The sequence below is a fragment of the Thalassobacterium maritimum genome (assembly GCF_031127805.1).
GTDB classification, from domain to species: domain Bacteria; phylum Verrucomicrobiota; class Verrucomicrobiia; order Opitutales; family Coraliomargaritaceae; genus Thalassobacterium; species Thalassobacterium maritimum.
Window position 1 is genome coordinate 115,343 of the sequence record NZ_JARXHW010000001.1, and the last position, 57,671, is coordinate 173,013.

A 57,671-nucleotide genomic window follows, 5' to 3' on the forward strand; every position below is an offset into this window, starting at 1 on the left:
TGGTCGTGAACGTGATGCGTCAAGAATCGCGCCGATCTCAATCCGAAGTCAGCCCGGAGCGCATCGAAGAATTCTACGTAAAGAACAAGATACGTTTCTACCAAGAAGAAGCCCTACACTTACGCCAAATCATCCTGACACCACTCGCCGACGAAGGCTTAGTCACACTACGCCAAACTGCCAAGAAGGTGATCGACGAGCTCAATAGCGGAGCCAACTTTGGCGACGTCGCCCGCAAATACAGTCAGGATGAAATGAGCCGCAATGGTGGCGACTGGGGCTGGATCGAGCGCAAAGACATTCGGAAAGAGCTCAGCGACGCGGCCTTCGAACTATCCGCGGGCAATTATAGCCAGCCAATTGAAATTGAGGGCACCATCTTCATCCTCTACGCAGAGGACAAGCGAGAAGAAATGATTCAACCCATCGTGCAAGTGCGTGACATCATCGAAAACGTGCTGATCGGTGAGATCGCTCGCGAGACACAAGAGAAATGGCTGCAAGAAGTGCGTAACGAAGCCTACGTGCGCTACTTCTTATAGGCGATTATTCGCCTACATTCCCGCCTTAAAGCAAGTCAGCGCCCAAGGCAGCAATCTGATCTGTTTTACGAAGCCTGGCGAGTCTTCTCTGTTTGCAAGCGTAGCTGCCCACAAGCTGCGTTGATATCGTGGCCTTTCTCGCGACGGATCGTGCAGGAAACTTTCGCCTTACGCAGCGCCTCCACAAAGGCGTCCTGGCGGGGCACACTGGGGCGTTTCCACGGCAAGCCTTCCACTGTATTATAAGGAATGCAATTCACGTGAGCGTGAAGCTCGCGGGCAATTTTAGCCAATTCACGCGCCTGCTCCATGCTATCGTTGACGCCCTCGATGAGAATAAACTCAAGCGTCAACATACGGCCATGACGCTGTTGAAAGGCCTTGGCCGCAGGGATCAATTCCTCGAGCGGGTATTTTTTATTGACCGGCATAATCTGCTGCCGCACCTCATTCGTGGCCCCATGCAGCGAGATCGCGAGCCGCACGGCGATCCCCTCTTCAGCTAGCTTCAAAATCTGCGGCGCCAGCCCAGAAGTGGACACCGTGATACGGCGCGCCCCAAAATTCAGGCCCCAGTCCGCATTCAAAATACGGATGGTGCGCACCAGCGTATCGTAATTCGAGAGAGGCTCGCCCATGCCCATGAACACGATATTATCAAAGGAGGCAATCTCCTCACGAGCCCGATCCGTATGTGCGTCCTCGCGACGGCAGATATGCATCAATTGCGAAACCACCTCCGCAGCCATCAGATTGCGACGAAAGCCCGCCAAGCCGGAGGCACAAAATTTACAACCATAGGCACAGCCCACCTGGATCGACACACAGACTGTCTTGCGCGAATTTTCCTGCCCCACTCCCGTCTGCGGCGCGCGAATCAAGACCGTTTCAATCAAGGACTTGTCTTCCAGCTCCAGCAACAGCTTCTGGGTCACATCATTGGAGCGCTTATCGATCACAGGCGCCGTCGGATACAAGATGAACGTGTCATCCAACCAGGCACGAAAATCCTTGGGCAGATTCGTCATCGCATCCCAGGAATCGACGCGCTTTTTATAAAGCCACTCCATGACTTGCTTGGCACGAAAGCCTTTATAGCCCGCCGCTTCAATCTGCGTTTTCAGGCTTTCGAGAGTTTCGCCAAAGAGGCTCGGTTTTTGAGGTGTAAATCGCACGCAGGGGAACTTGCACGCTTTATTCAGAAATTCCACTGCAAATTTCGTGTTGCAAAAATCAGATAGTGCTCTAGCGTTCACATGCAAGATTATGAGTGTCATTTATTCAAGCAATCGCCGCATTAAAGACATGCTGGCGAGCGAGCGTCCGCAAGAGCGCTTGGAAAAGCTTGGAGTGGAAGCGCTCAGCGACCGCGAATTACTAGCGATGATCCTACGCAGCGGCCCTCCTGGTGTGGATGTGGTGAGCATGTCTGAAGAACTGCTCCACAAGGCTGGCAGCCTCACGCATCTACTGCGCTGGTCCGCCAAGGATTTTCAGCAGATACGAGGCATCGGCAAAGTAAAGGCACTGCAGCTGATCTCCGTGATGCAATTCGCCAAGCGCATCTTAACCGAAGACATGGGCAACGAGGTCATCTTCGACAGCTCGGCCATGGTTGCCCGCCATTTTCGTCCATTAGTCGCGGGCGAAGAAATCGAACGCTTTTGGGTGCTCTGCCTCGACCGCAAGAACCGCCTAATCAAGCGTGAAGAAGTGACCAAAGGGACGGCTACGAATTGCCTGGCGCACCCGCGTGAAGTCTTTCGCGAGGCCATTAAGCAAGGCGCCACAGCCATCATCGCCGTGCACAACCACCCCAGCGGCGATCCAGCCCCCAGCCGCGCCGACATACAAGTCACACGCCAACTGCGCGAATCCGCCAAAGTCATCGGCATCGACCTGCACGACCACGTCATCGTCGGGCACAAAGCCCACGACCCGCAGGGGCTCGGCTACTACAGTTTCAACGAAGCCGGCCTCATCTAGCCTCCGCACTCACGGCCCCACCCTCGAGTCCTCCGCCCTCAGCTCTTAGCCCTCAGCCCTCAGCCCTCAGCTCTTAGCTCTTAGCCCTCAGCCCTCAGCTCTTAGCTCTTAGCCCTCAAGTTTCAGCCCTGTGGCTTCTGCACCACCCAAAAGCGGCAGTCGTCAGAAAAGGCTTCCACCTGCGCGGACTCTTGCCCCAATTCACTGCGCATGACTGAAGCTTCGACATGGAAGCCTACTTTAGCTAGCAGCGCTTGCATCTCGGCCACGGTCGGCACATGCATAAAGTGCGCCCCATGATCGGTCGCCTCAGTGCGATCACCAAAGTCGTCAAGTTCCGGTTTTTCCGTGCCATACTCCCAGCGCAGCGTTTCCGCCTGCCAAAAGTCGCGATGTGCGGAACGCTCACGATCGTGTGTGGTAAATACAAACCAGGCACCCGGACGAATCACACGCAGAATCTCCCGCAGCGCACGCTCACGCTGCTCCAACTGGGGAATCTGCATCAGCCCATTGAAACCAAAAATCGCGCCATCGAAGACATTGTCCTCAAATTCAAGTCGCGTCGCATCGCACACGCGGCAATGAATCGTATAGTCTAAGCGCTTCGCCAAATCCTGCGCCTGCTTCACCATCGTGCGCGCATAATCGGTAGCTAAAATATGTCGATAGCCCAGCTCATACAGACCGATCGCGATACGCCCCGCGCCACAGCCCAACTCTAAGAGCGAATCTTCCGGCGAAAAGATACGGGTAAAAATCTTCTCCTCCGATGCCCAAAGCCCAAGATCGGCCGCAGCTTGCGCGTAGTAGTTCACAACTCCCTGCGAATCGAAATATGCCTTTACCTCTTTGACGTCCATGGCTGCAGTCAAATCCATGCATCCATGCTGGCAAATCGAAAGCGCAAGAGAATCTTGCCTCCACCCCAACCACCCCCACTCGAATGCAAAATAATCCGCTTGGATGCCTCCGATACGGCTTTGTAGGGTTGCCAGTGGAACGAAAGGGTTCATTTTCGTGACTCATTCGATTCATGTTGGCCATCTTCAAGACAATTATACTCCTCGTCGTCGCGCTGCTGTTGGCAGCGGCCGCCTTGTTGATCCCTGCCCACTTGCGCTCAATCGACCTTGCGGTGCTGCAAGCTCATGCCAAGCAAGCTGATGCCGGCCATGCAGTGGACGTAGTGCTGAATGAAAGCATCCGATCCGCTCACATCGGCTCGACATTGCGCATCCTCAATGGCACCCGAACCCGCCCCGATCGAAGGCAGCCCTATCAAGCTCAAATACGAGAACTACTGGAGCAACGCCCCAGCCTACTGGCGAGCGGAGGCCCCGACCGCACGCTGGAAGACTTTTTAGAGCTCGTGCAAGCCAAGCCCAGCGCCACAGCTGGCATCGAACCACGCCCCCTGCTACCGCAACTGCTGCCTCGCAGTGAGCGCGCCTCACTTAGCAGCATGCTCGCAGAGTCCACCAATGCCAACGTAGCCGCCCTACTAGGCGCACGCGACATTGTAGGCCTACTGCGCTTACACCCCGCCAGCCATGCCGCTGGTGCGCCCTACGACGCAGGCATTCTCAGCCTCGCCCTGCTAATCGAAGGGGGTCACTTCAGCCCAGCGCTCGCGCAAAAAATTGGGCAAACCGCCGCCCAAGCCAACCTCGGCACCCCCGCAGCGGTACGAGCATTGGAAGACTTTGCCATCGCCACCCTCTCACTAGGCCGCCAACTCGACCACCGCTCCCTAGCGGACCTCGCCCACATCACTCAGAGCCTAAGTGACTGGGGCGAAATGGGCACCCTCTTCCGCGCCCAGCCCGACCGTATCGACGCACTTTACACCGCATTGCGCTTTGAAGGCAGTTCATCGCCAATCTTCAGCTACTTAGCTAGCTATCCCGACACAGGGAAACAAGATCTCGACGCAGCCTTGAGCTACGGCCCGCAGGCCACGCAGGAGATTTTACGCGAAGCGCTTCCGATCTACCATGCCAAAGCTGGCCTAGCCGCTACCGTGATCCCATTTCTGAGTCAATATCGTCCACACAGTCTCGTCGAGCTCAGCCAAAATAACCGCGAGGGAGCCCTTGCCCTGAAAGCCGGCCTATTCGTGCTCTCGGGCTTGGCTTTCGCACTCGCGATGGGGGCCGCTTGGCGCGCCAGTATACAAGAGACCAAGTCCCAAAAGACCCTAGCCCGCAGCACACCTTCCATAGTTGCTCGCAATGTTTTCATCAGTCTAGTCGTAGCGCTCACGCTATGGACTTTGTTCGAACCTGAAGTACTTAAATCTAGCAATACCGAAACTGACTCCGACTCCGCGCCTCGCATCGAGTTTGTGGTCGCCGACACCTTAGAATCTCTCAAATCACCCGTTAAAGCCATGCAAGAACTCAATCAAGTCACCCTCCTCGTGCTCGCGCTCTTCTTCATCACGCAGCTCGTCATCTACTGCTTCTGCCTGATTAAGCTCAAAGAGATCGCCAAGCAAAAACTCAGCGCCTCCCTCAAGCTCAAGCTGCTTGAAAACGAAGAAAACCTCTTCGACTTCGGCCTCTACTTCGGGCTAGGAGGCACCGTCCTGTCACTGATACTGGTCGCAGTTGGCATCGTCGAAGCCAGCCTGATGGCCGCCTATGCGTCCACCCTGTTTGGCATCCTATTTGTCGCGATGCTGAAGGTCATCAACCTGCGCCCATACCGCCGCCACCTCATCATACAAGCTAGCTCAGAGACCCACGATAGCGAAGTCTCTCTGATGAAAAATATCGAATTGTAAGCAGCCGTCCTCGCGATCCAGCGCCGCGCGCCTCCTTCGATCTTCTCCCTTCCAAACACCGCCCTATGAACAAAACACTCATGCTCGTCATTTGCGACTTCCTCCTATTGAGCATGCTCGCACTGGCACGTTTCGACCCGCCTGAAGAGAAACCCGAGACCGGGCTCGAAGTCACAGAGGCCTCCGCCAGCGCCGAGGCCGAGTTGATTTCGCTACTGGAAGAATCATTGGAATCGGAGCTCAGCTCACGCCAAAACCTCACCGAAGACCTGACCGAGACCCGTGAATCCCTGCAAGCCAAGGCTCGGGAACTGGCAGAGCGCGAAGCCGCGCTGGCCGCCACACAGTCCAATCTCGAAGCCACCACTCAAAAAGCACAGCAACTGGAACAAACGAAGGCCGAAATCGAAGCCGCCCAACAGGCTCTCGCCTCGGAAAAGGCCCGCATCGAAGCGGAGCGTGCCCAGCTCGCAGAACGCTTTGACAACACACGCACGGAACTTGAGGCCGCCAAATCAGAACAAGTCTCGCTAGTCTCCACCCTAGGGCAACTCAAAGAAGAGAGCTCCGTCGCCAAAGAAAAACTCAGCCAAACCGAAGAAGAACTCATCGCGCGCGAAATTTTACTCGCCGAACGCGAAGCCGCACTCAAGGCAGCCGAAGAAGAAAAAGCAAAACTGGCCGCCGAACGTGAGGCACTGAACCGCGAACTTCAGGTCGCCCAAGCAGAACGTCGCCTGCTGGAACAAAATCTCACCTCGGAACAAGCCGAAAAGCTGCAGCTACAACGCGAGAAAGAGCAAGCATTCGCCCGCGCAGACCGTCTCACTGAAAACGTTTCCGAACTCGGTGCCGGCGTCAGCCAACTCGGACAAGGGGTCAGCAGTTTAGCTCAAGCCTCCGAAGATATCAAAAAAGAGATCGAGGCCGCACGCCCTCAAACCATGAGTGAAATCTTCACTCGCTTTCAAAACAATCGAGCCAGCCTACGGTTCACCGCCACCGAAGCGGGCCTATTTGGCGCACAGACCACACGTAACTACGAGAGTAAGAGTATACTGATCACAGATGCCAGCGGCGCCACTTACCTCGTCACCCACACGGCCAACTCCCCCTTTGCTTTTAATAAGAACGCCAATAATCTACTCGCGGCGAGCCTAGAGGTCTCTCTCGGGAATCGACGCTTCCCAGTGAGCCAGATCGGCTTTCTTAGCACCGATCCACGCATACTCTTCGTGCCCTTGCCGCAATCCGTTGTTGAGCGCTCCGGACTAGAGACCTTCCCACTCGCCCAGCAGCCTGAACGCTGGGAAGAAGCGGTGCTGGTCAAAAATGACGAGAGTAACTTCGGCCGCACCGGCTTCCGCCGCCTGACCGAGAGCGAACGTTTCCTAAAAATGGATCGTCCTGCACTCGGACAGTTGTTCGCCGATTTCGCCTCCTCCCGTGGGGACTTGGCCTTTACCAAAAACAGCCAATTCATCGGCATTTTGACCGACTCCGAGCACGCCGTGGTGATCAACGATTTCCTCGCCAGCGCGATCACTCAGCTGAATGCGAACTTCAACACCGAAGAGAACGCCGCCACCATCGACCGCCTGCGTGATCGCGTGCAGCAGCTCCCGGCAAAAATACGCTAAACGCAGCTAAGAATGTGCAAATTACGCTTGTTTCAAGGGCACAAAAAGCTAGTCTAATCATGTTCTGCCGTACCCAGCCCAACACCTTCCAAGCTTACCCCGCAAGCTGATAGTACTCAGCCCTGATCGATCTGAGGAGGCACGCCTACGCACTCACTTGGAGCAAGATACAGAAGGGAAATACCAGCTCTCGCAAGTGCCCAGCTTGGATGCACTGCGCACAATCGATCTCGAACAGGACTACCATGCGATCCTGGTCGATATGCGCCAAGATCGGGACGACTCTCTGCAGAGCATCCACTACATCTCGCAACAACAGAACAAAGTCGCGCTCATTGCGCTCTGCCGCGATCACGCGCAGTTACAGCGCTACAAGGAAGTCATCCACCATCTGGACGACTACATACTGGCGGATCACTTAGTCGACGGCGAGCTTCCCACCCGCATCACCCACGCCATCCGGCGACGTCTCAAAGAACAAGAGCTGCTGCACGAGCAAACCCGCTTACAGTCCTTACTCGACAATATACCCGACGCGATCTTCTTCAAAGATCGCGAAAGCCGCTTCACGAAAGTGAATAAAAGGATGCAGACCGTCTACGGCAAAGCGCATCCCAGCCTGCTCGGAAAGACCGACTTCGACCTATTTTCCGAAGAACACGCTCAGGCCGCTTACAATGACGAGCAACAAATAATACGCGATGGCCAGCCCATCGTAGGTAAACTCGAAAAAGAAACCTTCGAAGACGGACATTTCAACTGGGTGAATACCACCAAAGTGCCGCTCAAAGATGAGCAAGGCCGCATCATCGGCACTATGGGCATCTCGCGCGATATCACAGAACTCAAAAAAGCACAAGACACACTGGCCCACGAACGCTCGCTGCTAAAGACCATCATCGAACACGCCCTGGCAGGCATCTTTGTCAAGGATCTGGCCGGGCACTACTTAGTCGTCAACCAGCGCCATGTGAAATATCTAGGTGCGCAGGCAGAACCCGAGGTGATCGGCAAAACCCTTTACGACTTCTTCGAGCAGTCAGAAGCCACACGCATATCCGCCACCGACCAGAAGATAATGCAAAGCGGCCAAAGTATCGAAAATCTAATCGACTACCGGCAGCGGCCTGATGGCTCCGAGCTCTGGCTATTAACCAGTAAAGTCCCCCTACGTGATGAGCTTGGGCGCTGCATCGGCCTGGTCGGCATCTCGCTAGACATGACCGAACAAAAGCTAGCCGAGCGCAACTTAAAGAAGGCCATCAAAACGCTGGAAGAGACCAAGCTACAGTTGATCGAAGCCGAAAAATTAAAAACAGTCGGCCGACTCGCCGCAGGCGTGGCACACGAGGTCAAAAATCCACTCAATGTGGTCGCTTTGGGCGCCGAATATTTAGAAGGGCAAATAGAAGGGCCAGAGGAGATGCTCGAAGTCATCCAAGACATGCGCCATGCGATTCAGAAGGCCAATCATGTGATCTTTGAATTACTCGATTATTCCTCGCCACACAAGGTGGCGATGGAGCTGGGCAATATAAACGAAATCATTTCGCAAGTACTGGCATTGATGCGGCACAATTTCAACGAAAGCTGTATCACTGTGCACGAAGATCTCAGCGGAAAGATCGAGCCAGTCAAACTCGATGCCTCCAAGATGGAACAGGTCTTCATCAATCTCTTTCTCAATGCGATCTCAGTCATGAAAAAGGGTGGCTCACTGACGGTGCGCACCCGCGCGGAGCAAATAAAAAGTGCGGGCGATAATGTATCCAGTAAACTGACAGAATGCTTCCGCATCGGCGACACCGTCATCCTAGTCGAGGTGCTGGACACTGGCTCCGGGCTCAATAAAGAAGCGATTCAAAAAGCATTCGATCCATTTTACTCGACCAAAACCACCGGCGAAGGCACCGGGCTCGGCCTTTCCGTAACACGTAGCATCATAGAAATGCACCATGGTGTAATGACTCTCCAAAACCGAACCGATACCCAAGGCGCCTGCGTACGCATATGGCTGCCTGCCTCAAGCTAAGATAAAATCATGATAAAATTCAAGAAATCCACCCCCAATAAAGATGCCCGCCGAGTGCTGGTCATCGACGACGAACCTGCCTTCACCCGTATGGTCAAACTAAACCTAGAGGGCACAGGCGATTATATCGTAGAGTCTCTAAATGAGAGTCGCAAAGCCTTCGAGGTGGCCAAGGCATTTAAGCCTAACATCGTTTTACTTGATGTGGTGATGCCTGAAGCCGACGGGGGCGACGTAGCCCAAAGCCTACGCAGTCGCAGTCTCACTCAAAACATTCCGATTATTTTCGTATCTGCCATGGTCTCGCAAGAAGAGTCCAAAAAAGGATTCTACCAAAGCGGCGGCGAACATTTCCTAGCCAAGCCAGTGGACAAGGACACACTTTGCGGCGCGATCGAAACTGTGTTATTAACCCTAAAATAGGCGCACATCCCCCATCAAACGCCCGGCCCGGCACCCGATTTTAATGATGCTTGCGCAAGGTGGAGATCACGATATAAATCCCTAACAGGCCCGAGACTACAAAGCCCACGATCCCAATCGCGGGATAGCCCCAAAGGAAGGGGCGCACACCGGTAGTGATCACTAACGAGGAGCCCATCAGCAAAGAGCCGATGATAATACCCACCGTGAGTCGATTCATAGAGGCATTAATCGTCTCTTCGATATTCTCGGTGCCGGTGTGATGAAAATTAATCTGCAGTTTTTCGTCTTCTACTTTCTGTAGAATACGCTGCATATTTTCCGGAATACGTTGCATGCTACGCAGCATATTGAGCATCGGAAACAGCGTCTGACGCTGAATACTCGAAAAACTCCAGCGCTCTTTATTTAGCTTCACCAAATAAGGGCGCGCGACTTTTTGAATATCGAAATGCGGATCCAAGATGCGAGCGGTCTCTTCCACACAGAGAATCGACTTCGAAAGCAGCGCATAATCGGGCGACACTTCGATGCCATTGCTACCGAACAAATAGAGCATCTCTAAGCCCACGGTGCCCATTTTAGTGCCCGTCGGCCCAAACTCGCGGTGCTTGTTGAGCAAAAAAGTAATCTCTTTTTCCAAACGACGGCGATCGATCCGGCGATCATCAACCGACATGTGCTGCGCCACCCGAATCACCTTGTCCGCATCGCGCTCGGTAATCGCAGCAAACATATCCGCCAAATGAAAACGCATCTGCATGGTAATCTGCCCTGCCTGCCCCCAATCAATAAAGCAAATCTTCTGATCGTCTGTAATCAGCATATTGCCAGGGTGCGGATCCGCGTGAAAAAAGCCAGTGCCCACGATCTGGTGAAAGATCGACTCCCCGCCCATGCGGGCTACCCGTTCCGCGACTTCGGGCTCCAGTGTGATTTGGTCGGGCGCAAAGCCTTCCACCCATTCTGTCACCAGCAGTCGGCGCGAAGTCAGCTCGCGATATACCTTCGGCGCAAAGACATTTGCCTGCTCGGTATTTAAAGCGATGAAGATTTCAGCATTGTCGGCCTCATTGCGATAATCGAGCTCCTCTTCGAGACGCTTCTCAGCCTCACGAACCAAGGAAGGAAAATTATAGGGCCTCAGCTCTTCAATGCGCGCATGCACCTGTTTGGCAAACCAGCCGATGATCTCCATATCAGCGGAAATCGTTTTATGAATCTCGGAGCGCTGTATTTTAACAGCCACTTCAGCTCCAGTGGAGATCAATTTCGCTCGATAAACCTGCCCCAATGAACCCGCGGCCACTGGGTGAGGGTCAAACTCGGCAAAGACCTCCTCCAATTCGCGCCCGAGTGCCTTGAGTGCGACCGGCTTAATAGTCTCAAAGGGCTGCGTATCCACATCGTTACGCAACTTTTTAAGCTCCATCACCAGCGGCTCGGGCAAACGGTCTGGGCGGGTGCTAAGAATCTGCCCAAATTTGACGAAAATCGGGCCCAATTCCTCACAGGCATTCCGCACACGCTCATAAGCTGTCAGGTGCGTCACCTTCTTACGCACCAGGTTCTTTAATAAGAACTGCGGCGTATCCAGCTGAAGCAATAAATCCTCAAACCCCCAACGCACCAAGATCGCCACAATTTCGGGCGCACGCACTGCATTGGATAAGTAATTGAAGGGTTTCATATATTAAGTTAAGAATCCTGCTGGGGCTGCGCTGGTAAAGTCCCCTGACACGACACGGGCGTCACAAGTGAAGCCCCTACAAAAAAACAAGACTGCGAGAGGTAAGCTCAGGCAACCTCAGTCCTCATTCGGAAACTCTTTGTGCAGCTTTCCTTCGAGTGCTGTCACACGGGCAGCCAGCGCATCGTATTGATCCTTGGTCACAACATTTGCGCGATTGAGCATCTCGCAAAAAAGCTTACTGGCTTCAACTTTTGCTTTCTCGGTTTCAGTGCGGCCTTCTTCAACGATTTTGTCCGACATCGCAGCCGCCTCGTCTTTAGTCAACTTGCCCTTTTCCACCAATTCATCCATTGACTCCAGAACTTTATCTTTCGTCACGACAGCCACGCCAATGCCAGCCAACATAGTTTTCTTTACGAGATCGATCATAGTGGTCGAAAGATACTCCAGTCCTATCAGAAATACAAGAGCACAAAGCGAGTTACTACGACTTCGCGAAGAGCTTCTCGACGTATTTTGCGATCAGGTCGTTTTCCAAATTCACGAGATCGCCGACCTTTTTGGTATGCAGATTGGTCACCTCCATCGTGTGCGGGATTAACCAAATCGCAAAACCGCTGTCGTCGACTTCGGCTACAGTCAGTGAAATGCCATCCACTGTTATGCTGCCTTTGTGCACAATATAGCGTAATTTGTCGGGCTCACACTGAATGCGGAAAAAGAAGTCCTTGCCCCGCGGCTCGATCGCTTCGATCACGCCAGTGCCATCAACGTGCCCCGACACAAAGTGCCCGCCCATACGCGTGCTCGGCAGCAGTGCACGTTCGAGGTTGACCTTCCCCCCGGGACCGACACCACCGATCGAAGTCAAGCGCTTGCTCTCTTCCAATAGATCAAACTCGATCCGATTCTCGGAAAATGCGACTGCCGTCAAGCAGCAGCCATTCACCGCCACGCTATCGCCCAATTGTAGATCTTTGGTGACTGCATGCGCCTCCAAGATCAGGCGCCAAGCATTTTCGGTCTCCTCAAAAGAGATGACCTTGCCAGTTTCTTCAACGATTCCTGTAAACATAAGTCGAAAACGGTGCGCTCCCTCGCGAATTTAGCGGATTAACGGATTAGCGATTTAAAATCTTCGAAATGTCCGGTAAAGCCACCGGGCACGCCCTTGTTAATCACAGCGACCGCATCGTGTGAGTGCAGAGATTCAAGGTGCGCACAGGCCACTTGAAAGTCGGCAATCTTAGGCTCGGCGTCGAGCTGCTCGTGCAACAGACGTGCAGCATCCTCGATAAATTTGGTATAGGCGCCATTCATTTCGGCAAAGGCCTGCTCATCCTCACGCTTAACCATCACCTGAGTCTCCGTTTGCAGGGCTTCTAAGCACAGCTCTTGCAAGCGCTCAATACTGAGGTGTTCCCCATCAGCCACTTCTACACTCACGCGTGCGGTGCTACGCTGCGAGTGCGGGATACTGTAAACATCGCGGCTAGAGCGGGCGTGCTCTGACAACTCCGAAGAGCAGGGACAGGCCGAGGAATAGACGAAATCGAAATGGATGTATTTGCGAAAACGGTTCAGCTCATCGACGCGCCCTTCGAAGGCGGCGCGGTAATACTGCCAGCCCTCAAGCCCACTACGCAGGCTTGGCTTCATGATGGGATATTCAAACGAAAGCTTCAGTTGCGCACGGTGCGCGTGAATCTCCTCCTTATACTGGAGCAGGATTTCATTCAAGAGATCGGGCGTAAAGATGCGGTCTTGAAAGGTGTAAAACACACGCATGATGCGTGACATGTTGATGCCCTTTTGGTTGGCTTCCAGCGAAACTGTGCCCGTGACTGAAGTCTCCAGGGTGAGCGTATCCGAACTTGATGTGATATAGCGTAGCGGCAGGCGAAAGTTAGAAATCCCGACTTTGAGGATGGGCACATTCGCCCCGAAGATATGCTGCGAATCTGCATTTTGCATATCGGGCAGTGCTGCGCGATACTCGTCGGTCAGGACGAAGTCGCGGTCGTAGACCTTGCTCAATTTCGGCGCGGACGCATTCAATTGATTCGGCGATGTAGAACTAGTTTCGGATTTCATGTGACTAAGATCGTAACAACGATGTTAACTATACTTTGTTTCAAAATGTCGCAGAAGGGCTAAAGCGCAAGCGCCAGACTCAATTCAAACGAGCGGGCAGCTAAAGTATGAATCCATGGATACGCAAGCGCGTAAAAAGGCTTTACCCATGACCGCTCTGGCATACAACTGCGCGGCAATGTCCATCGAATTCCAAATATTAGGCTCCAGCAGCGGTGGTAACTGCGCCCTACTCCACACCGGGCATACTAAGGTGCTCGTCGATGTGGGCTTCTCGGCCAAGCGCATTGGCTGCATGCTGGAAGCCGTCGGCGAATCACTCGACGCAATCGACGCGGTCTTCCTGACTCACGAACACAGCGACCATGCCCAAGGCATTCGCGGTCTGGCCAAACGCGCCGACTTACCCGTATTTGCCAACCGCGACACGGCCGATGCCGTGCAAGCGAAGGCCACCAAGCCTGTAAATTGGCAAATTTTTCAGACTGGCACTGATTTTAGCTTTCGCGACCTGAAGGTGCGTTCCTTCGCCCTGCCCCATGATGCCTACGATCCCGTCGGCTTCAAATTCAACTGGGGGCAAGAGGGCGATCTCTTTTCGCCCCCCCGCAGTCTCGCCTGGGTCACCGACCTCGGCTACGTGCCCGAGCATGTCAAAGCTCATATCCGCGATGTGCAAACTTTGGTGGTCGAAGCCAACTACGACGAGGAGCTGCTGGAGCAAGACGAGCGCCGCCCATGGTCCACCAAACAGCGCATTCGCGGGCGACATGGCCACCTTTCCAATCACGCCAGCTTCGAGCTAGTCGAAGAACTTTCTCAACAAAGCACCTTGCAGCAGGTCTATCTCGCCCACTTAAGTAAGGATTGTAACAATGCCCGGCTGGTGCACGAAAAGTTTGCACCCTTGCTAAAGAAGCTATCCATAAAGGTCGTCGACCCGCAAAGCGGCATCGCTCCTGCTTCCAAAGTAATCTAACTACACGCAATCACACATTTCCTCAAAAAATTCTCCCCACGAATTTTACTATGAAACGAACCGTACATAAAACCAAAATCATTTTCACGATTGGTCCTGCCACCCAGGACGAGGCCACACTCGAGAAATTGATCAAAGCTGGCGTTGATATCTGCCGCATTAATATGGCACACGCCGATCACGCATGGACACGAGAAATCATCCAACGCGTGCGCAAAGTCTGTGACAAAGTGGGTCGCCACATCGCGATCATGATGGACGTGAAAGGTCCCGAAATCCGCACCTGCGACGTGCCCGAAACCTATGAGCTAGAAAAAGACGAAATCTTTGAATTCACCTATGGTGAAGGCATCGGCAGCACCACGGAGGAAGGTCTGCGCCGCGTCGATGTGAACTATCCGGGCTTTTCCAAAGACATTAATGAGGGCGACACCATTCTCGTCGACAGTGGCCTGATTCGCCTGCGCGTGCTACGCATTGAGGGCTCTCGCGTGCGCTGCCAAGTGCTGATCCCTGGCCCCATGGGCAACCGCCGCCACATCAATCTGCCAGGTGTGCGTGTCAACCTGCCAGCCTTGACCAAAAAAGATCAGGGCGATGTGGATGTCGGCATCGAGCAAGAAATCGAGTTTTTCGCACTCTCCTTCGTGCGTGAACCTAAGGATCTGGAAGAATTCCACACCTATCTGGAAGATCATGGCTCCAAGGCCAAGATCATCGCAAAAATCGAGGATCAGCAAGCCATTGCCAACCTAGATGGCATCATCAAGGCATCCGACGGCCTGATGGTCGCTCGTGGTGACCTCGGTATCGAATGCCCGTTTGAGGATCTACCGATCATTCAGACACGTGCGATCAACACCTGCGTGCAAGGCACCAAGCCTGTCATCGTGGCCACTCACATGCTGGAATCGATGATTGAATCACCGATCCCAACACGTGCGGAAGTCACCGACATCGCAAACGCGATCCGCGAGCAAGCCGACTGTGTCATGCTCTCCGGTGAGACCACTGTGGGTAAATACCCGGTCGAATGTGTGGAAACCATCCAGCGTATCGCCACTCGTATCGAGGAGGAAGAAACACAAGTGCTACGTAAAGACCTCTCACTGCGCCTGCCACGCTCTAAAATGCTGCGTTCCGCTGCCTATCTGGCATCGGATCTGGATGGCTCGCTTGTGGTCTTCACACGTCGCGGTATTTTCGCACAAAAGCTCTCCTCGTTACGCCCGAATGTGCCGATTTACGCCTTCACGGATAACCCAGTGCTATTCAAGCAATTGCTGATCATGCGTGGCGTTGAGCCGTTTTTCATGGAGTTCGACCACGACCATGAAACCACGATCCAACGCGCATTTGGACGCCTCAAGCGCCAAGGCTGGCGCAAAGAAGGCGACCCCATCGTCGTGATCACAAAGATGTATGCAGGTGAAAAGTTGATCGACAGCACTCAGATCCGCGCTATAGATTAAGGTCTATCCTTCAGGATAGACCTACACGCATTCCCCTGCTCATGGATAAGATAAAATCACTCCTCCTCCCGCTTGCACTCGTATTTGCGGGCATTGCAATCTTCGAATTTGGTGCGCGCTACGGTGCCACTAATATGCGAGCTTACGCCATCGCTAGTGAGTTGCAGTTTCCACTAAACATCTATGAACAAGCAGTATCGAGCATGGACGCTGGCTCCAAAGAGACCTTCGCAGCCATGATCGACAACGGAATCGCAGTCGGGGCCCTACATCGCAAGGTGTGGTATCTGAAAAAGGACGCACGTTCCAAGCTGGATACAGTCTTAGCACGTGCGCTTTCCACACGTGGCGAAGCTGTATGCGAACGCTTCGCCTCCATGCAGGCAAGCGAAGATCTACCCACCTACAACAAGAACAAGCTGACGGAAATCTGCGAGGCAGTCGATATTGCAAGGCTTGAACTGGTCGACCACACATCCAGCCCTGCAGATTCCATTACAGAGCAGCAGGAATCACTCTAAGCAAATATTCATGCATTACAGGCAGAGATCGCACAGGCGATCTCTGCCTTTTTTATGCGCATAGAGCGACTACTTGCCGGACCTAGCGAAGCACTCAGGTGTTGAACAAGCGGTCTCCGAAATCCCCCAGTCCGGGCAGAATGTATCGATCCTCGTTCAGCTCACGATCAATCTTGCCGGCCACAATCGGCACATCGGGATGCGCCGCCTCAAACGCAGCAATGCCTTCGGGCGCAGCAATGATGCAAACCATGTTTACACGCTTGGCACCATGGGCCTTAATTTGCTCCACGCATTGTGCAGCGGAGCCCCCCGTAGCCAACATCGGGTCGAGCACGAAAACCTGCGAGCTCGCAGTCAAATCCGGCATTTTTGCATAATAACAGCTCGCCTCAGCGGTATTTTCGTCCCGCTCCATACCTATGTAACCAACGCTGGAGCCAGGAATGATATCCATTGCAGGATCCAGCATGCCCAAGCCTGCGCGCAAAATCGGCACAAAGACAACCCCCGGGCTCAGGTGCGCACCATCCGCCATTTCCAGCGGGGTTTGCACTTTTACAGAATCGAGACTGAGCAACTTGGCCGCCTCCACCATGATGACTTCCGTCATCCCCTTGCAGCAGCGTCGAAACTCAGAGGCCGAGGTCGAACGATCACGCAAGATCGTTAAATAATGTTGTACGAGTGGATGACTGGATAGGTCTGTGGTCATAATATTCTTTAAGCGAGTTTTACCCCAGCAGCTAACAAGTCCGCAAACTGGGGACGCACACGATCCGCCGTTTCAGAAACTTCCTCATGGCTAAGTTCGGTTTTGGAAATTCCGGCGGCCGCATTAGTGATACACGAAATACCTAAGACCCGCATGCCGAATTTACGCGCAACGATCGCCTCGGGCACAGTCGACATGCCGACCGCATCGGCCCCCAGCGCAGCAAAGGCTCGAATTTCAGCCGGAGTCTCAAAGCTTGGGCCCGTTGTGGCCAAATATACGCCTTCCTTTAGATCCACGTCATGCGCCTGCGCCCAAGCACGGATTTTACTGCGGAGCGCGCCATTGTAGACTTCGCTCATGTCAGGGAAGCGCACCCCTTCATCGCCCTCCCAGCCAATCAGCGGATTGGTACCGAGGAAATTGATATGATCACTCAGCATCATGAAATCGCCCGGGACATAGTCACGATTGATGCCACCGGCCGCATTGGTTACGAAGAGCGTGTGCACACCCATGTGGTGCATCAGACGGATCGGCAAAGTGAGTTCGGACATTTGATAGCCCTCGTAAAAGTGAAAACGCCCTTGCATGCAAATCACCCGCTTGCCCTCCAAAGTGCCGTAAACAAATTGCCCCGCATGGCCCGGGACGGTGGAAACGGGAAAGCCCTCAATCTCACCATAAGGCAGGCGGCCCACGACCTCTATGCGATCATCCGCAAAGAAGCCGAGGCCAGAGCCTAAAATCAGCCCCAGTTCAGGTTGAAAGTCAGTCAGTTCATTGGGCAATTGCGGCAGTTTCATAATCGATTTGAAGTACGTAGATCAACAAGCACGACCTCGCATAGCCAAAGCCGCTGCCAAGCAAGCTGACATGAAATTTGCTCAAAGCAACTTTTGTCTGAGACAAGTCTGACGCAAACGGGGTCTAAAGAACCCCGCCACTATTCAAATCGTAGCCGAGTGCTTTAGCCTCGGTTCCATCTCGCCGCGCGATTCGGCTCCCACCCGACGCAAACGGGGTCTGAAGAACCCCGCCACTTTTCAAATCGTAGCCGAGTGCTTTAGCCTCGGTTCCATCTTGCCGCACGATTCGGCTCCCACCCGACGCAAACGGGGTCTAAAGAACCCCGCCACTTTTCAAATCGTAGCCGAGTGCTTTAGCCTCGGTTCCATCTTGCCGCACGATTCGGCACCCACCCGACGCAAACGGGGTCTAAAGACCCTCGCCACTATTCGCGTAAGGTTCCATCAGCTTGCTCCTCCAAGAAGGATCGATACGCCATGGCCACGCCTTGCTCGATATCGATTTCGGGAGACCACCCGGTTGCTTTGATCTTGGAAATATCAGTCAACTTCCGCGGCGTGCCGTCTGGCTTGCTGGTATCAAAACGGAGCTCGCCTTGGTAGCCCACCACTTGCATGACGAGTCGAGCGAGATCGCCGATCGAAATGTCTGTGCCGCAGCCGAGATTCACCCAATCAGGTGGGTTCTCCAATTGCAATAAATGCAAAATGCCAGCCGCCGCATCGTCTGCGTGCAAAAACTCACGCAGCGGCGTGCCAGTGCCCCAGATCGCAACTTCGGGTGCCTCATTCAACTTCGCTTCATGAAAGCGACGTATCAACGCAGGCAATACATGTGAATTTTGCGGATGATAGTTATCTCCTTGACCGTATAGATTGGTCGGCATTGCGGAGTGGTAGCAGACCCCATACTGGCGACGATAGAACTCACACATTTTTAGGCCTGCAATCTTGGCGATCGCATAGGCTTCGTTGGTGGGCTCCAAAGCTGCAGTCAAAAGCGACTCTTCACGAATCGGTTGCTCCGCAAGTTTCGGATAAATACAGGTGCTGCCGAGAAAGAGCAAACGCTTCACGCCCGCTTGATAGGCGGCATGAATGGTGTTTTGCGCGATCGCCAAGTTCTCATACATAAACTCGGCCGGATAGGTATTATTGGCGTGAATGCCTCCCACCCGTGCAGCCGCGATCACGGCAACATCGGGGCGCTCAGCCTCAAAGAAGGCCTGCACCGCCGATTGGTCGAGTAAGTTTAACTCACTGCGGGTGCGCGTGAGAATCGAGTCGTAACCCGCGCTCTTGAGGGCGCGCACAACCGCGCCGCCCACCATGCCGCGGTGTCCCGCGATGTAGATTTTATCCTGCTTATCCATTGGTCGCTTGCTTATAGGCGAGCTCTTGCTTGGCCAGCACTAGATCCGAATCAACCATGATTTTTACCAAATCCTTGAATTTGACCTTGGGCTCCCAACCGAGTTGTTTCTTTGCTTTGGCAGGGTCGCCGATCAAGAGATCCACTTCTGTCGGACGCTCATAGCGCTTGTCATAATCCACATATTTCTCCCAATCCAAATCGAGTAGATTAAAGGTTTCGATGACAAAATCTTTGACCGAATTGGTCTCGTTGGTCGCCATCACATAATCGTCGCCCTCGTCTTGCTGCAGCATCAACCACATCGCTTCGACGTATTCCTTGGCATAGCCCCAGTCGCGCTGCGCATCAAGATTGCCGAGGTAGAGTTTGTCCTGCAGCCCCAACTTAATACGGGTGGCCGCACGCGTGATCTTACGCGTGACAAAAGTTTCTCCGCGGCGTGGTGATTCGTGGTTAAACAAAATACCATTGGTCGCATGCATGCCATAGGACTCACGGTAGTTCACTGTCAGCCAATAGGCATATACTTTGGCGCAACCGTAAGGGGAGCGTGGGTAGAAAGGTGTTTTCTCAGTTTGTGGCACCTGTTGAACCATACCAAACATTTCCGAGGAGGATGCTTGGTAGAAGCGGCATTTTCCATCGAGACCCACTTCGCGAATCGCCTCCAGCAAACGAAGTGTGCCGAGACCGGTGACATCGCCAGTGTATTCCGGAACGTCGAAGGATACGCGCACGTGACTCTGCGCGCCGAGGTGATAGATTTCGTCAGGCTGGATTTGATACAGCAGCTTCATCAGCATCACACCATCGGCCAAGTCCCCGTAGTGTAGAAACATCTTGGTGCCGTTGATGTGTGGATCCGTATACAAATGGTCGATGCGCTGCGTATTAAAAGTCGAGCAGCGGCGGATGATGCCGTGCACCTCGTAGCCTTTTTCGAGCAATAGTTCCGCAAGATAAGATCCATCCTGCCCCGTGATTCCTGTGATGAGTGCTTTTTTCATAATTGCGCCGAATTATAGCAGATTTCCCTGCGCTGTCTTTTCGTATTTACGTAAAGTTATTTATATATATGCGTAATATTAATGAAAATGGATGAAAAAACCGTCGCGATCGCCTTTGATTTAAATTTCCGGCATGCCGCGGAGATTTTCAGTGGAGCCTCGGATTATCTATCGGAGGCGCAGTTGGACTGGCAATTAATGCCGCTCAACTTCGGCTTTGAGACTCGGCTCATGGAACTGGCGCGCTCGGGCCGGCTAGCAGGCGCACTCGGCACTTTTGTGAGCGACGGTTGGGTGCAGGGGCTGCTCGATACTGGAGTGCCGGCAATTAACATGTTTAACTTCTCGAAAATAAGCGTGGTGCCCACCGTCAGCCCCGACGATCACGCGACGGGCTACGCGGCCGCCGAGCACCTGCGCGCGCAAGGGGCACAGCGCTTCGCCTTCTTCGGTGCAGATGGCGTGCACTACACACGTTTGCGCGAGGCAGGCTTTCGTGCGGGACTGCGCAGCTACCAATTAGAAAGTAAACTCGAACTGCTACGCCCTGGCCCAAGCCTAGCCGAGCAACTGAAGGGATTGAAGAATGCCTCCGAGCTAATCGGCATATTCTGTTCCAACGATTTGAGCGCACGCGAACTAATCACACTCGCCCGCCAGCAAGGCATACGTTGTGGCAAAGACATATTAGTCGTTGGCGTGGACAACGACCCCTCAGAATCCATCTTTGCTGGCATTGGCATCAGCAGCTTCAAACAAGCCATCCGCGAGACAGGCTACCTTTCTGCAAAAGCGCTACACGAAACGATCCAGCAAGGCCATCCATCCGTGGACCTGCAATTACAAATGCCGAGTCAACTGATTCCCCGCGAATCCTCACTCGCCTCCAACCGCGCCCGCATCGGTCAGCAAGCCGCCAATTATATACGGGAAAACCTCGCAAGACCAGAGCTCGACGCCACCTCCTTAGCGCTACACATCGGCGTATCGCGCCGCTCTCTGGAACTTGCAGTGCACGAGCAATTCAACAGCAGCCCCTACAAAATGCTGGCTCGAGCACGCTTACAATTGGCTCAACATTTACTACGCACAAGCCCGCTCCCCATCATGGAAGTCGGCCTGCGCTGCGGCTACCCCAGCGCACACCACTTCTCTGCTTGGTTTAAAAAGCAATGCGGCAGCGCGCCCAAAGTCTATCGAGAGCGTTAATCAGAACTGAATCGTCTCATCAGGGCTCGGGATCTGGGTGCGAAACCAGGTGCGCTGCTTTTTGACTAGGTGCAGCGTGTTTTGCACAATGCTTGGTAGCAGCTCCTCTCGTGACAATTGCCCTTCTAGGAAAGCAATAGTTTCTCGATAACCGATCGCAGATGCGGCGCTCGGGTTTTCCTTAATTCCAAGTGCTAAGAGGCCCTCAACTTCTTCGATCAGTCCCGCGGCCAACATCTGCTGGGCGCGATGCGCCACGCGTTGTTGCAGATTCTCCTTGTCACGACTGAGTAAGATGTAGTGTTTCGTGCAATCAGCGTAGGGCTCGGGGCGAGCGGCAAACTCCGCTTGTAAAGTCGGTAAATCCTTGCCAGAGGCGATACAGCGTTCCAGCGCTCGCAAGACGCGACGGGGGTTTTTAATATCCAAATTCCCCAAGCCTTGCGGACTACGCATGCTCAGCTCAGCCAATAAAGCGGACAAGCCCTCAGCTTCATAGAGCGCAGCAACTTGGGATCGCACCGCATCGCTCACTTTCACAACATCAATCACTGGTGCAAAAAAGCTCTTTAAATAAAACCCGCTGCCCCCAGTCACTAAAACGGACCGTCCACGATTCAAAATATCGGCCACCGCAGCCTGCGCATCGCGCACATAAGCCACAATGTCGTAGGGCACATTGACGAGGTTTAAATCGATCAAATGATGCGGCACTCGCGCCAATTCAGCAGGGCTGGGCTTGGCTGTGCCTATATCCATGCCGCGATAAATCAAGGAGGCATCGCAAGAGACAATCTCCGCATTATGCGCTTCTGCGTAAGCGAGCGCATATTCCGTTTTGCCCACCGCGGTGGGCCCTGTAATGATGTGTAATAATTGTTCCATTGCTGTAACGCGCGGTTCTCGGCTTGTCTAATCTACGTCGTTGGCGAACACTTGTACCACAATCCAAGCATGGCAACCATGTAGCACCTGCAGCGACGCCTCATCTCCCAGCAGTGTGACTACTGCTGACAATTTTACACACAAAACAATGAAAATCTGTATCGTCACCGAAACCTATCCGCCCGAAGTCAACGGCGTCGCCATGACCTTGCACCGTATCAGCGGCGAACTACGCAGACAAGGCCATAGCGTTAGCATCGTGCGCCCCCGCCAAAGCTCCGAAGCTCAAAATGCGCAATACCCTGACGAAACGATCGTGACCGGCCTACCGTTGCCTGGCTACGACGGCCTGCGCTTCGGCCTGCCCTGTCGACGCAAGTTACGCACGCTTTGGGCTCAAGATACGCCCGACATCATCTACGCCGGCACCGAAGGCCCGCTGGGCCAATCCTCGATCAAAGCCGCCGCCGACCTCGGCATTCCGATCGTATCTGGCTTTCATACCAATTTTCACGAATATATGAAGCACTACAAACTGCCTATTCTGGAAAAGATGGTGCAAGGCTTCCTTAGAAAGACTCATAACAAAACCCGCCGCACCTTCGCGCCCTCGCAAGATGTCATCGAGCGACTAAAAGGCATGGGCATACAAGGCACCCGCCTGCTCGGCCGCGGAGTGGATACCGCCCTCTTTGCCCCCGCAAAACGCGACGCCGCCCTGCGCCAACGCTGGGGTGTGGATGACGACGGCATCGTGGCACTCTTCGTCAGTCGCCTGGCCGCCGAGAAAAACATTCCTCTCGCCGCCAAAGCCTTTCAGCAAATCAAGCAACGCCATCCCGAAGCCGCCTGCGTATTCGTAGGCGACGGCCCCGAGCGCGCAAAACTGGAAAAGGCACATCCCGACTTCATCTTTGCTGGCATGCAAAAAGGCGAGGACCTCGCCCGCCACTACGCATCTGCCGACCTCTTTGTGTTCCCCAGTGTGACCGAGACCTTCGGCAATGTCGTAACCGAGGCGATGGCATCCGGCCTAGTCACCCTCGCCTACGATTACGCCGCCCCCGGCCGTTATATCGAAGACGGCAACAACGGCTTCCTCGCCCCCTTCGACGACAACACAGCGTTCCTAAAAGCCACCGACCGCGCACTGGCAGCGCAAAACGATTGGTCCCAAATCCGAGCCGCAGCACGTAGCACTGCCGAAAGCTTGGGCTGGACCGGCATCGTCAAACAATTCGTGACAGACTTGGAAGAGGCTCAGAGCGAGTCATAGCACAGACGCCTCCAATCACAGCGTGCGAAACTTACCTTTGTAGCGCCGAGTAATTTTTTCCATGTATCCGGCGGCTTCGGCTTCGACCTGAAAGCCGATAAAGTGGATACGGGGCTCGATGCCATATTCACGAGTGAGATCACGTAGCGTGCGTTCGAGCTCGTCCCATGGAACATCGCCCTGCTTCGGAATGTTACGCTGGAAATCAGCATCGGAGACGAGAAAGATCACATCGGGCTCCATTTGAAAGGCCACCATGAAAGCGCCCTGCACACCATCCGCGGCATGGGGCAGCTGAGTCATCAGCGACTGGGTGCGTACCTTCTCAGTGATCCATGCTTTGGCGGCGCGCTTGTTACGAATGCCGCCGGCGATCATGTAATCGCGAAAGCTGCCAACGCTGCGCGAAAAGGGCACCATGGCGAATTGGGTATTGGCACTGAGTCCATCGATCAATGAAGAAAGCTCTCGTATAAAGCGCTCGGTGGTCACACCCGCCTTGCTAGCCTTGTTCCAGACACTGGAACTGTTATCAAAAAGAATCAGAATACGCTGCCCCGCGTCTTCGATCCCGAATAGTGAAGCGGAGGAGCTACCGGTTTGCAGACCTTGCAAAGCACCCAACACGCCAGACTGCCCGAGCAGCGAGTCAGACTGGAGGGCCGCGGGATTGCGCTCGATCGGGTTAAAGTCGCTTTTTGGCATCTGTGGCAACGCCGGCATAGAATCAGGCAACAAGGCTTGGGTGCTGATGCGCTCTAGCTGCATGGGCGAGCTGGCTGCGTTTTGAAATTCGGCCAGCGCGACTTTGTGCTCCAATTCTTTTTGCGGGAGATAAATCTTCTTACGCGCGACGAATTCGGGATCGGACTTAAACTCAGGCACCAGCACCACGACGAATACGGCCAAGAAGAGCAGCCCCACCTGAATCAAAAGCGCCAATGCCAAGGGCCCGAGCTTGGAGCGTTTCGGTGCAGATTCGGCAGAATTATGCGCAGGAGCGGACGGCATGATGCACCAGTGTGTGCGCTGCTTCACGCATTGCAAATGTTGAATGCCTCGCCCCGGTTCAGAGAACCGAGGATACCGCCCCGGTTCAGAGAACCGAGGATACGGGCTCAAAATTCTAGCTATTAGAGAAATGGCAGGCATACTCCCGCGACTCATCCATATGCGCTCCTCTACTAAAATCTGGCAATGGCCGAATGTGCTAGCGATCGATGCAGCACTGATTGCTGCGCTGTGGCTACTGGCCTTGGAGCGGGCGCATTCACTGGAAATCACTTGGGTGGCGCATGCGGTGCTGGCCCTCTCAGTCTGGCTAAGCTACGTGGCCGACCGACTCTACGATGTGCGCTCGCGCGAGCGAGCGGCCCTACTTTCGACGCGACACGACTTCTCGAAGCGCTACGCGCGACCACTCTGGCGCGTGTGGTTTGTCGCATTGGGAGTCGACCTTTTATTGGCGACTCAATTGAGCCCGCAACAACTAACAAAGGGGGTGCAGCTCTTGATCATTTGCTTAATCTACACGCTCTTAAACCAGAAACTCTCGCGCCGATTCTTCCCGAAAGAGATCTGCGTGGCATTGATCTACGCAGGCGGCGTGCAAATCTTTCTGCCAAACACGGTGTCGACGGACTTTTACCAAGCTTTCGCATTTTTGTGCCTGCTAAACTGTCTCATCATCGGAGCGAAGGAAAAGCACATCGATGCGAAGATGCGGGTGCACTCGCTGGCGACCTTGGTCGCAGAGCGTTGGCTGAGCCCACTCGCTTGGACGGGGGCGGCGCTGGTGCTATGGAATCGTGGCGATCTGTGGCAGGGACTGGCATTGAGCTTTGTGCTGCTGGGTCTGCTGCATCGCTACCGAGCGCACATCACGATCGAGAGCTTCCGAGTGCTGGTGGATGCGGCACTTCTCATCGGTGGCGCATTTCACTTGATCCTATTGAGCTAAAAGAGGCGGCACCTGCGTTCGCACCGAGCCCGAAGAAGGCCGAATTTACGTGATTGGCCCCCTGCCTACATGTTCGGCGAGTTGGTCAAATAGGCTTCATGGCGAGCGAGTTGATCATCTAAGGAGCTCGCCACCACCACCGATGTGGCGAGGAACATGATGATTGCATTCGTCAAAGCATCGCTGGTCGCTGAAGCTTGAATACGCTTAGAGAAATCTTGATTCAAACCCTCTAGCACACCGTAAAGCTCTTTAAGTTCCTTAAACTCCCAATCGGCCTGTTCGCCGCGACGCTGTTTGAAATATTGCTTCACAAGATAAGAGCCCACTGTGCGATGCAATGTTTGGCGAGTCGTGCAAAAAGGGATGTGAAAGCTGGCCATTGCCCCAAGCTCTTTCAACACGGGGCAGCCACTGGTCGCCATCATCAGCCCAAGCAGAGAGTTGATGCCGACCTGCAAATCGCAATCATCGAAGTAACTGCGCTCCGCAGTGGTCACAGTCACTTTCACACGCTCAATGGACTGACTGTCGGCAAAGGCCTCAATCACTTCATTGATACGAGTGGCTGCGGGACAATAGGCACAGTCGGCCTCCTTGAGCGGGCAGCATTTACATTGTTTATAACCAAGGCGCGCCCACTCAGGGTGCGCTTCGTCTGCATTCACCTGACCAGGACGCGTCGCCACATCAAACTCGATCTCGCGATCTTTCAGTTCAAAGCGATAAACAACATTTTCGGAATCCATGGCACTCTTGTTTAGATAATTATTTAATGAGGTCGACACCGAATCACACCCGACGCATGCATTTACCAAACTTTGGCGACCCATCAACCTACCAAGAAGACGTTTTCACAACAACAATCCTGGACAGTCAATGCCCGTCACATAAAGTACAAAATGCAGACACGCACATACTTAAGCCCCGCTCCAGCGAGCTAAAGAGCACACGTATCAGAGGAGCTCTTAGCGGCCGCGACGAATCTCAGAAGCTTTAAACTGCACACGCACCCGGAAAATTAACTTAATACGGGTTTTAATCTTAAAAGTCTTCGGATCGATCGAGTCAGGGACCTCTTCGCGATGCACATCTACAATGGCATGGTAACCGCGCTCGGAGAAGATATCGATCAACATGGCCAGAGCATCCAGATCATGTAACACCTTGCTCTCTGTATTCACCACTGCGGTGCCGGAGATGGCGTGGCGCTCGATGATGGGGATAAAATCCTGCTTAATGAGCTCGACGACTTGCGTAAAGAGTGGTTCTTGGCGCTCGACATAGGCATCGAGACGGTCGACCAACTCTTGGCGCGCATGCTTGGAAATCGACATCGCCACGGGAATGCTCGAGATGCGATCATAGGTCGTCTCATCGAGTTCGAGCGAGCCTTGATAGCGCAATTCTTCATCGATACGTTGACGCACCACTTCCAACGAGCCGTGGGCGTTAATAAAGTGGTAGAAGAAAATCTCGCGCAGCTCTTTGAGCGCGTCGTAGGTTTTTTCCTTAAATGTGCGATAGCGGTTGAGCGCGGCATCGGGATCGAGATCGGTCGGGCGCAATTCTTCGAGCTCGCCGACGCCCGACTCGCGCACTTCTTCATTGTGCGCCTGGGCTTCGAGGCCACGATGCATCTGACGCTTAACACTTTCTTTCTCGTCGATGAAGAGCACCACGATATGGAAGTGTGGCTTTTTAAAATACTCCGAGTAGAGGGTCTCTTTGAACTGGTTGCGCAGATCAATCAGCTTTTGATAGAGCAACTTCACGCATTCAACCTGCACCTTGGTGCGAGGAAAACCATCGACCACCGCCCCGGTCTTATACACGGGGTCGAGTAGCTTACGCAGCATAATCTCGATCACCTCGCGATCGCCGACAAGCATACCGGCATCTTTCATTTTCTGCGCTTCGGGGCTTTTCAGTAAGCCGCTCACCACTAGCGGCGGAGCCGTGAGATCGCGATACTGCATGATAAAATTGGTATTGGTGCCCTTACCTGCGCCGGGCGCACCATTGAGCCAGAAAATCTCTTTGGGAAAGCGTAAGTTCTCTTTCCCCTTTTCCTCAACGAGGCTAGCCCAGACGGAATTGAAGATGATTTGAGCGTCCTTGACCTCTAGGTCGACGACTTTATTCTCGGTTGGGTTGCCCTCAGTGTTGGCGGGATCGGAAGCCATATCAGTATAAGTTGGTAAGTGAAGAAAACTCTTAGCAGTGGCGAAATCCACTAATGAGATCAAGCCTCATTCATGGATTCTGGCCAAGGAGCACGCGTAATAGATGGCTGTTGCGTGCGCGGGCGGCAAATTCGTTCGGTCGCGCCTTCGAAATCCTCTTCCCCCGAAAGGATGTCGATTTCGAGCCGCAGATAATAAACTGGCACCGGAGCTGTGATATCGTCGAATAGGCGCACGGCGTCTTTCTCGGTGGTGACGATCATGTCGAGGTCGGCCATGCCGGCCTTACGGTACAGCCGCTCAATTTCATAGCGCGTGAAGCGGTGGTGGTCGAGAAAGCGCTGGTTATAACGGATCTCTGCACCAAATGCGCGCAACATGCTCTCGAAACTCTCCGGTGAAGCAATCCCACTGAAAGCGCCAATTTTAGCGTTTTGCAAGGAATCGAGCGGGAGTTTTTCATCGCTGCCAACCGCTTGCAGGTATTGTGGCTTGTGGGCGCACTCAATGATCTCGGCCTTCGGATTGTGTTCACGGATGAGTTCGAGCAGGGCCTCATCGCGCACCCCGTCGGACTTGGTCAGGAAGATATAGCTGGCGCGAGACAGGTGCTTGATCGGTTCGCGCAAGATCCCACGTGGCAATAAATGTTGGTTTCCAAAGGGGTTGGTCTTATCGACCAGCAAGAGGTTTAGCCGACCTTTTAACGGCAGATATTGAAAGCCATCGTCTAGGATCAGTGTGTCGCAGCCAAACTTACGAATTGCGAAGGAGCCCGCTTTGACACGATTCTTATCACAGAGCACCACCACTCCGGGCAGATTTTGCGCTAGCATATAGGGCTCATCGCCCGCCACTTCGGAATCGAGCAGCACGTTCTTGCCATCACTCACAATCTTCGGCGGCGCTTCTTCGCCATGGGTCAACTTGCGCCAGAGCTTTTTGGGCAAGGGCTCTTTCTTACTCTTATAACCTCGGCTCAGGATGGCCACTTTGCGGCCTCGCTCATTTAGAGTGCGGGCAAATTTCTCAACCACTGGCGTCTTCCCGGTGCCGCCAACCGTCAAGTTTCCCACCACCACGACCATACAGCCCAGCGGCTTATTACGCAAAATGCGATGCTCGTACAGATACCAGCGTAATTGCACGATCCCACTGAACAAATAAGACAGCAGATGTAGAAAAGTGCCCATCACCTCTGCGGCACGCCCGTGCCGGCGATCATAGATCACATCAGCGGTAAATTGGGCAAAGTCATCCGCTGCTCGAGCGAGCTTATAACGGATTCTACGGAGTGAGGGCATAGGTCAAAAAAGGTGATTATTGTAAATAAAGCGAATCTCAAAAACCAGAAAGAAGGTTGACGCCAGATTTAATCACCGCTTTCTCTCGAAAAAACAGCAAGTCTCTGTGATCTGCAAAGACTTCAACGTATCTATTGTTTATGAAATATTTAATCATCGCCGAGAAACCTTCCGTCGCGACCGACCTCTCCAAAGCACTCAGCTCAGAACTTGGCAAATTTACCAAAAAGGGAAAATCACGCGATGCGACCTATTTCGAAAGCGATCAAGCAGCGATCACCTCTGCAGTCGGCCACCTTGTCGAGCTAAAGATGCCGACCGGGCCCAATGGCAAGAACTTACCTTGGAATTTCAAGGTGCTGCCAGCCATTCCCGAAAAATTTGAGCTACAGCCGATCGAGCAAAGCTCGGGCCGCCTGAAGCATGTGCTCGCACTGGCAAAGAAAAAGGAGTTCGACGTCATCATCAACGCATGTGACGCCGGCCGAGAAGGGGAGCTCATCTTCCAATACATTATGGACATCGGCAACATTCAGAAGCCGGTCAAACGCCTCTGGATGCAATCCATGACCAAGAGTGCGATTCTGGAAGCATGGAATTCTCTACGCGAAGGCGAGCAAATGTCGCATTTGGCCGATGCCGCCAAGTGCCGCTCTGAGTCGGACTGGCTCGTTGGGCTTAATTCGACACGCGCCCTCACCTGTTTCCGTTCGCGCCATGGCGGCTTCAATATTACGGCTGCAGGCCGCGTGCAAACCCCCACCCTCGCGATTCTAGCTAAGCGCGAACGCGAGATCCAAGCCTTCAAGCCCGAAGACTACTGGGAGGTGCACGCCGACTTTGCCGTTACCCAGGGTAACTACCCAGGCAAATGGGTGGATCTAGGCTGGAAGAAAAACCCCGAACAACCGCACGGCCGCGCCGAGCGCATCTGGGATCAGCAAACCGCGACCACGATCCGAGAACGCTGCGCTGGCAAGGAAGGCATCGTAAGCGAAGAGAAAAAGCCGACCAAGCAGATCGCACCGCAACTTTACGACCTCACCACGCTGCAACGCGAAGCTCCCTTCACCGCGAAAAACACACTGGGCCTGGCGCAAGCACTCTACGAGCGCCATAAGATGCTCACCTACCCACGGACCGACTCACGCTACCTGCCAGAGGACTACATGAGCAAGGTGCACGAAACCATGCGTGAGCTCGCCAGCTCCAAGCACCCCGTCGCCGAATGGGCCGCCAAGGCGATCGAGGAGGACCGCGTCAGCTTTAATAAGCGCATTTTCAACAACGCCAAGGTATCCGATCACTTTGCGATCATCCCCACGGGCCGCGTCGTGAAGCTCAACGAACAAGAGTCCAAACTCTACGACATGGTCGTCAAACGCTTCATCGCGGTCTTCTTCCCGCACGCCGAGTTCGAAGTCACCAAGCGCCTCACGACGATCAATCACGGCACAGAAAAAGATACTTTCCTCACGAATGGTAAGACATTGACCTACCCTGGCTGGCTGGCTGTCTACGGTCGCGTCGCTGGAGTCGCGACCACCAAGGATGAACTGGTCGCCGTCAAGGATGGCGAGAGCGCACAAACCGAATCGATCGAAGTCGAAGACAAGAGCACCAACCCTCCCGCGCGCTACACAGAGTCCACTCTACTCGCAGCCATGGAAGGTGCAGGCAAGCTGATCGACGACGACGAACTGCGCGAGGCGATGTCCGAGCGCGGCCTAGGCACACCGGCCACACGCGCCGCCACCATCGAAGGTCTACTCCGCCAAAAATACATCGCTCGCGATGGTCGCGAGCTGAATGTCACTGGCAAAGGCCTACGCCTGATCGAACTCTGTGAAGAGATGGACATTAAGGCGCTCAGCTCACCCTCCATGACGGGAGACTGGGAAGCCAAGCTCAACAAAATGGAAAAGGGCGAGATCAAGCGCGACGCCTTCATGCAAGAGATCAACAGCTTCACCGCCGATGTCGTAGAGAAAGCACGCGCCCACATGGAGACTTTAGTCAACCGCGTGTTCCCCGATCTGGAGTGCCCCTGCCCTGCTTGTGGCGCCCCTCGCTTAAAACAAACCGACGCCACCTACGAGTGCCGTGAAGAAGAGTGCGATTTCCGCATATCCAAGCACATCGCAGGGCGCAAGCTGAGCGAAGCCGAAGCGATCGAACTGTTCACCACCAAGGCATTGCCCGAGACCGACGGCTTTGTCTCTCGCTTTAATAAACCATTTAGCGCAGCTCTAAAACTAGCGCAAACCGTCTCTAAGACTGGCAAGCTGGGCAAGTGGAAGACCGAATTCGTCTTCGACGACGACCTAGAGTCCGCCGAAGAGCTGACAGACGAGCAACTGCTCAAGACACTGACGCTGAAGAATGGCTTGGAAGCGAAGTTCTACGCCACCGACAAAGCTTATCACCTGCCCGACTTCAAGCCCAAGGACTCGCCCGACGGCTTCCGTCTGGGCAAGGTCATTTTGCAAAAGGAGTTGCTGGCCGAGGACGTCGAAAAGCTCTTCACCGAGGGCAAGACACCCTTACTGGATGGCTTCATCTCAAAGCGTACCAAGCGTGCCTTCAAAGCCCACCTAACCCTCGACTTTGAGAAAGGTAAAATTGGTTTCGAATTCGCACCGCGCCCCACCAAGAAGGCTGCCAAAAAAGCCGTCAAAAAGGCCGCGAACTAAGCGTTACTTGAAGCCAAATAGTTTCTTGATGGTGGAAATCGTCCCAGATGCAATTGCGGGGCGAGATCCGCTGACATTAAGCACGCGCCGACAAGTTTGATCGTCGAGCAGGCTGGGGTTATAGGCGATCACCTTCACGTCGCCTGGCTTGCCCGCCAAGTTGTCGGATGCAAAACGGGGCGTCCACTCCTTGGGCACGCCATATTTGGTAAATGCTATGTCCCAGGCGACCACAGGCTGCCCCTCAAACGGCTTCGTAAGCAGCGAAGGGTAGTCCTTCACAAAGCTCGGAACACGCGCGCTATAGACACGAATGCGTGCGGCCGCGGGCAGGTGTTGCAGATGTTCATACAGGTTCTTCACACTGCCATTTCGAATGGCTTGATAAAATGCAAGCGGGTCGACACTGACCAAGTTCATGCCATTCCAGCTGCCATGTTGGTTTTTGTTACCGAATTTCTTACGATCATACCAGGTTTGAAAATCGTCCGTGAGCCGGAATCCAACTTCGAAGTGCACATGAGCGCGTGAAGTGGGAATGCTATAAGTCGCGGAGCGCCCCATAATACCGATCACAGAGCCGGCCTCAACACGGGCGCCCGGCACGACGCCATCTGCGACACTAGCGAGGTGCGCATAGAGGGTGTGGTAGCTGGGCACCTCTCGATCGTGCTGGATCACAACATAGCGCCCATAACTGCTATGGCCCGGCACGCGGCTCGCATGCACGACCTTCCCCGGCAGCACCGCGTAAACAGGGTCGAGCGGCTCCCCGCTACGGTCTCGTTTGACAGGATAGAGGTCGAGCCCCTCGTGAAAGCGGTGCCCGCTGTTACGCACGCAGCCAAATAGCCCCGACTCGACGATGCCCGATACGGTCGGCTGAATGAAGGCTTCGATGGACTCACCGTTCTGAAAAGCAGGGTTCGGTGTCGGCCAAATCAAATTGGCCTGCACGCACAGAGGCACGAGTAAAGCTAGCAGCAGAAAAATCTGTTGTCTCTTCATAAAATACGATCGTCGAAGGGATTGGAATGCCTACCAGCTCTTCTTTGCCTGCAATTCGCGAAGGCTCCGTCTCAAATCGAGTACCAGTTGTTCCAACTCAGCGTCGTCCACCTCGACAAAAGTGTACAAATTGCCATCCGGGATTGCGCCATCGATACGACGCGCTCCGATGGCGTTTCCGTTCACCATCAACACAATACGTCCACCCATATTCGTCACAGAAGCTCGATACAGATCACGTGCACCTTTCCCATCGACCTGCAACAGCAGCGCCATGCCGCGATCGACTTTGACCAGTTCGACATTGCGAATGTCAAACTCAGTCACGATGGGATCCGCCTGAATATTGATCGTGGTGCCACTCTTGGGTAGCACCGCAGTATCCCCGCCCATCGAATTAAAATTCACCCCGCGGCTCTCAACCATCAGGCGTGGAATGTATAAATTTTCGAGCTTATCTTTTTTACAGCCAACGAAAAAAGCGAGACTAGTGAATACAAGAAGGAATGAGAGGGCAATTGGGCGCATGTGTTGTGTATGAGTTAAAGAATAATATCACCAATGGTGTCTTCAATTTTGAGCATTAGTTTCGTAGAAATATCGACAATCGGCACCTGCATCTGACGCTTGGATTTCACGTGCAGATAAGTCTGCTCGCCCGCAGTCTGGCGCGTACCGAGAGCACGTAGCACACGCTTACGCTCCAACATAAGCGAGAGTAAATGCTTTAACATGTCCGACTCCTCCCGTGCCTCAGGCTGCTCATGCTCAAAGAGTGAGAAAAAAAAGTCCTCAGCCGAGGCCATGGTCTCGCGGGCAGTGCTGCTCTCTTCGTCGGGCTCTTTAACCACCCGAACCCAGCGCCCCAGCACCTCACCGGGCAACTCAAAGAGCTCTACTTCGTCAGGGCGTAGATCCGCACGCCCCAACTCGCCGGCGACGTCGTCCTTATAAATCAAACAGACCACTTGATCGCCCGGATTGAAGGCCTCAGCACTCAGAGTCGATTTGCGCGCGATAGTTTTAAATTGCCATTCCATAGATGCAGAAAAGATAAGCTCGGTAGCCTGCCCAATCTGTGCGATCTTGCAATCAAGTTATAGCTTTCAAATGGATCGCAAGCGAAGCGCGACTATAGGTTGTGATCGACCTCATATTCCTCCATATCCGGCGGCACGGTGCCAAGCGATTCTTCCATAGTTGTGAGGCCCTCTTTGACCTTGAGCATACTGTCTTGGTGCAAGGTCATCATGCCGGTGCGCATGGCGATACGCTTAATCACGGCCGCCTCTTCCCCCGCATTAATCGCTTTAATCAAGTCTTCGCTGGTCGCCATCAATTCATGAATACCCACCCGGCCTTTGTAGCCATTACCACCGCAACTGGGGCAACCGTCTTCGCTCAAGCCAGGCACCTTCCCCGTCCAACTCAACGCGCGCTGAATAATCTCGGCCTCGTTTCCTTCTGGCATGTAATTCTTTTTACATGATTTACAGACGCGGCGCATCAGACGCTGGGCACACACACAAATCAACGAAGCCGAAATCATAAAAGGCTCGATCCCCATCTCAGTGAGTCGCGAGACAGTCGTGGGTGCATCATTAGTGTGAAGCGTGCTAAAGAGTAAGTGCCCCGTAAGCGCAGCTTCCACGGCGATGCCAGCAGTTTCGCGGTCACGAATTTCCCCCACCAGAATCACATCCGGATCCTGACGCAAAAAGGCGCGCAGGGCAGACGCAAATGTAAGCCCGATTTTGCGCTGCATCTGCATTTGCAAGAGCCCAGGCAAGGTATACTCGATCGGGTCCTCCGCCGTGCGAATACAAATATCAGCTGTATTGATCTCGTTGAGCGCGGAATAGAGCGTCATCGATTTACCCGAACCAGTCGGTCCACAGTGCAAGATCATGCCATAAGGCCGCTGAATCAGCTCACGATAAAGCCCGAGGTTGCGCTCAGAAAAGCCAAGCGCTGGGAGAGGCAAGGTACTCTTCTGCTTATCTAAGATACGCATGACCATCCCCTCGCCGTGATTCAACGGTGCGGTCGACACACGCAAGTCGATATCGACCCCACGCTTATTGTATTGCTTAAAAATAATACGTCCATCCTGGGGCATGCGCTTCTCCGCAATATCCAATTGTGCCATCACTTTTAGACGTGCCAACAATGCTCCCGAGGCCGCAGTTGGTATCGTCAAACGATTTTGCAAGACGCCATCAACGCGCACGCGCACGCGAGTTTCTTTTTCAAATGGCTCGATGTGAATATCACTGGCACCCGCGAAATACGCCTCCTCTACAATCCGGTTTGCCAGCTTGATAATCGGCGCCGACTCTTCATCAGAAAAATCATCCTCGTCGATCTCTTCCTCGCTCTCATAGTCCGCACCAAGTGCCTCAACCACATCACCAAAGCCAACTGCCTGACGCTGATCATCTTTATCATCAACAAGTTTCTCGATCTCGGACTGCAGCCCCAACAAAACAGACACTTTCATGCCCGAAATCTCATGCACCTTACTAGTCACATGCAGATCAAATGGGTTACTCAGTGCGATGATAATATAGTCGCCCGCAAAGCCTAGCGGCAGAACTTTATGCGTCTGGCAAAAATCCTTATCCAGCTTGGAGTAAGTGGTCTCCGTGACCATGCAACGCTTGATATTAATTGGCGTCAGATCAAAAGCGCGGCTTTTCGCGAATAACAATTGATGCTGCGTAATTCTATACTCGGTTGCCAGTAAGGCCTCGACCGCCTCGCCTGACATCTCCTCATCTGTCTCGATGATATTCTTAAATTGCGCCTCGGTCAAATGACCCATCTGGAGTAAATTGTCCAGAATAGCAGTTTGGATACGAGCAAGAGCCATAATCTAAGAGTGAGTCAAGGGGGGAGGGAAGTCAGGCGTAAAGATCAAATCCGGCCGAGCTCTTCCCGGAGCAGCGGCATGTTCTTTAAGTCGGCTTTAGTTTGAACTGAAGGGTCGAGCTCTAGCTTTTTTGCGAGTTCAGCGGCGGTCAATCCGCCTTGCAGCAACTGCTCTTGCAGGTAGCGCTGTTGTTCTGCTTTCATCAAAGTGTGCATGCGAGCCTCCGCAGGAACTAGAGTAATGGGCGCTCCGATTACCTCGTTCAACGCCTCAAGCGTGATCGACTCATCGGCACTCGTATGAACCGCACCATTCACTACTTCCTGAATTTGTTTATAATTACCAGGCCACTCATAGGAGAGTAAACCATACACTGCCTCGGGTGTAAATTCACCGCATAAACTACGCCCCGCGCGCTCCGCAGCGATACGAGCGACTCGCCGTGCATAAACCGCTAAATCACTTGGACGCAAACTAATGCTAGGCAGCACAACCCCCGCCTCACCAGTCGCGTCTTCAAAGGCTGTGCGTATTGTCTCAGTCGTATCTTCGCTAACGATATAAATGATCAATAAGGACTCTGAGCCTTCGACTTCTCGCTGCGCAGCTTCAGTCAATTTATGCGCTCGCGACATATCATCGACCGAATTCAAGCGTACTCCCACCACCCGACTCTTTTCAAAATCAGAAAGCACAGTTCGCAACTTCGAAACAGCCTCCGAGACCAATAGAGGTAAATCAAAGAGATCAACTGGCATATCACCATTTCCGCGCCAGCGCGATAAATCCTTAATCGCAAGCTCCGCATCACCTCCGCGTGGCTCTAATATATAGAGCTCGGCCCCTTCCTTGGCAATGCCCCATGCGCTTTGTAAGAAGCGATTTGCCAAGAAATTACTTGCACTAAAAAAGCGCGGTTCCTCAGGAAAACTCAGTGCAATCGCTTCTGCGGCAGCAGCTTGCCCCTCTTGCGCACATTGCTCCTTTTCCAGATCCGTCATTGGATCCGAGAAACGCGCGACATGCTGTAGAAATGCTCCCGTATCTAGTGGCTTCTCCATCACGAGCGTCACACTCATATTCGCCACCTTGACCAGCTCGGGTGTATTCATCAGCCCAGAGACCAGGATGAATGGCAGGTTCGGATACAACTCCCGAGCTTTTTTCAAGAAGTCGGCACCATCCATAACAGGCATCTTATAATCGGAAATCACGAGATCGTAAGGTATCTCTTCCAACTGTGTAATCGCCCGCTCTGGACGAGTAGCCATATCCACGCGATAATTATTCTCCCGAAGTAAATCCTGGAGCATCTCTGCGTAGTTCTCTTCGTCGTCTAAAACTAATATTCGTCCGGCCATATAATATATCTTTTCTATATTCCCCTAAAAAAGCAGCATTTAACTATTTCATCTTTGCCTCGATAGTGGTCACGTCAGTCCCCCAAAAGCTAGCCGCCCGACTCCGATCTCCACCAAACAAGACAGCTGCCGCACGTAAATAGTCGACCTGTTGACTGGAAAGGTGCGACTCAAAGAGCGTGCGTGGCGAGGCTCCTGAACTCACCCGAAGGGCCGATTTCACCGCAGCGTGTGTAATCACATCACCCGGATTATCTTCAACAATCTTACGCACAGTCACGCGTAACTCCTCATAGTTACGTTCCCAGGAATGCTGACGAAACAAATCGCGCGCCGAACGTTCAAACCGAGGAACCGCCGCCAAGGAAGCCTCGCGAGCGACTTCAACAACCAGTTGTTGTGCCATCACCCCGACATCGACATTACACTCGCGCAAAGGCGGCACCTGCACCTCAGCAGTTCCCATCAAAATGTATAAATTTTCATCGATCAGACCTTCGTCGAAAAGAGAATCCAAATCCCCACTCACGCAGAAAATCGTTCGTAGAACCACGTCAAACTCATCAAAGGGGCCTTCATGCTTAGCCAGTGCAGTCGCCAGCTTTTTTTGCGCCACATCCATAGTCTCCAGCTCCAGCAGCACACATGTCACGCGCTCGGCACCCTGCTCCTTGGCAGCTTCGATCAACGACAACGCTTGCTGCTCATCAAAAGAGCCGGCACTGAGGTAGATGAAATGTTCTTCATGACTTTCGTAAAAACCACGAATATCTTCACAAATACTGCGGTAGTGCATACCAGGCTCCCCAATCAGAGACAGGGTAGATTTAAAATTACGCAAGCTATACAAACGCTCAGCAAAAGAGGCTGACGCACCTGATTTGCAGGGGTATGAACGAAACGAGAAGCCAAACTTAGCTCCAGCATCCCCCGCATCGTCAACGGCGTCCGCATGCGCGGGGGCCTTCTCGATTTTCTTCGCCTCTTCAATTAACTCGGCAGTTCGCTCCATTAAAGAAAAAATATTAAGCGGCTTCAAGAACACGCCGCCGACACCTTCACTGATCAACTCACGAATCGTATCATTTTCTAAATAGCCTGATACCATAATGACAGGCACTTCAGGCTTCACCTCCTTGATCACCTTCATGAACTCGGCCCCCGTCATATCTGGCATTTTATGGTCGGTCACCACAAGATCGTACTCCGTTTCACGAAAGACTTCAACCGCCTCGATGGGATCGGTGATAGAAGTCACGATGTAATCGGCTTGTTCGAAAATATCTGTGAGCAGACTGTTAAAGTCTACATCGTCATCTAGAATTAAAACGCTGTATGGCATATAAAGTTTAAATTAAATTCTTGTTCATCGTTATTACTATTCCTCTTCGGCAGCATCTTCGGCTTCGTGAACTTCCTCTATGCGCTCCAAGGCACGACTCAGTGACGACATTGACGTGCCGTACCAAAGCACTCGCCCGTCGAGCGCCTCTTCCCAATATTTAACTACGGGCGCACTCATATAGTAGCATGAAGCCAACATGTAAGTGCCTTCGACATGGTCAAATGGAACCGTCGACGAGGCCCAACATAAGGGCAAGTCGACCTTCATCGGGCGCAAGGACTGTAGCTCGATATGATTCAAATCAATCAAGCCCAACTTCTCCTCTTCCACTAAGTGATCTAATAGTTTCGACTCTTCCAGCTTCTTCAGATCGAACAGCAAAGTTGATAGGATCGATGCACGCTTCAAGTCAGCGGCCTGAATCGCCTCCATGAACTTGCCGTTCGCTTCCTCTAGGTCCCCCGAAGAAACCAACCCCTTGTCGACGAGAGCTGAACCTAAAAAACGATTACTACGGAGTATTAAAGCGCGATGCTGCTGCATGGTGAATTTTCTTCACAAAGATTCGGCTCAAGCGCCCCTAAGGTCAAGACATCAGAAGCTCGAATCCGTCATCGTTTTCACTTTACGAAAAATTAGTCAATAAATCGTAAAAGCGACGCGATGTGACGTTAAAGGAATCAAGCCGCTGGCTAGGGGCGCAGTGCCAGATAACTAACACTCCCTCGATAATATACGTAAACTCGACTCACTGGTCTCGAGTCTAACAAAGAGCGCGCATGCGAAAACGACTCAGGCACCACTCCATTAATTTCAAGAAAGACAAGCCCAGGTGCAATCGCCTCCCTGAAGCCCGAATCTGCCTCTACTTTCACCACAACCAGTCCTTGAACTCGCCGATCGAGCCCATATTTTTTACGTAAAGCATCGTCCACCCATGCACAATGAACCCCTTGTAATAACTCTCTCTCATACGCATCCTCGCCGTATGGATTCGCGGGATCTGCCAGCACCACATCTAACTCATGAAGCGCCCCCTCGCGACGAAAGCGCACACTGACCGACTCTCCCGGGGGACTGGCCGCTACCTGAATACGCATATCTTTGATCGTTTTCACAGCGACGCCATTGATGCCTACAATCACGTCTCCCCGTAATAGCCCCGCCTGTGCGGCGGGCAAGCCCTCGGTCACCGACTGAATCAAGACCCCCGCCCTTTCAGGCACCTGGAAGGCTTCCGCATAAGTCGCATCGACATCTTTCAAACTCACGCCCAACATGCCACGCCGCACCTCGCCATCGCGCACCAATGCTAAAGCAATCGAACGCGCGAAGGTGGATGGAATCGCAAAGCCCAAGCCAATACTCCCGCCACTGCGCGAAAGAATGGCGGTATTGATCCCCACTAAACGTCCATAGGCATCGACTAAGGCGCCCCCCGAATTACCAGGATTGATGGGGGCATCGGTCTGGATAAAACTCTCATAGCCAGACTCGCCCAAGATCGACAAATTACTGCGCTTGGTCGCCGACACAATCCCCTGCGTAATCGTAAGCCCAACTCCCATAGGATTGCCAATCGCAAATACCACGTCGCCCACCTCAAGCTGATCACTATCTGCAATCGGCAAATGAGGCAGCCCATCCGCCTCGACCTTAAGCACCGCGAGGTCGCTGCTCGGGTCACGCCCCACCAGACGGGCAGCCAACTCGCGTCCATCATTGAGCTCCACGAGAAGCTCATCGGCGGGCTCTCCATCGCGCGCAGTAATGACATGGCTATTTGTCAAAATATAGCCATCTGCAGAAATCACCACACCTGAACCCACACCTTCATTGATACGACGCTCGACCTCTTCTGGCTCCGCACGTTGCGGAGTCGGCAAGCCGTAATAGCGACGCAGCATTTCCATCCGCGGGTCCATTCCCCGCTGCCGGATATAGCGTAAAATACTCGCCGAGTGCACCGCCACCACCGCTTCTTTTGCAGGCTTCAGGATTGGTGCATAACTCGTAAGATAATTGGGGTCATCCCGCTTGATGCCACTCGAATCAAGCGGCAGTTCTAAATCGGCAGCTTGCACACAAAGCGCGCTCCAGCAAACAAGGCAGGGAACGCGAAAAAAATGTATAAGCTTCAGCAAGGCACGCATTTGAGATAAAGAGAGCATGGCTACCCGCGGACTCTAGCAGTTCATTTACGCGCCACAGTATTGTCAGCCTTGTCAGCCTCCGATGCAGTAACAGCCGTCTCCGTAGGCGGTATAGTCGCTGTATTTTCCTGTGCGACCGTCTGCGGCGCGGCACGAGGCGTCACGGGCGTCGACTCGACGTCCATCGCACTGCGAATATCCTCCTCAATGCCCCGAGTCGCTTTCTTAAACTCGCGCACAGACTGCCCTAAAGATTTAAACAGCCCAGGCAAGCGTTCCGCTCCGAAAAGGAGCAAGACCACGAGAAAGATCAGGATTAGCTCCGGACCATTGATGTTCTCAATAAAAGCAAGTAAGTTCATAGTATTTGATCGGTGAACAAAAATTTAACTAGGCAGATACTTGCCATTTTTGCAAGAGCCTTCCGTAAAGGATACAGCTCCATCGCCATCCACACTAGGCAACGATCTCAATATTCACAATATATCGGAAGCTTTACTAAGCTAGCGAAAAAAGCCGTATTTCAAGATCGCATAGATCGCGCGAACCCCATCGCGCCAGCCGATTTTTTTACCTTCTTCATATGTGCGCCCGTAATACGAAATGCCGACCTCGTAGATGCGCACATTAAGCTTTGAAATTTTAGCAGTCAGCTCCGGCTCGACCCCAAAACGATTCTCCTCCACAGTTATTTGCTCAAGCACCTCACGGCGGAAAATCTTATAGCAGCACTCCATGTCGGTCAGGTTCAAATTCGTCATCATATTGCTCAACATAGTCAAAAACTTGTTGCCCAACATGTGCCAATAAAAGACCACGCGGTGCGCACCGCCGCCCATAAAACGAGAGCCGAAGACCACATCCGCCTGATTACGTAAAATCGGCCGTAAGAGCCCCGGCAGTTCTTCGGGATCATATTCCAAATCCGCATCCTGAATCGCGACAATATCGCCCGTGGCGAGCTCAAAACCTGTTCGCAAGGCCGCCCCCTTGCCTTGATTTACCTGATGATAGGCCTTTTTGAAAATCGGGTCCAGAAACTCAGATTCCAACAAGGCACGCGTGCCATCGGTCGAGCAATCATCGACTAAAATAATCTCCTTAACCGACATTCCCTCAACCGCCCGCACACGATTTACAATCTCGTTCAGGGTCTCACACTCATTATAGATGGGAATGACAATGGATACTTGCATGCGCCTCAAGTAATGTAAGCTGCCGGCAAAGGGCAATATTTATCAATTCAAACTCTGCTTGCCTAAGAGCCTGCCACAAGCAAGCTACTGCCAGAATATTTATGCCCACCGAGCCCGCACTTTCCATCGTCATCCCCCTCTGTAACGAGGAAGCTACGCTGTCATCCCTGTTCGAGCAGATAGCCGCCACCGTGGAAACAAACGCTCTGGGCAGCTTTGAGGTGATCTTCGTAGATGATGGCAGCACCGACGGGTCTTGGAAAAAAATAGAAGCGCTCAAACAAGCCCACCCCGAGCAGGTAGTCGCACTGCGCTTTCGCCGCAACCACGGCAAGGCCGCCGCCCTCTCCGCCGGAATTGAGCAAGCTCGCGGCGACATCATCTTCACCATGGATGCCGATCTGCAAGACGAGCCAGCCGAGATCCCCAGCTTCCTAGCCAAGCTCGACGAGGGCTACGACTGTGTCTCCGGCTGGAAACAACTCCGCAAAGATCCACTCGGCAAGACCTTGCCCTCTCGCTTCTTCAATGCCGCCACTCGAGCCACCTCGGGCGTAAAAATTCACGACTTCAACTGCGGCTTCAAAGCCTACCGCGCCGAAGCCATCCACAGCGTCGAGCTTTATGGCGAGCTGCACCGCTACATCCCCGTGCTATTGGCAGCCGAGGGCTTCACCACCGCCGAGATACCCGTCGAGCACCACCGTCGCACCCATGGCGTTTCTAAATACGGATGGAAACGTCTATTCAAAGGCGGGCTCGATCTTATCACTGTGGTCGTAATCACTCGCTATCTAAAACGGCCAGGGCATTTTTTCGGTGGCTTCGGTATGATCAGCGGCATGCTAGGCTTTTTGATCCTAGCCAGTTTGACCATCGAAAAGCTCATCTTTGGCCACAGCATTGGACAGCGCCCGCTACTTCAACTCGGAATACTGCTCGTCATTCTTGGCGTGCAATTGATCTCCACTGGCCTCATAGGCGAGCTAATTAATTTCAACAGTAAATCCCAAAGTCAGAAGACACCCCGAATCACGGAAACTTTATAAGCACTATGCAATTCATCGACATCAAAGCCATCCACGCCCACAGCGCGGCTCAAATCGACGCCGCCGTCGCCAAGGTATTTGAACACGGCCGCTACATCAACGGCCCCGAAGTTTACGAACTCGAGGCCACACTGGGTGAATTCCTCGGCGACTCCCAACCGCTTCACTGCATCGCCGTCGCAAGCGGCACGATGGCCTTGGAAGTCGCACTACGCGCACTCGGCATCGGCCCCGGTGATGAAGTGATTACCACGCCCTTCACTTGGATCAGCACCGCCGAGACCATCGCTCTGGTTGGCGCCACCCCCGTCTTTGTCGACATCGCGCCCGACACTTATAACATCGATCCGGTCGAAGTCGAAAAAGCCATTACCCCAAAAACCAAGGCGATTATCCCCGTCGACCTCTTCGGGCAACTACCCGACTACACCGCCCTCGAAGCGATTGCCGAGAAGCACGGTCTTAAGATCATCGAAGACGCCGCGCAAAGTTTTGGCGCCGAGCAAAACGGGCGCAAAGCCGGCACCTTTGGCCATGTGGCCACCACCAGCTTCTTTCCCGCCAAGCCGCTCGGCGGCTATGGCGACGGCGGCGCCGTCTTTACCGCAGACGAGCAACTGGCTGAAGACCTGCGCGCCGTCACCAACCACGGCTGCAAAGAGCGTGAGTCGCACTACATCCTCGGCACCAACGGTCGCTGCGACAGCCTGCAAGCCGCCGTCATCCAAGCAAAGTTTGCCAACTTCCGCGACGAAGAAATCGCCCTACGTCAGCAAGTCGGCGCCCGTTACTCCGAGGCACTCAAGGAATATGTGACCGTGCCCACCATTCACCCCGGCAACACGCACATTTACGCGCAATACACCATCCGCCCCCAAAACCGAGACAGCCTAGGCGAAGCCCTCAAAGCCGCCGACATTCCCAGCGCCGTGTATTACCGCAAGCCACTCCACCAGCAGGCAGTGTTCAGCCATCTGCCCTGCGCAAAAAAGAGCTTCCCGCACACCGAGAAAGCCGCCAAGGAAGTCATCAGCCTCCCATTTCATCCTTATCTCAGCGAAGCCGATCAAAACCGGATTATTGAAGCGGTGATTGCGCACGAGACCGTATAATGCAAGCGCCTCCCACGAGTTTCGCGAGTCTACCGAACTGGCATGCTAGTCTTTGGACAGCGCCCCTAACCAAGCGGCAAGCTCGTGTTCGATAAGGTAAAAGGTCGCTTAAGAGGCCTGACATCTGATGGTCAGTTTGCGGAAATCCTCACCGGGTCTGCGTGGGCATTGGGCGCAAAAGTCTCAGCGTCCGTACTCGCTTTGGCGACCAGTGCCATCGTTGCTCGTGTCTATGGCCCTGAAACACTGGGAACCTTGGCCGTCATTAGTTCCTTCCTCACGCTGGTAACACTATTCACCGTCTTAGGCACCAACACCTCCATACTGCGCCTGATTCCTGAGCACTTGGCTAAGTATTCTCCGAGTTCAGCTTTCAAGATCTACCGTAAGACTCAGTACTTCGTCGCCGCCATATCCGTGGTGACGGCAAGCCTACTCTACTGTAGCTCTGGCTTTGTTGCGGAAGCTATTTTCAACAAACCATACCTGAAAACCTATTTCGCACTCATGGCAGGTTTTGTCGTTTTCAAAACCCTAATGCTACTGAATACCAACGCAGTGCGCGGCTTGCGACTGTTTCAGAGTTTTGCCTTCATGCAGCTCCTGCCCGGGCTTTGTAATTTTGTCATCCTCATACTTCTCACTCTCAGCAGTAAGCATCATGACAATCCCATATTTGCACTGTTGGCCTCAATCGGAATCACAGCAATTGTAGGAGGTTACATCATGGATCGGGCATTTAAGCGGAGATGCTCCCCGACAGATCCAATATGCCCCATCGCATTGAAGAGCCTATTGAGCATCTCGATGCCCATGTTAATGACTGCCCTCATGACTTATGTGATTGGCCAAACAGGCGTGATCATGCTAGGTATTTTACGCCCCGAAGAGGAAGTCGGATACTATGCCGTTGCCGTCCAGTTGGCCTCCTTAACGGCATTCATGCTGCAAGCCGTCAATACGATGGCCACGCCCAAATACTCCGAACTTTTTCATTCGAACAAGATAGATGAGCTCATAAACGTCGCTCAAAAGACGGCTAAATTAATATTCTGGGTAGCCGTGCCCTTGCTTCTCATCCTCCTACTCTCGGGCAAATTTCTACTGATCCAAATCTATGGAGCAGAGTTTGCGGTCGCCTATGGAGCGATGATCTTTCTAGTGGTGGGTCAATTAATAAATGCCATGTCAGGTTCGACCGGACCGTTTATGAATATGACGAATAAGCATAGAGAATTATTCTATATCAAAATGCTATCGGCAATTCTCAACATCCTACTCAATACAATTTTGATACCGAAATTTGGAATTCTCGGCTCAGCAATATCCGCCATGATCAGCATCCTTGCATGGAACCTATCTGTTCTACTCTACATCAAGGCGAAGCACGGTAAAAGCATTGCTTACATTCCATTCGTCAAACCATAATTCAGCGGTGATCATATCCCACAGCAAGAAATTCATTTACTTACATGGACGGAAAACTGCCGGTAGCAGCATAGGTATTTCACTCATGCGGCATCTCGCTACGGGGGACATTGCCAGAGGCTATATAACTGGAGGACTCGACGTAGGGATCACGCCCCCAGACTGGGAGGCATCAAGCACTTGCTTACGCCCACACGACTTCTTTCGAAAGAGCCCGAGAGTGCATGCCTATCGACGTTTTTTGAGAAAAAGATATCAAGTCTCTTCGACTCACATGACTGCACAGCAGGTGCGCGATTATCTCGGAGAAGAATGCTGGTCTAGCTATTTCAAGTTCACCTTTGAGCGAAATCCATTTGATCGAATCGTTTCATTCTATCACTGGCGCACACACCAGCAATCAAGGCCCCCTTCCTTTGAAAAATTTGTAGAGGCTCTCTGCGAAGAAGATGAGGCATTTCTAAAACGCAACAAGCTCTCGGGATTTTCAAATCTTCCATTTTACTTAATCGATAATGAGATCGCAGTGGATTTCGTGGGGCGCTACGAGCGCCTATCCGAAGATGTCGCGACGGTGTTCCAAAAAATTGGCTTGGAAAACGACACATGGCTACCAAAGAATAAGTCAGGTATCCGTCCTGCATCCGCAAGCTACCTGAACTATGCAACAGAGGCAATGACGCACAAGCTACGACAAGCGTTCCAAACAGAAATCTCCCTATTCGATTATCAGCCTCCCGTGGAAAGCAGGTCGCAAGGATGACTCAACAGCGATCCATTTTCATAGGTGGCTGCCCTCGAAGTGGAACCACAATGCTAGGCTCTATACTCGGGGCAGCGAAAGGCTGCGTCGTAACTCCAGAATCTCACTTCAAGCAAACGCTGCTACAATCGCAGAGCACATCCTACAAACTGGACATTGATCGCGATCAGCTGTTCTCTGAGATGGAAAGAAATTTCCGTTTTAAAATATGGCAGACAGCCCTCCCCGAGCGCAGTACCTGCCCGCCCCAGTTAACTCCTTCAGACTACAGTAAACTCATCAGACATTTAGTCGATCAGTATGCTCAGGCGCATGGCACTACAGATTGGCAGACTTGGATCGACCATACGCCTCAAAACATTCAGAATACTGAGATGCTAATGCATCTCTTTCCTAAATCAAAATTCATCCATCTGGTTCGCGACCCCAGGGCGATTGCGGCTTCTGTGTTACCACTAGACTGGGGGCCCGACACGGGCAAAGAGGCCGCCATTTTTTGGGCTCAAAAATTAGCCTATGGACTTTCTTTGGAACAGAACCATCCAGACCGTTGTTTGCGCGTTTATTTCGAAGACATTATCCGCACACCTAAAAAAACTATCAGCGGAATATGTGAATTTTGCGGAATCGAATACCATGATTCGATGCTAGAAGGGGGTGCTTTTCAACTGCCGAAGTACACCCAAAAACAACACCAATTAGTCGGCGGCCGCCCCGACCCGAGCCGCCTGGATGCATGGCGCAAACAGTTGGATGTGTGGCAAATTAGTACGATTGAGAACACATTGGGAGATTTACTGCCACAAATGGGCTATGACCTATCAGCACCCAGCACACTGCCCAAACAACCATTCACACAAAAAGTACGCTTGAATCTCATGCCTCTGCTTTCATTCTTTAAGAAAATTCGCTTTACGATCAAAAAGAAGCTCTATGGGTAATCTCAGCATCGGCATCGTGCTTCCCTATCTCAAATCCAGAGGCACCGAAAATCAAGCACTGCGATTAACCAAGGGCTTTGTCGAACGTGGCGCAAAAGTCATCGTCTTCGTCGTGCAAGGCTGGGGGCAAGAAACTATGTATCAGGCCTTCAGTGAGGCGGGCGCTCAAGTCGTGGACGTCGGCCCCCCCCTCGACGAAGGTAAGAAAAAGGTCCGAAACTCTCGCGTGTTTGCCTTAGCTCACAAGGTCAAAAACTACGACTGCGACGTTCTTCTGAGCCGCGCTGGAATGACCAACAGGGTTGCAGGCTATGCTGGGATGCTTAGCCACACAGCTGTAGTGACCGTGGTCTCTGGTGGAGTGAAGAAACCCAAATCTCGCCCTTGGCTGATCACTCAATTTCACACTCTATGCACCGCATTCTTGTATGGTTTTCCACGAAAGATAGTATGCGTTTCCAAGGAGGGAGCTCACAACATGAGTGTGGCGCACCCTCGACTAGCCAAGCGTATCATAGGAATCCACAATGGAGTCGACCTACCGACTAGAGAAGGCCTTATGCCCGCTTCGGTCCAGCTCGATTCAAGCAGGTTTTGGATCTGCGCAGCCGGCAGCTTAGAATTAAAAAGAAAGGGATTTGATGTGTTGATCCACGCCATGGAAAAGCTGGTGCATCACCACCAAATTAAGAACGTCAGCCTAGTTCTGATAGGCACCGGACAGGATGAACAAGCCATCCGGGAGCTCATTCATAAAAAGGACCTAGAACAAGTCGTTCTCTTCGCGGGAGAGCAAAGTAATCCGCGTGGAATCATGTGTCAATGCCAGGCGTTCGCTCTGCCCTCTAGGCGCGAAGGACTGCCCAATGTTCTACTCGAAGCTATGTCTGTGGGCGTATGCTCTGTAGCAGCCGACTGCGATACGGGCCCCAGAGAGGTGCTGACTCATCAGCACGATGGTTTGCTCACAACCGTTGGAGACATTGAAGAAACGACTGCAGCACTGCTCCGCATCATAAAGGATAATGACTTAAGAACAAAGCTTGGAAATAACGGTAAATTAAAAGTCATGCGTCAATTTTCAAATGAAACAATGCTTGATCGATATTACGACTTGCTAAGCAGCCTAGCCTCATAACCCGATGAAGTCTATACATCTGCTACAAATGCTGAAAAAGGCAGCCGCTCACCGGTTGTATCAACAACGTGGGCTAGCATGGTATGTCCAACGGGCGAATGTGAATGAAGCGGCCCTACGAACCAGCTACAACGAGTCACCGCTCAAGGATGCTCGCGACAATTTTGCACTCATCAGAATACTGGGTAACGATCTCTACCCACGGCATAAAAAAGGACAGACCTTTCAGAACCTTCAGTTTATTCTGACCCATGAGTCCAATTTTGAAGATTGTCATAAACATTGGATACTGAATCGAATCGCCTGCCCCGATGAGATTGCCCGCTTAAAAGAGCTCCTAGAAGCACATCAGCAAACTTATGAGTGCATACCTTACGACCCTGTCGCCTACCAAGAAATACCCCGCGACTATAGTTGCCTACCCAAGCCAGATTACCTGCAGAGCAAACACTTTAGAGCCTTAGGCAAAAAAGCTCAAATAGATGCAATTGCTGCAACCTACTGGAAAAAAAACAATTATGTGATGAACAATAACGGCGCACGAAACCGCGCCCTAGAACTCGGACGCTCTGTCGCGAAATGGGTCTTGCCTTGGGATGGCAATTGCTTCCTCAACGATCAAGCGTGGCGAGATCTCTCAATCGCCATCCGCAAGCGTCCCCACTACAGACATTTCCTGTGCCCGATGGCGCGCATCAATGATAACGCATCTTTGCTATACCAAAGCCCTGCACCGGCAACACGCGAAGAACCTCAACTCATTTTCCGTAATGATTTCAAAAGCCGCTTCAATGAAGCCTACTGCTATGGGCGGCGGCCTAAGGTTGAAATGTTCTGGACCCTTGGCGTCCCCGGCCCATGGGACAGTTGGGCGGATGCCCCTTGGGACCCCAAGCGGCGTCCGCCCGCTGAAGATGCCTACGGCTTTGCAATCGCTGGATGGGTTGCTCGCATCGCCTCAGGAATGCCGATGCAGGAAAAGTCTTCTTGGATGAGTGCCGCTTACAGAGCAATCCGGCGACAAGAGGCGATCATCGAAACATTGGAATACCTAGATCAAAATAGCTCCAGAGCTTCGTAGATCCGGGCGCGAGCAGTTTCGGGATCATCGGTATTTTCTCCATATTGAGCGCACTCCCTTCCACCTAAACAATCCAACTGACGAGCAATCCACTCGCGCTGAACAATCTCGGAATCAGGAACAAACTCTCTGAGCGCTACAGCCATTTCGAAACCAACCGGATTATAGCCATAAGCGTATGGATTATCGTTTGCGATGCCCTGAATAAATGCTTCTGAGCCAGCATACTGAAGCGCACGCTGAAAAGGGGCCGAGTCCCAAAACGGATGCCTTGGAAATACCAACTTTAACTTAGCGAACGCATGCAGGTTAAACGCGTGGTAACCGACATCCCGTTTTTCAGGATCCAGGCCGCGGCGAGCGCCTGACTTGATCTGCTTATATCGCTCGTGTAAACGATGCGGGATCGTTCCAGAATCAAAAATATAATCCAGCCATTTCATGCGCACCCGATGACGAATCACACCGCTGCGATGGCATGTAAAATTGGCCTCTAAGCCATCCATAAAACACTTTAATTGCCCGAGAACGCCCTCAATTCCCAGTGCGGCAAGCGGGGAGATCGCTGCCGCAAACCATAATTGATGATTAAAGGTCTGATCGATTTTTTGAATGCGACCATCCACCTCTAGGCGATGCCACAGTGAGGTATCAGAAGCAAACTTGTGCTGAGACCAAACATCTACAACCGTCGACAACAGATCGTCATATTTATAATGCTGATAAGCACCAAGCAGAGCTTCAATCGTCCAGGCCGCACCGATCACACCATTGCAGCGATCTTTCCCCAACTGTTCACGTTGCAACCAATTAGCTTGATTCGGACGATGCTGAGGCGATCGCATATAATCAAGCGCAGAGGCAGCAGCTTGCTCATAACGCTCATCGCCTGACCAACGAAACACAGCCAACCACAGCAATAACCAATGCCCCGTATTTCTCAACGCCGTTTCACTATGCCCATAGGGTCCATTGCACCCGGACGGCATAGAGCCATCCGATGCTTGTCGGCTCAAAGCAGCCTCGGATAGTGTTGTAATAAGTGATCGAACTTGTACGTGCATATGAACTAAGACTCTTGAAGCACTGAGTTGACAATATATGCGACCACATCAATCGATTCCTCAATGTGCTTTGTGGCATGATCTCGCCATTCAGAATACAGCCTTGTATTTAAAGACTCAACTAATTCCCTTGCGACGGCTAAGCCTGACGCGCTATCCGAAAAGCCGCGTAAGAGGCCATAACGCTCTTCCAACATCTGCAAATAGCCGCGTGGTTCTGTCGAATTAATATAAACTGTTGGCACGCCAAGGCATGCGGCCTCACTCGCAGTCGATGCGCCTTCCGTCAACACAAAGGAAGCCCCTGCCAGCACCGCATGAAAATCCTCCGGCGCAAAAGTGGCGGCGTATTCTTTCAAGCTCTCAGGAAGCGCCGACTCTTCTGCGGAAATCACAACTCGGTAGTGAGTATTCAAATACCGCACAAAAGATTCCAAATTATCACCAATTCCTTGATGACTTATATCGTGAAAAGTATTCCAAGCCGACATACGAACGATGGCATAAGGACGTTCTAATAACTCAGCGTAACGAGCGCTCAACACCTGACTGAAATCTGTGTATGCAGGATCTAAAAAGGCCAGTTCATGGATACCATTATAACGTTTTTGCTTCGCCCCCAGTTCCTTGTAGAAGCACTCCGGCGTATGAATTTCATCTGCAAACGGATGTGCAATACGATGATTAAAATGCTGAAATTCTGAATCCGTGAAAACCACATTTCTCACCCCCAGTAGTTTCGCGCTCTGAGTATAACTGCCCATCAAGCTCGCTACGACATCAGGCTGAAACTTCCGAATCGTATTCGCGACAAAGGCCTGACGACTCAACATCCCCAATAACGGGAAGCGATTAAAGCTAGCCGATTGACTAGGCACCACCGCATCGATCCAAGGGTAGGCCGCCAGCAATCGCTCCATAACGTCACGCTTACGCCCGACCATGCGCACGTCATGTCCACGTGCTTGTAACTCTCGGATTGGATATTTCCAAAAATGTATATGCGCGGGATGATGCGCCTCTAGCAAAATCCTCATTCAGAGCTCCCTTGACTAAAGCGATAGATAAAGCATAAGGGCACTCCTTGCCGCTCAACGGTGTGGAGCAACTGGGCCTCTGGATAGCTGACATGCAGATTGAAACGAGTGACTGACACAAAAAAATCAGCCCCCTCGCGCGATTGCGACATCTCGAAGCGCTCAGAATCGAGCGCCTCTTCCAGCATCCAGCGTGAGTAGCGCTGGTGCACTTTAAAGACCTCCGCCCCATCAGGGTCAAGCGTGGCGGCATAGGCATTCAGCCACTCGCCGGCCTCCTTATGCGACAGACCCCAATAGTCAGTTTCATCGTGATTATAGGCCCCAGCAAGTCCACCTGCCAGGGGATTAAAATATGTATATTGATATGGGTGTAATTGCCACATTTGGATCGCAACGATAAGCACGGCCAGTGCCCCGCCGACTTGCAGCACAAAAGGCACCATACGTCGCCCCTGTCGCTCGCCCCAACGCAGACACCACTCGAAACATAAAGCAGCCATAGCCAGCAACGGAGGCAACGTAAACAAGATGTGGCGTAAACCATCATACAAAACAGGATCTTTCGCGATAATATAAACAATCGGAAATAGGCCACTGAAGGCCAATACTACTAGCGGCAGAAAACTCGCAGGCTCTGGCCACTCTCGCTGACGAACGCAGCTATAAATGCGCATAAGACCAAGCAACAATCCGCCCCCCATTAACAAGAGCAAATACTCGGGCGTGGTGCGAAAGAACCAATAAGGCAGGTAGTAAATAGGTAAATCTTGTGCCTCCCAAAAGAGCCCATCCATCAAGACCATGCCTGACCAACCGAAGCTTTGCACTTGACTCACTGAGTTACCCACTGAGGCGAAGGGGTTCACGTGGATGGTCGGCCAGAAAACAAAAAGCAGAGCAAAAGCAAGCAAACCGGCAACTGCGCCACGCAACGCCCAATTCAACAAATCTCTAGAGAGAACCGACCAGCCACGAAATCGTTTGATAGATAGAATTAATAAATACAGCGCGACAAAAAGCCCCAAATAGACAAGAATTAAAAAACCCGCAATACGTGTCGACATCGCCAAGCCAGCTGCCAAACCAACCCAAACGACTGACCACCGTGAGACCTTAGGTAGCTCAGAAAAGAGGGCTACCAGCGCCCAGACACCAAAGGCATAGGTGCCCGCCAGCGGTATGTCCTTCGGATTAAAAAACATGTGCCCATAGTAACGCGGTAGCGTCGCCAAAAAGAGCAATGCCCAGAAGCCCGCTCGTTCACCACCAATCCGTGCAGTCAAACGCCAAACGGACAAGAGGCCCAACAGACCAAAACAAAGACTCCAAACATGGCCTTTTTGACTGCGAGTGCCCCAATCAGGCAATGCTTGATGCACCGCAGCCAACGGTAGATCAAATAAGCCTGGGTAGCTACTACGCCGCTGTTGAGGAGACTCCTGCCTGAGCAACTCCGTATAATAACTCAACTTGCTATCTCCACCTTTGAAACGAAAATCTTCATCCCAAGACATGCCGTAATCCCCCACAGTGCATAAAGAAAGCAGCAGTATCAATACCCCCAACACAAGAGAGCATCGACGCCAGGTCGACTGACTTATGGGTGGTTTGACTGTTTCAGGCATACAATAAAAATGGATCAGTGTAGTGCAAAAATTGTATCACTAGGCCAAGATTACGATCATATTAAATCTACGGAAAGGCCCCTCCCTTAAAAGGAAAACCACTCACGACGAGCGCAACTGCCTAAGCGCTTCATAAGTCACGATCCCGACGGATGTCGAAAGGTTCAGCGAGCGCATTTCTGTATTCTTGTGCGGGATCGTTAGCCGCTGGCCCGCCATCTTCGCATGTAACCAATCAGGCGCGCCGTGGCCCTCATTGCCAAAAACCAGCCCATCGCCGTCGGCGAATTCGACATCCCAATACGCGTGATCGGCCTTAGTCGTCAGCAGCCAAAGGCGTTTGGGCGCCTCGGGACTGGCTTCGAACGCCTCCCAGTTTTCATGATGATGGACATCCAGCGACTTCCAATAGTCCATCCCACTACGTTTGAGATGCTTATCGGTAATTGTGAAGCCGAGTGGATGGATCAAATGCAGCCGACTTTCTGTGATTGCACAGAGGCGACCGATGTTTCCGGTGTTTTGTGGAATCTCTGGATTAAAGAGGACGATATGCAGCATTACTTAACTGAAATACCGATCCCAGTTCAAAGCAATGACTGATGCCCAACAAATGAAACAATTCAGCAGACTGAGCAAAACGGCCGCGCTGCCCATGTCTTTAGCCCGCTTGGCCAGTGGACGATTGCGCAAAGAGATGTCGTCCACCACGGCTTCGACTGCGGAATTCAGCAACTCAACAATCAGAACCAGAAGCACGCTGGCGACTAAGATCAGCTGCTGCATCAGCGGCACCTGCAACAGGAAAGAAGCTGGAATCAGCACCACGGCGAGAAAGACCTCTTGGCGAAAGGCTGCCTCATGCTTCATCGAGGAAGCCAGGCCCTGCAAAGAATAAGAAAACGCCTTGAAAACCCGGGTAAAGCCAGAGTTTTTATGGATATTAGGATCGATTGGTTCGCTGTCCATAGTCGGTAAAAACACGGCACGATGTGTCGTTCCTGCAAAAAGTCGATCCAGTCTTTGTGACGATTCGGCGGCAAATCTAACAATCTTACAACGACTCTCGCCGTCGTGCTACGAACTTTAAGCACGTACGTAGAACGCAGGCGATCGCCGGTGTCACGGCATGCTCGATCGGATTCGCTAGTAAGTTTAAAAGCAATCAACAAGGATAGGCTTGCCCCCGCCTTGCGGGCGGCTTTTCTGTGACGCCATGTCTGTCTGGTTCAATCCATCTCACGCTATCGATCAAATCCTGCGCCAAGTCGCGTCTGAAACCGAAGGTTTCAATGCCGACTTCGAACCGGGCGTGCGCCCTGCCGACCCGAAATTTGGCGACTATCAGGCCAATGGGGTGCTCGGCTTTGCCAAGCGCAACAAAGCCAACCCACGCGAACTGGGACAAAAACTGATCGAAGCCGCTCAGGCCTCGGGTCAATTTGATCCGGAACTGGTCGAACTCTCACTGGCGGGCCCTGGCTTTATCAATTTCAAACTCAGCCCCAAGTTCATCTGGGACTGGCAACTGGCCTTTTCCACCAAGGCCGACTACCAGAGCGGCGCCAAGGAACTAAAAAACGGACGCAAGGTCATCATCGACTACCCCAGCGCCAACACAGCCAAGCAGGCCCACATCGGCCACCTGCGCCCGATGGTGATTGGCCAAGCCATCAGCCGCCTGCTGGATTTCTGCGGTGCGGACCTCGTGCGCGACAATCACATCGGCGACTGGGGCACCAACTTCGGCACACTGATCATGAAGATCAAACGTGACGACATCGACCTCAGCAAACTCGGCGACAACGCCCTAGTCACGCTGGACCAACTCTACAAAGACGGCTCTGCACTGGAAACCGAGCAACCCGAGCTGCGCGACGTCTCTCGCAATGAATTGGTGCTCTTACAAAACGGCGACGCCGAGAACACCGCGATCTGGGAGCAGATTGTGGAGATCTCCAAAGTCGCTTTTGACAAGTTGTTCGCGCAAATGGGCGTCGAAGTGGATATCACTCTCGGAGAATCCTTCTACCGCGACAAAGTAGAGCGCATCTACGATGAATTAACCGAGATCGGCCTCGCAGAGGAAAGCGACGGTGCCCTGGTGGTCTGGCACGATGAGGTCAAAAAATTCGCCCGCGACAACGAGCGCCCCTACCCCTTCAACATCCGCAAAAGCGATGGCGCATCCAACTACGCCTCCACCGACCTCGCCACCGTGCTCTACCGGGTGGAAGAGTTTAAGGCCGAGGAGATCATCTACCTGACCGACGCTCGCCAGCAAGACCACTTCCAGCAACTCTTCCTGACCACCGAAAAATGGTTCAAGGCCAAGGGCTATGCGCTGCCGGAAATGAGCCACGTATTCTGGGGCACCATTCTGGGAGCCGACAAAAAGCCCTTCAAAACCAAGTCCGGCGAGTCCATCAAACTACAAGAGCTCTTAGACGAAGCACGCAGCCGCGCCTACGACGTGGTCAGCGAAAAGAATCCCGACCTGCCCGAAGATGAGCGCCGCGTGATCGCGGAATCTGTCGGAGTGGGCGCGATGAAATACGCCGACCTCTCCAGCAACCGCACCCAAGACTACGTCTTTAGTTGGGACCGCCTGCTCAGCTTTGAGGGCAACACCGCGCCCTACCTACTCTACGCAGTGGCACGCATCAACAGCATCTTCCGCAAGGTCGGCGTCGATCCAGAAGCCACAATCGAAGGTGCCAGCCAACTGGAAACCGAAGCCGAAATGGGCCTTGCCCGCAAGCTGATGGGCTTTGTCACCGCATTGGAATTAACCATCAACGACCTGCGCCCGCACTTCCTCTGCACTTATTTGTATGAGCTGACCAGTGCCTACAGCACCTTCTACAACGCCGACAAGGTCATGGTCGACGATGCAGCCGTCAAGGCCCGCCGCCTAATCCTGTGCGCGCGCACCCGCACCGTGCTCAAGACTGGCCTAGAACTGCTCGGCATTCAGCCATTGGAACGGATGTAAGCAGCCATTGCTGCGCTAGGCATGGCAGACGATGCATAAATTGCTGGGGGCGAAACACCCCTAAGCAATTAAGACATCTCAAAAACCAGCGCCGTGGTATTATCCTTACCATCGGTCTGCACAGCCTCCCTCACCAAGCGTTGCGCGACGTCCGCGGCAGCATTTTTCGGCGGATTGCGAATCAAGCGCTTCATCCCGCTATCCCAGAGACCTTCGACCAATCCATCCGAACAGATCAAAAAAGCATCGCCCGGCTCATAGCCAACTGCACCAAATTGAGGGCTCAAATTTTGATTTTTGCCACCGAGCACCTGCTGCAAGGCATTGCGCCCCGGATGACTCCGTGCCTGAATCTCCCTCAACTTGCCCTCACGCTGCAGCCAACCCACGTGAGTATGATCATGGCTGACTTGCTTGATTCCGCCCGCAGCAGGCAGGTGATAAATGCGACTATCACCCACATGCGCGAAATACACCCAACCAGGGCGCACCCAGCAGAGGCTAAGAGTCGCGCCCATGCCACGCAGCTCTTCATAACAAAAGCCCATATGCGTTAATTCATGGTGAATTTGATCAAATAATTCCCCCAATAAATCCTGGAAACCAACGGAGATCCCCCCCGCCGCCGCACGAAAACTCTGTGGTAACAGATTAGTAATTTTGTCTACAGCGATTTTACTGGCAAACTCACCGGCATTGGCGCCGCCCATGCCATCACTAACGGCAAATATGTAATCATTCTCCTGTAAGCCCGCATCCCCGTATTTTCCGAGACGACGCACACCCTCACCATTCAGTGCCAATGCTAAAAAAGCATCTTCGTTGTTCTTACGAAAGCGCCCCACATCGGTCAATCCCGACCAGCAAATCTCACTGGCTTCCTTCTGTTCCCCTTGTTGCTCTTCGCTCATCTTAAGCCTCCTCCTGCCCCAAATTCCACTGGCTACGATCTGCGACCGACTCCATCTTAGGCGATGGCGGATAACCAGGCACCAAGATCGAAGCAAACTCGAAATCGATCACGCAAAATCGCCCAAGTTGCGCACTATAAGTAATGTTACGCACTTCTGCATCATCATGCCGGACCCCGTATTGCTCCAATTCGTGAAAGACATGTGCCTTCTTCTTCTCACTCATTCGATCCACCCGTGCCCCGCAATTAGAAGTCACTAAATAAAGCTTCGCATCCTCCTTCTCGACGATCTTAGGCACGAAATTACAGCCCTGCTCTTCAAGAAACTGAAGCACACGCACCTCGTTCTCATAGCGCTCGCGAGCTTGGGGCCCTTTGAAGGTTTTGTGCACACGTCCATCATATCCGATATGCACCACGGCTCTGGCTGTATTTTTTGCTTCTTCCATTATTTTAAATAAATTTCAGGGTTTCTCTTGTGCAATGGCAAGATTTCAACAGAAATCTAGCAAGGTTCTATTTCTAGAACGTGAAAAGATTAACAAAAATAAATGTTGGCACGCAAGCTGCTAAAATATAATTTCCTCGGGTGACACAATTTTCAGCCACCCGCTGAAACTCAACAGTCAATCAACAACCTGACAAAACACAGAAAATAGCTATGGCTAAAATCAAACTCGAATACCTCTGGCTGGATGGTTACACACCAGTCCCTAATCTCCGCGGCAAGACCTGCGTCAAAGAAGGCGACCTCGACACATGGTCTCTCGAAGACTGCCCACTCTGGGGCTTCGACGGCAGCTCGACACAACAAGCCGAAGGTAGCAGCTCTGACTGCATTCTCAAACCAGTCGGCCTTTACCCCGACAGCACTCGCAAAAATGCATTTTTGGTCATGTGTGAAGTCCTCCTTCCAGACGGCAGCCCACACCCATCCAACGCTCGCGCTACCATTGAAGAAGACCAAGGTCTTTGGGTTGGCCTCGAGCAAGAGTATT

At 52.8% G+C, this 57,671-nt stretch carries 54 protein-coding genes (2 of these 54 running past the window's edge); 22 read left to right on the forward strand and 32 right to left on the reverse strand.

The window, feature by feature from the left end:
- On the forward strand, window positions 1-542 hold the 3' portion of the coding sequence (locus tag QEH52_RS00470; protein ID WP_308947934.1) for a peptidylprolyl isomerase. 451 nt of this gene lie to the left of the window's left edge; 542 of the gene's 993 nt are visible here — the last part of the coding sequence; its start codon lies off the left edge, out of view; its stop codon occupies window positions 540-542.
- Between the two features lie 65 nt (window positions 543-607).
- On the opposite strand, the gene rlmN is transcribed toward QEH52_RS00470, so the two are convergent.
- Window positions 608-1,717: a dual-specificity RNA methyltransferase RlmN gene (gene rlmN, locus QEH52_RS00475; RefSeq protein WP_308947937.1), complete on the reverse strand. Its 1,110-nt coding sequence runs from the start codon at window positions 1,715-1,717 to the stop codon at window positions 608-610.
- 91 nt (window positions 1,718-1,808) lie between these two features.
- On the opposite strand from rlmN, the gene radC reads away from it, so the two are divergent.
- On the forward strand, window positions 1,809-2,528 hold the full coding sequence (gene radC, locus QEH52_RS00480; RefSeq protein ID WP_308947939.1) for a RadC family protein: 720 nt from the start codon (window positions 1,809-1,811) through the stop codon (window positions 2,526-2,528).
- Between the two features lie 122 nt (window positions 2,529-2,650).
- Here radC and QEH52_RS00485 read toward each other — a convergent pair whose 3' ends face one another.
- A complete protein-coding gene (locus QEH52_RS00485; protein WP_308947940.1) occupies window positions 2,651-3,544 on the reverse strand; it encodes a class I SAM-dependent methyltransferase in 894 nt (297 codons plus the stop codon).
- A gap of 20 nt (window positions 3,545-3,564) precedes the next feature.
- Between QEH52_RS00485 and QEH52_RS00490 the strand changes: the two genes are divergently transcribed.
- The 4 genes from QEH52_RS00490 to QEH52_RS00505 all read left to right on the forward strand — a co-directional run bounded on the left by QEH52_RS00490 (window position 3,565) and on the right by QEH52_RS00505 (window position 9,411).
- A complete protein-coding gene (locus QEH52_RS00490) occupies window positions 3,565-5,316 on the forward strand; it encodes a hypothetical protein (RefSeq protein WP_308947941.1) in 1,752 nt (583 codons plus the stop codon).
- Window positions 5,317-5,381: 65 nt separating this feature from the next.
- Window positions 5,382-6,956: a coiled-coil domain-containing protein gene (locus tag QEH52_RS00495; RefSeq protein ID WP_308947942.1), complete on the forward strand. Its 1,575-nt coding sequence runs from the start codon at window positions 5,382-5,384 to the stop codon at window positions 6,954-6,956.
- Window positions 6,957-7,113: 157 nt separating this feature from the next.
- Complete coding sequence (locus QEH52_RS00500; RefSeq protein WP_308947943.1) at window positions 7,114-8,988, forward strand: PAS domain-containing protein; 1,875 nt, start codon at window positions 7,114-7,116, stop codon at window positions 8,986-8,988.
- A 9-nt stretch (window positions 8,989-8,997) separates the two neighbouring features.
- The gene (locus QEH52_RS00505; protein WP_308947944.1) at window positions 8,998-9,411 is read left to right on the forward strand and encodes a response regulator; all 414 of its coding nucleotides are present in this window, start codon (window positions 8,998-9,000) and stop codon (window positions 9,409-9,411) included.
- Between the two features lie 40 nt (window positions 9,412-9,451).
- On the opposite strand, the gene QEH52_RS00510 is transcribed toward QEH52_RS00505, so the two are convergent.
- The 4 genes from QEH52_RS00510 to folE2 form a co-directional block, all read right to left on the reverse strand.
- On the reverse strand, window positions 9,452-11,101 hold the full coding sequence (locus QEH52_RS00510) for an ABC1 kinase family protein (protein WP_308947945.1): 1,650 nt from the start codon (window positions 11,099-11,101) through the stop codon (window positions 9,452-9,454).
- Window positions 11,102-11,218: 117 nt separating this feature from the next.
- Entirely contained in the window at window positions 11,219-11,533 is a 315-nt protein-coding gene (locus QEH52_RS00515; RefSeq protein WP_308947946.1) for a phasin family protein, read from the reverse strand.
- Window positions 11,534-11,588: 55 nt separating this feature from the next.
- On the reverse strand, window positions 11,589-12,179 hold the full coding sequence (locus QEH52_RS00520; protein WP_308947947.1) for a riboflavin synthase: 591 nt from the start codon (window positions 12,177-12,179) through the stop codon (window positions 11,589-11,591).
- 38 nt (window positions 12,180-12,217) lie between these two features.
- Window positions 12,218-13,198, reverse strand: a complete 981-nt coding sequence (gene folE2 / locus QEH52_RS00525; protein ID WP_308947949.1) for a GTP cyclohydrolase FolE2 — start codon at window positions 13,196-13,198, stop codon at window positions 12,218-12,220.
- Between the two features lie 115 nt (window positions 13,199-13,313).
- Between folE2 and QEH52_RS00530 the strand changes: the two genes are divergently transcribed.
- Genes QEH52_RS00530 through QEH52_RS00540 form a run of 3 tightly spaced genes read left to right on the forward strand, consistent with a single transcriptional unit; the run spans window position 13,314 to window position 16,170 of the window.
- Window positions 13,314-14,177 carry an MBL fold metallo-hydrolase gene (locus QEH52_RS00530; protein WP_308947951.1) on the forward strand — a complete coding sequence of 288 codons (864 nt, stop codon included), beginning with the start codon at window positions 13,314-13,316 and terminating at the stop codon, window positions 14,175-14,177.
- Between the two features lie 50 nt (window positions 14,178-14,227).
- On the forward strand, window positions 14,228-15,649 hold the full coding sequence (gene pyk, locus QEH52_RS00535; RefSeq protein ID WP_308947952.1) for a pyruvate kinase: 1,422 nt from the start codon (window positions 14,228-14,230) through the stop codon (window positions 15,647-15,649).
- 41 nt (window positions 15,650-15,690) lie between these two features.
- Window positions 15,691-16,170, forward strand: a complete 480-nt coding sequence (locus QEH52_RS00540) for a hypothetical protein (RefSeq protein ID WP_308947954.1) — start codon at window positions 15,691-15,693, stop codon at window positions 16,168-16,170.
- Window positions 16,171-16,264: 94 nt separating this feature from the next.
- Here QEH52_RS00540 and upp read toward each other — a convergent pair whose 3' ends face one another.
- The 4 genes from upp to gmd all read right to left on the reverse strand — a co-directional run bounded on the left by upp (window position 16,265) and on the right by gmd (window position 20,076).
- Window positions 16,265-16,885, reverse strand: a complete 621-nt coding sequence (upp, locus tag QEH52_RS00545) for a uracil phosphoribosyltransferase (RefSeq protein WP_308947956.1) — start codon at window positions 16,883-16,885, stop codon at window positions 16,265-16,267.
- A gap of 8 nt (window positions 16,886-16,893) precedes the next feature.
- Window positions 16,894-17,691, reverse strand: a complete 798-nt coding sequence (locus QEH52_RS00550; protein WP_308947958.1) for a purine-nucleoside phosphorylase — start codon at window positions 17,689-17,691, stop codon at window positions 16,894-16,896.
- Window positions 17,692-18,119: 428 nt separating this feature from the next.
- Window positions 18,120-19,067, reverse strand: coding sequence for a GDP-L-fucose synthase family protein (locus QEH52_RS00555; protein WP_308947959.1), 948 nt, complete (start codon window positions 19,065-19,067; stop codon window positions 18,120-18,122).
- Window positions 19,060-20,076 (reverse strand): GDP-mannose 4,6-dehydratase, encoded by a 1,017-nt coding sequence (gene gmd, locus QEH52_RS00560; protein ID WP_308947960.1) that lies wholly within the window; start codon window positions 20,074-20,076, stop codon window positions 19,060-19,062. Before gmd ends, QEH52_RS00555 begins: the two co-directional genes overlap by 8 nt.
- 87 nt (window positions 20,077-20,163) lie before the next feature.
- Between gmd and QEH52_RS00565 the strand changes: the two genes are divergently transcribed.
- Window positions 20,164-21,285, forward strand: a complete 1,122-nt coding sequence (locus tag QEH52_RS00565) for a substrate-binding domain-containing protein (protein ID WP_308947961.1) — start codon at window positions 20,164-20,166, stop codon at window positions 21,283-21,285.
- On the opposite strand, the gene miaA is transcribed toward QEH52_RS00565, so the two are convergent.
- Window positions 21,286-22,170, reverse strand: coding sequence for a tRNA (adenosine(37)-N6)-dimethylallyltransferase MiaA (miaA, locus tag QEH52_RS00570; protein ID WP_308947962.1), 885 nt, complete (start codon window positions 22,168-22,170; stop codon window positions 21,286-21,288).
- 148 nt (window positions 22,171-22,318) lie between these two features.
- Between miaA and QEH52_RS00575 the strand changes: the two genes are divergently transcribed.
- The gene (locus QEH52_RS00575; RefSeq protein ID WP_308947963.1) at window positions 22,319-23,446 is read left to right on the forward strand and encodes a glycosyltransferase family 4 protein; all 1,128 of its coding nucleotides are present in this window, start codon (window positions 22,319-22,321) and stop codon (window positions 23,444-23,446) included.
- A gap of 15 nt (window positions 23,447-23,461) precedes the next feature.
- On the opposite strand, the gene QEH52_RS00580 is transcribed toward QEH52_RS00575, so the two are convergent.
- Complete coding sequence (locus QEH52_RS00580; RefSeq protein WP_308947964.1) at window positions 23,462-24,484, reverse strand: vWA domain-containing protein; 1,023 nt, start codon at window positions 24,482-24,484, stop codon at window positions 23,462-23,464.
- Window positions 24,485-24,587: 103 nt separating this feature from the next.
- On the opposite strand from QEH52_RS00580, the gene QEH52_RS00585 reads away from it, so the two are divergent.
- Window positions 24,588-25,406: a hypothetical protein gene (locus QEH52_RS00585; protein WP_308947965.1), complete on the forward strand. Its 819-nt coding sequence runs from the start codon at window positions 24,588-24,590 to the stop codon at window positions 25,404-25,406.
- Between the two features lie 65 nt (window positions 25,407-25,471).
- Here the strand turns inward: QEH52_RS00585 and QEH52_RS00590 are convergent, their stop codons facing one another.
- The 3 genes from QEH52_RS00590 to lpxK form a co-directional block, all read right to left on the reverse strand.
- Complete coding sequence (locus tag QEH52_RS00590; protein WP_308947967.1) at window positions 25,472-26,155, reverse strand: DUF6901 family protein; 684 nt, start codon at window positions 26,153-26,155, stop codon at window positions 25,472-25,474.
- A 219-nt stretch (window positions 26,156-26,374) separates the two neighbouring features.
- The gene (locus QEH52_RS00595; RefSeq protein ID WP_308947968.1) at window positions 26,375-27,592 is read right to left on the reverse strand and encodes a nucleoside monophosphate kinase; all 1,218 of its coding nucleotides are present in this window, start codon (window positions 27,590-27,592) and stop codon (window positions 26,375-26,377) included.
- A 59-nt stretch (window positions 27,593-27,651) separates the two neighbouring features.
- Complete coding sequence (lpxK, locus tag QEH52_RS00600; RefSeq protein WP_308947969.1) at window positions 27,652-28,896, reverse strand: tetraacyldisaccharide 4'-kinase; 1,245 nt, start codon at window positions 28,894-28,896, stop codon at window positions 27,652-27,654.
- Window positions 28,897-29,036: 140 nt separating this feature from the next.
- Between lpxK and topB the strand changes: the two genes are divergently transcribed.
- Window positions 29,037-31,589 carry a DNA topoisomerase III gene (topB, locus tag QEH52_RS00605; protein ID WP_308947970.1) on the forward strand — a complete coding sequence of 851 codons (2,553 nt, stop codon included), beginning with the start codon at window positions 29,037-29,039 and terminating at the stop codon, window positions 31,587-31,589.
- Window positions 31,590-31,592: 3 nt separating this feature from the next.
- Here the strand turns inward: topB and QEH52_RS00610 are convergent, their stop codons facing one another.
- The 10 genes from QEH52_RS00610 to QEH52_RS00655 all read right to left on the reverse strand — a co-directional run bounded on the left by QEH52_RS00610 (window position 31,593) and on the right by QEH52_RS00655 (window position 41,524).
- On the reverse strand, window positions 31,593-32,597 hold the full coding sequence (locus tag QEH52_RS00610) for a murein hydrolase activator EnvC family protein (RefSeq protein ID WP_308947971.1): 1,005 nt from the start codon (window positions 32,595-32,597) through the stop codon (window positions 31,593-31,595).
- A gap of 30 nt (window positions 32,598-32,627) precedes the next feature.
- Entirely contained in the window at window positions 32,628-33,125 is a 498-nt protein-coding gene (locus QEH52_RS00615) for a hypothetical protein (protein ID WP_308947972.1), read from the reverse strand.
- Window positions 33,126-33,139: 14 nt separating this feature from the next.
- Entirely contained in the window at window positions 33,140-33,637 is a 498-nt protein-coding gene (locus QEH52_RS00620) for a hypothetical protein (RefSeq protein ID WP_308947973.1), read from the reverse strand.
- A gap of 92 nt (window positions 33,638-33,729) precedes the next feature.
- On the reverse strand, window positions 33,730-35,469 hold the full coding sequence (locus tag QEH52_RS00625; RefSeq protein WP_308947974.1) for a GspE/PulE family protein: 1,740 nt from the start codon (window positions 35,467-35,469) through the stop codon (window positions 33,730-33,732).
- 44 nt (window positions 35,470-35,513) lie between these two features.
- Complete coding sequence (locus QEH52_RS00630; protein ID WP_308947975.1) at window positions 35,514-36,830, reverse strand: response regulator; 1,317 nt, start codon at window positions 36,828-36,830, stop codon at window positions 35,514-35,516.
- Between the two features lie 43 nt (window positions 36,831-36,873).
- Entirely contained in the window at window positions 36,874-38,172 is a 1,299-nt protein-coding gene (locus tag QEH52_RS00635) for a sigma-54-dependent transcriptional regulator (RefSeq protein ID WP_308947977.1), read from the reverse strand.
- A 36-nt stretch (window positions 38,173-38,208) separates the two neighbouring features.
- Window positions 38,209-38,718, reverse strand: coding sequence for a GspE/PulE family protein (locus tag QEH52_RS00640; protein WP_308947979.1), 510 nt, complete (start codon window positions 38,716-38,718; stop codon window positions 38,209-38,211).
- Between the two features lie 149 nt (window positions 38,719-38,867).
- Window positions 38,868-40,259, reverse strand: coding sequence for a trypsin-like peptidase domain-containing protein (locus tag QEH52_RS00645; protein ID WP_308947980.1), 1,392 nt, complete (start codon window positions 40,257-40,259; stop codon window positions 38,868-38,870).
- 110 nt (window positions 40,260-40,369) lie between these two features.
- A complete protein-coding gene (locus QEH52_RS00650) occupies window positions 40,370-40,690 on the reverse strand; it encodes a Sec-independent protein translocase subunit TatA/TatB (RefSeq protein ID WP_308947981.1) in 321 nt (106 codons plus the stop codon).
- A 141-nt stretch (window positions 40,691-40,831) separates the two neighbouring features.
- Window positions 40,832-41,524, reverse strand: coding sequence for a glycosyltransferase family 2 protein (locus QEH52_RS00655; protein ID WP_308947982.1), 693 nt, complete (start codon window positions 41,522-41,524; stop codon window positions 40,832-40,834).
- 101 nt (window positions 41,525-41,625) lie between these two features.
- Between QEH52_RS00655 and QEH52_RS00660 the strand changes: the two genes are divergently transcribed.
- The 7 genes from QEH52_RS00660 (at window position 41,626) to QEH52_RS00690 (ending at window position 49,036) form a co-directional block, all read left to right on the forward strand.
- Window positions 41,626-42,573, forward strand: a complete 948-nt coding sequence (locus tag QEH52_RS00660) for a glycosyltransferase family 2 protein (protein ID WP_308947983.1) — start codon at window positions 41,626-41,628, stop codon at window positions 42,571-42,573.
- 5 nt (window positions 42,574-42,578) lie between these two features.
- The gene (locus QEH52_RS00665) at window positions 42,579-43,685 is read left to right on the forward strand and encodes a DegT/DnrJ/EryC1/StrS family aminotransferase (protein WP_308947984.1); all 1,107 of its coding nucleotides are present in this window, start codon (window positions 42,579-42,581) and stop codon (window positions 43,683-43,685) included.
- Between the two features lie 84 nt (window positions 43,686-43,769).
- A complete protein-coding gene (locus tag QEH52_RS00670; RefSeq protein WP_308947985.1) occupies window positions 43,770-45,113 on the forward strand; it encodes a flippase in 1,344 nt (447 codons plus the stop codon).
- Between the two features lie 7 nt (window positions 45,114-45,120).
- Window positions 45,121-45,876, forward strand: a complete 756-nt coding sequence (locus QEH52_RS00675) for a sulfotransferase family 2 domain-containing protein (RefSeq protein WP_308947986.1) — start codon at window positions 45,121-45,123, stop codon at window positions 45,874-45,876.
- Window positions 45,873-46,817 carry a sulfotransferase family protein gene (locus tag QEH52_RS00680; RefSeq protein WP_308947987.1) on the forward strand — a complete coding sequence of 315 codons (945 nt, stop codon included), beginning with the start codon at window positions 45,873-45,875 and terminating at the stop codon, window positions 46,815-46,817. The genes QEH52_RS00675 and QEH52_RS00680 overlap by 4 nt, the downstream gene beginning before the upstream one ends.
- Entirely contained in the window at window positions 46,810-47,955 is a 1,146-nt protein-coding gene (locus QEH52_RS00685) for a glycosyltransferase (RefSeq protein ID WP_308947988.1), read from the forward strand. Before QEH52_RS00680 ends, QEH52_RS00685 begins: the two co-directional genes overlap by 8 nt.
- Before the next feature lie 4 nt (window positions 47,956-47,959).
- The gene (locus QEH52_RS00690; protein WP_308947989.1) at window positions 47,960-49,036 is read left to right on the forward strand and encodes a hypothetical protein; all 1,077 of its coding nucleotides are present in this window, start codon (window positions 47,960-47,962) and stop codon (window positions 49,034-49,036) included.
- Here QEH52_RS00690 and QEH52_RS00695 read toward each other — a convergent pair.
- The 5 genes from QEH52_RS00695 to QEH52_RS00715 form a co-directional block, all read right to left on the reverse strand.
- The gene (locus QEH52_RS00695) at window positions 49,012-50,100 is read right to left on the reverse strand and encodes a hypothetical protein (protein WP_308947990.1); all 1,089 of its coding nucleotides are present in this window, start codon (window positions 50,098-50,100) and stop codon (window positions 49,012-49,014) included. The two genes, QEH52_RS00690 and QEH52_RS00695, sit on opposite strands and share 25 nt — an antisense overlap.
- A 5-nt stretch (window positions 50,101-50,105) precedes the next feature.
- Window positions 50,106-51,137, reverse strand: a complete 1,032-nt coding sequence (locus tag QEH52_RS00700; RefSeq protein WP_308947991.1) for a DUF354 domain-containing protein — start codon at window positions 51,135-51,137, stop codon at window positions 50,106-50,108.
- A complete protein-coding gene (locus QEH52_RS00705) occupies window positions 51,134-52,765 on the reverse strand; it encodes an ArnT family glycosyltransferase (RefSeq protein ID WP_308947992.1) in 1,632 nt (543 codons plus the stop codon). The genes QEH52_RS00700 and QEH52_RS00705 overlap by 4 nt, the downstream gene beginning before the upstream one ends.
- Before the next feature lie 102 nt (window positions 52,766-52,867).
- Complete coding sequence (locus QEH52_RS00710) at window positions 52,868-53,326, reverse strand: tRNA (cytidine(34)-2'-O)-methyltransferase (RefSeq protein WP_308947993.1); 459 nt, start codon at window positions 53,324-53,326, stop codon at window positions 52,868-52,870.
- Between the two features lie 3 nt (window positions 53,327-53,329).
- The gene (locus tag QEH52_RS00715; RefSeq protein ID WP_308947995.1) at window positions 53,330-53,734 is read right to left on the reverse strand and encodes a diacylglycerol kinase; all 405 of its coding nucleotides are present in this window, start codon (window positions 53,732-53,734) and stop codon (window positions 53,330-53,332) included.
- Between the two features lie 247 nt (window positions 53,735-53,981).
- Here QEH52_RS00715 and argS point away from each other — a divergent pair, with 247 nt between their 5' ends.
- Entirely contained in the window at window positions 53,982-55,760 is a 1,779-nt protein-coding gene (argS, locus tag QEH52_RS00720) for an arginine--tRNA ligase (RefSeq protein ID WP_308947997.1), read from the forward strand.
- A gap of 68 nt (window positions 55,761-55,828) precedes the next feature.
- Here argS and QEH52_RS00725 read toward each other — a convergent pair whose 3' ends face one another.
- Together QEH52_RS00725 and QEH52_RS00730 are read right to left on the reverse strand one after the other, a co-directional pair.
- A complete protein-coding gene (locus tag QEH52_RS00725) occupies window positions 55,829-56,671 on the reverse strand; it encodes a PP2C family protein-serine/threonine phosphatase (protein WP_308947998.1) in 843 nt (280 codons plus the stop codon).
- Between the two features lies 1 nt (window position 56,672).
- On the reverse strand, window positions 56,673-57,122 hold the full coding sequence (locus tag QEH52_RS00730) for a protein kinase family protein (RefSeq protein WP_308947999.1): 450 nt from the start codon (window positions 57,120-57,122) through the stop codon (window positions 56,673-56,675).
- Between the two features lie 212 nt (window positions 57,123-57,334).
- Between QEH52_RS00730 and QEH52_RS00735 the strand changes: the two genes are divergently transcribed.
- A protein-coding gene (locus QEH52_RS00735; RefSeq protein WP_308948000.1) for a glutamine synthetase beta-grasp domain-containing protein crosses the window boundary here: on the forward strand, window positions 57,335-57,671 show its start. Its footprint extends 689 nt past the window's final position; the window shows 337 of its 1,026 coding nt (coding positions 1-337); it begins with the start codon at window positions 57,335-57,337; the stop codon falls past the right edge of the window.

Coding starts and splice junctions, on each gene's coding strand:
- miaA (WP_308947962.1), bottom strand. CDS start 22,170: ATGGAACAATTATTACACATCATTACAGGGCCCACCGCGGTGGGCAAA.
- QEH52_RS00495 (WP_308947942.1), top strand. CDS start 5,382: ATGAACAAAACACTCATGCTCGTCATTTGCGACTTCCTCCTATTGAGC.
- QEH52_RS00540 (WP_308947954.1), top strand. CDS start 15,691: ATGGATAAGATAAAATCACTCCTCCTCCCGCTTGCACTCGTATTTGCG.
- QEH52_RS00680 (WP_308947987.1), top strand. CDS start 45,873: ATGACTCAACAGCGATCCATTTTCATAGGTGGCTGCCCTCGAAGTGGA.
- QEH52_RS00695 (WP_308947990.1), bottom strand. CDS start 50,100: ATGCACGTACAAGTTCGATCACTTATTACAACACTATCCGAGGCTGCT.
- QEH52_RS00635 (WP_308947977.1), bottom strand. CDS start 38,172: ATGCCATACAGCGTTTTAATTCTAGATGACGATGTAGACTTTAACAGT.
- QEH52_RS00585 (WP_308947965.1), top strand. CDS start 24,588: ATGGCAGGCATACTCCCGCGACTCATCCATATGCGCTCCTCTACTAAA.
- QEH52_RS00725 (WP_308947998.1), bottom strand. CDS start 56,671: ATGAGCGAAGAGCAACAAGGGGAACAGAAGGAAGCCAGTGAGATTTGC.
- QEH52_RS00620 (WP_308947973.1), bottom strand. CDS start 33,637: ATGGAATGGCAATTTAAAACTATCGCGCGCAAATCGACTCTGAGTGCT.
- QEH52_RS00530 (WP_308947951.1), top strand. CDS start 13,314: ATGGATACGCAAGCGCGTAAAAAGGCTTTACCCATGACCGCTCTGGCA.
- QEH52_RS00715 (WP_308947995.1), bottom strand. CDS start 53,734: ATGGACAGCGAACCAATCGATCCTAATATCCATAAAAACTCTGGCTTT.
- QEH52_RS00650 (WP_308947981.1), bottom strand. CDS start 40,690: ATGAACTTACTTGCTTTTATTGAGAACATCAATGGTCCGGAGCTAATC.
- QEH52_RS00700 (WP_308947991.1), bottom strand. CDS start 51,137: ATGAGGATTTTGCTAGAGGCGCATCATCCCGCGCATATACATTTTTGG.
- QEH52_RS00565 (WP_308947961.1), top strand. CDS start 20,164: ATGGATGAAAAAACCGTCGCGATCGCCTTTGATTTAAATTTCCGGCAT.
- QEH52_RS00730 (WP_308947999.1), bottom strand. CDS start 57,122: ATGGAAGAAGCAAAAAATACAGCCAGAGCCGTGGTGCATATCGGATAT.
- QEH52_RS00515 (WP_308947946.1), bottom strand. CDS start 11,533: ATGATCGATCTCGTAAAGAAAACTATGTTGGCTGGCATTGGCGTGGCT.
- QEH52_RS00555 (WP_308947959.1), bottom strand. CDS start 19,067: ATGGATAAGCAGGATAAAATCTACATCGCGGGACACCGCGGCATGGTG.
- QEH52_RS00595 (WP_308947968.1), bottom strand. CDS start 27,592: ATGGCTTCCGATCCCGCCAACACTGAGGGCAACCCAACCGAGAATAAA.
- QEH52_RS00685 (WP_308947988.1), top strand. CDS start 46,810: ATGGGTAATCTCAGCATCGGCATCGTGCTTCCCTATCTCAAATCCAGA.
- upp (WP_308947956.1), bottom strand. CDS start 16,885: ATGACCACAGACCTATCCAGTCATCCACTCGTACAACATTATTTAACG.
- topB (WP_308947970.1), top strand. CDS start 29,037: ATGAAATATTTAATCATCGCCGAGAAACCTTCCGTCGCGACCGACCTC.
- gmd (WP_308947960.1), bottom strand. CDS start 20,076: ATGAAAAAAGCACTCATCACAGGAATCACGGGGCAGGATGGATCTTAT.
- QEH52_RS00640 (WP_308947979.1), bottom strand. CDS start 38,718: ATGCAGCAGCATCGCGCTTTAATACTCCGTAGTAATCGTTTTTTAGGT.
- folE2 (WP_308947949.1), bottom strand. CDS start 13,198: ATGAAATCCGAAACTAGTTCTACATCGCCGAATCAATTGAATGCGTCC.
- QEH52_RS00705 (WP_308947992.1), bottom strand. CDS start 52,765: ATGCCTGAAACAGTCAAACCACCCATAAGTCAGTCGACCTGGCGTCGA.
- QEH52_RS00610 (WP_308947971.1), bottom strand. CDS start 32,597: ATGAAGAGACAACAGATTTTTCTGCTGCTAGCTTTACTCGTGCCTCTG.
- QEH52_RS00505 (WP_308947944.1), top strand. CDS start 8,998: ATGATAAAATTCAAGAAATCCACCCCCAATAAAGATGCCCGCCGAGTG.
- QEH52_RS00490 (WP_308947941.1), top strand. CDS start 3,565: ATGTTGGCCATCTTCAAGACAATTATACTCCTCGTCGTCGCGCTGCTG.
- QEH52_RS00550 (WP_308947958.1), bottom strand. CDS start 17,691: ATGAAACTGCCGCAATTGCCCAATGAACTGACTGACTTTCAACCTGAA.
- lpxK (WP_308947969.1), bottom strand. CDS start 28,896: ATGCCCTCACTCCGTAGAATCCGTTATAAGCTCGCTCGAGCAGCGGAT.
- QEH52_RS00590 (WP_308947967.1), bottom strand. CDS start 26,155: ATGGATTCCGAAAATGTTGTTTATCGCTTTGAACTGAAAGATCGCGAG.
- QEH52_RS00485 (WP_308947940.1), bottom strand. CDS start 3,544: ATGAACCCTTTCGTTCCACTGGCAACCCTACAAAGCCGTATCGGAGGC.
- QEH52_RS00575 (WP_308947963.1), top strand. CDS start 22,319: ATGAAAATCTGTATCGTCACCGAAACCTATCCGCCCGAAGTCAACGGC.
- QEH52_RS00510 (WP_308947945.1), bottom strand. CDS start 11,101: ATGAAACCCTTCAATTACTTATCCAATGCAGTGCGTGCGCCCGAAATT.
- QEH52_RS00625 (WP_308947974.1), bottom strand. CDS start 35,469: ATGGCTCTTGCTCGTATCCAAACTGCTATTCTGGACAATTTACTCCAG.
- QEH52_RS00630 (WP_308947975.1), bottom strand. CDS start 36,830: ATGGCCGGACGAATATTAGTTTTAGACGACGAAGAGAACTACGCAGAG.
- QEH52_RS00665 (WP_308947984.1), top strand. CDS start 42,579: ATGCAATTCATCGACATCAAAGCCATCCACGCCCACAGCGCGGCTCAA.
- QEH52_RS00655 (WP_308947982.1), bottom strand. CDS start 41,524: ATGCAAGTATCCATTGTCATTCCCATCTATAATGAGTGTGAGACCCTG.
- pyk (WP_308947952.1), top strand. CDS start 14,228: ATGAAACGAACCGTACATAAAACCAAAATCATTTTCACGATTGGTCCT.
- QEH52_RS00710 (WP_308947993.1), bottom strand. CDS start 53,326: ATGCTGCATATCGTCCTCTTTAATCCAGAGATTCCACAAAACACCGGA.
- QEH52_RS00690 (WP_308947989.1), top strand. CDS start 47,960: ATGAAGTCTATACATCTGCTACAAATGCTGAAAAAGGCAGCCGCTCAC.
- QEH52_RS00660 (WP_308947983.1), top strand. CDS start 41,626: ATGCCCACCGAGCCCGCACTTTCCATCGTCATCCCCCTCTGTAACGAG.
- QEH52_RS00615 (WP_308947972.1), bottom strand. CDS start 33,125: ATGCGCCCAATTGCCCTCTCATTCCTTCTTGTATTCACTAGTCTCGCT.
- QEH52_RS00520 (WP_308947947.1), bottom strand. CDS start 12,179: ATGTTTACAGGAATCGTTGAAGAAACTGGCAAGGTCATCTCTTTTGAG.
- argS (WP_308947997.1), top strand. CDS start 53,982: ATGTCTGTCTGGTTCAATCCATCTCACGCTATCGATCAAATCCTGCGC.
- radC (WP_308947939.1), top strand. CDS start 1,809: ATGAGTGTCATTTATTCAAGCAATCGCCGCATTAAAGACATGCTGGCG.